This is a genomic window from Mumia sp. zg.B21 (assembly GCF_019550855.1).
Taxonomy (GTDB): Bacteria; Actinomycetota; Actinomycetes; order Propionibacteriales; family Nocardioidaceae; genus Mumia.
The window spans coordinates 113,692-167,904 of the sequence record NZ_JAHWCJ010000004.1 but is presented as its reverse complement, the minus strand read 5'-3'; the positions used below and the strand labels follow the sequence as shown (position 1 = coordinate 167,904).

63 protein-coding genes and 2 tRNA genes (2 of these 65 cut by a window edge) are annotated in these 54,213 nt (G+C 70.3%); 17 read left to right on the top strand and 48 right to left on the bottom strand.

The window, feature by feature from the left end:
* From KV100_RS16050 to KV100_RS16015, 8 genes are all read right to left on the bottom strand, one after another.
* Positions 1–825 carry the 5' portion of a trans-acting enoyl reductase family protein gene (locus KV100_RS16050; protein ID WP_220344109.1) on the bottom strand. Its footprint begins 315 nt before the window's first position, so 825 of the gene's 1,140 nt are visible here — the first part of the coding sequence; its start codon is at positions 823–825; its stop codon lies off the left edge, out of view.
* Positions 826–862: 37 nt separating this feature from the next.
* Positions 863–2,137, bottom strand: a complete 1,275-nt coding sequence (clpX, locus tag KV100_RS16045) for an ATP-dependent Clp protease ATP-binding subunit ClpX (RefSeq protein WP_220344108.1) — start codon at positions 2,135–2,137, stop codon at positions 863–865.
* A gap of 111 nt (positions 2,138–2,248) precedes the next feature.
* The gene (locus KV100_RS16040) at positions 2,249–2,884 is read right to left on the bottom strand and encodes an ATP-dependent Clp protease proteolytic subunit (RefSeq protein WP_255559416.1); all 636 of its coding nucleotides are present in this window, start codon (positions 2,882–2,884) and stop codon (positions 2,249–2,251) included.
* Between the two features lie 44 nt (positions 2,885–2,928).
* The gene (locus KV100_RS16035; protein WP_220344707.1) at positions 2,929–3,519 is read right to left on the bottom strand and encodes an ATP-dependent Clp protease proteolytic subunit; all 591 of its coding nucleotides are present in this window, start codon (positions 3,517–3,519) and stop codon (positions 2,929–2,931) included.
* A 143-nt stretch (positions 3,520–3,662) separates the two neighbouring features.
* Entirely contained in the window at positions 3,663–4,136 is a 474-nt protein-coding gene (locus tag KV100_RS16030) for an SRPBCC family protein (RefSeq protein WP_220344107.1), read from the bottom strand.
* Positions 4,133–5,368 (bottom strand): triacylglycerol lipase, encoded by a 1,236-nt coding sequence (locus tag KV100_RS16025; RefSeq protein ID WP_220344106.1) that lies wholly within the window; start codon positions 5,366–5,368, stop codon positions 4,133–4,135. Before KV100_RS16025 ends, KV100_RS16030 begins: the two co-directional genes overlap by 4 nt.
* A 123-nt stretch (positions 5,369–5,491) precedes the next feature.
* Complete coding sequence (gene tig / locus KV100_RS16020; RefSeq protein ID WP_220344105.1) at positions 5,492–6,865, bottom strand: trigger factor; 1,374 nt, start codon at positions 6,863–6,865, stop codon at positions 5,492–5,494.
* Positions 6,866–6,928: 63 nt separating this feature from the next.
* Positions 6,929–7,002, bottom strand: a tRNA-Pro gene (locus tag KV100_RS16015).
* Positions 7,003–7,183: 181 nt separating this feature from the next.
* On the opposite strand from KV100_RS16015, the gene KV100_RS16010 reads away from it, so the two are divergent.
* Together KV100_RS16010 and KV100_RS16005 are read left to right on the top strand one after the other, a co-directional pair.
* Positions 7,184–7,254: transfer RNA gene (locus KV100_RS16010), tRNA-Gly, on the top strand.
* 501 nt (positions 7,255–7,755) lie between these two features.
* Positions 7,756–7,932: a hypothetical protein gene (locus KV100_RS16005; protein ID WP_220344104.1), complete on the top strand. Its 177-nt coding sequence runs from the start codon at positions 7,756–7,758 to the stop codon at positions 7,930–7,932.
* A gap of 21 nt (positions 7,933–7,953) precedes the next feature.
* Here KV100_RS16005 and KV100_RS16000 read toward each other — a convergent pair whose 3' ends face one another.
* The 7 genes from KV100_RS16000 to KV100_RS15970 form a co-directional block, all read right to left on the bottom strand.
* Positions 7,954–8,823, bottom strand: a complete 870-nt coding sequence (locus KV100_RS16000) for an Fpg/Nei family DNA glycosylase (RefSeq protein ID WP_220344103.1) — start codon at positions 8,821–8,823, stop codon at positions 7,954–7,956.
* A 3-nt stretch (positions 8,824–8,826) separates the two neighbouring features.
* Positions 8,827–9,309: a ribose-5-phosphate isomerase gene (locus tag KV100_RS15995; RefSeq protein WP_220344102.1), complete on the bottom strand. Its 483-nt coding sequence runs from the start codon at positions 9,307–9,309 to the stop codon at positions 8,827–8,829.
* A gap of 4 nt (positions 9,310–9,313) precedes the next feature.
* Complete coding sequence (locus KV100_RS15990) at positions 9,314–10,219, bottom strand: alpha/beta hydrolase (RefSeq protein WP_220344101.1); 906 nt, start codon at positions 10,217–10,219, stop codon at positions 9,314–9,316.
* Between the two features lie 46 nt (positions 10,220–10,265).
* Positions 10,266–10,871: a DsbA family protein gene (locus KV100_RS15985; RefSeq protein ID WP_220344100.1), complete on the bottom strand. Its 606-nt coding sequence runs from the start codon at positions 10,869–10,871 to the stop codon at positions 10,266–10,268.
* Between the two features lie 77 nt (positions 10,872–10,948).
* Positions 10,949–12,088: a glutamate--cysteine ligase gene (locus KV100_RS15980; RefSeq protein ID WP_220344099.1), complete on the bottom strand. Its 1,140-nt coding sequence runs from the start codon at positions 12,086–12,088 to the stop codon at positions 10,949–10,951.
* Positions 12,089–12,125: 37 nt separating this feature from the next.
* Positions 12,126–12,575, bottom strand: coding sequence for a hypothetical protein (locus KV100_RS15975; protein ID WP_220344098.1), 450 nt, complete (start codon positions 12,573–12,575; stop codon positions 12,126–12,128).
* A 29-nt stretch (positions 12,576–12,604) separates the two neighbouring features.
* The gene (locus KV100_RS15970; protein WP_220344097.1) at positions 12,605–13,042 is read right to left on the bottom strand and encodes a DUF3224 domain-containing protein; all 438 of its coding nucleotides are present in this window, start codon (positions 13,040–13,042) and stop codon (positions 12,605–12,607) included.
* A 66-nt stretch (positions 13,043–13,108) separates the two neighbouring features.
* Here KV100_RS15970 and KV100_RS20235 point away from each other — a divergent pair, with 66 nt between their 5' ends.
* Entirely contained in the window at positions 13,109–13,915 is an 807-nt protein-coding gene (locus KV100_RS20235) for a helix-turn-helix domain-containing protein (protein ID WP_220344096.1), read from the top strand.
* A 9-nt stretch (positions 13,916–13,924) separates the two neighbouring features.
* On the opposite strand, the gene KV100_RS15960 is transcribed toward KV100_RS20235, so the two are convergent.
* Positions 13,925–14,242, bottom strand: a complete 318-nt coding sequence (locus KV100_RS15960; RefSeq protein ID WP_220344095.1) for a multidrug efflux SMR transporter — start codon at positions 14,240–14,242, stop codon at positions 13,925–13,927.
* Positions 14,239–14,895: an FMN-dependent NADH-azoreductase gene (locus KV100_RS15955; RefSeq protein WP_220344094.1), complete on the bottom strand. Its 657-nt coding sequence runs from the start codon at positions 14,893–14,895 to the stop codon at positions 14,239–14,241. Before KV100_RS15955 ends, KV100_RS15960 begins: the two co-directional genes overlap by 4 nt.
* Before the next feature lie 97 nt (positions 14,896–14,992).
* On the opposite strand from KV100_RS15955, the gene KV100_RS15950 reads away from it, so the two are divergent.
* Together KV100_RS15950 and pepN are read left to right on the top strand one after the other, a co-directional pair.
* A complete protein-coding gene (locus tag KV100_RS15950) occupies positions 14,993–15,577 on the top strand; it encodes a helix-turn-helix domain-containing protein (protein ID WP_308291462.1) in 585 nt (194 codons plus the stop codon).
* A 56-nt stretch (positions 15,578–15,633) separates the two neighbouring features.
* The gene (gene pepN, locus KV100_RS15945) at positions 15,634–18,180 is read left to right on the top strand and encodes an aminopeptidase N (RefSeq protein ID WP_220344092.1); all 2,547 of its coding nucleotides are present in this window, start codon (positions 15,634–15,636) and stop codon (positions 18,178–18,180) included.
* A 58-nt stretch (positions 18,181–18,238) separates the two neighbouring features.
* On the opposite strand, the gene KV100_RS15940 is transcribed toward pepN, so the two are convergent.
* The 4 genes from KV100_RS15940 to KV100_RS15925 all read right to left on the bottom strand — a co-directional run bounded on the left by KV100_RS15940 (position 18,239) and on the right by KV100_RS15925 (position 21,288).
* The gene (locus KV100_RS15940; RefSeq protein WP_301022226.1) at positions 18,239–18,763 is read right to left on the bottom strand and encodes a PH domain-containing protein; all 525 of its coding nucleotides are present in this window, start codon (positions 18,761–18,763) and stop codon (positions 18,239–18,241) included.
* A 13-nt stretch (positions 18,764–18,776) separates the two neighbouring features.
* On the bottom strand, positions 18,777–18,932 hold the full coding sequence (locus KV100_RS15935; RefSeq protein WP_220344091.1) for a hypothetical protein: 156 nt from the start codon (positions 18,930–18,932) through the stop codon (positions 18,777–18,779).
* 162 nt (positions 18,933–19,094) lie between these two features.
* Complete coding sequence (gene meaB, locus KV100_RS15930) at positions 19,095–20,051, bottom strand: methylmalonyl Co-A mutase-associated GTPase MeaB (protein ID WP_220344090.1); 957 nt, start codon at positions 20,049–20,051, stop codon at positions 19,095–19,097.
* 46 nt (positions 20,052–20,097) lie between these two features.
* A complete protein-coding gene (locus KV100_RS15925; protein ID WP_220344089.1) occupies positions 20,098–21,288 on the bottom strand; it encodes an acetyl-CoA C-acetyltransferase in 1,191 nt (396 codons plus the stop codon).
* Positions 21,289–21,452: 164 nt separating this feature from the next.
* Here KV100_RS15925 and mce point away from each other — a divergent pair, with 164 nt between their 5' ends.
* Positions 21,453–21,890 carry a methylmalonyl-CoA epimerase gene (mce, locus tag KV100_RS15920; protein WP_220344088.1) on the top strand — a complete coding sequence of 146 codons (438 nt, stop codon included), beginning with the start codon at positions 21,453–21,455 and terminating at the stop codon, positions 21,888–21,890.
* 31 nt (positions 21,891–21,921) lie between these two features.
* On the opposite strand, the gene KV100_RS19780 is transcribed toward mce, so the two are convergent.
* Genes KV100_RS19780 through KV100_RS15910 form a run of 3 tightly spaced genes read right to left on the bottom strand, consistent with a single transcriptional unit; the run spans position 21,922 to position 24,163 of the window.
* Positions 21,922–22,776 (bottom strand): biotin-dependent carboxyltransferase family protein, encoded by an 855-nt coding sequence (locus KV100_RS19780; RefSeq protein WP_308291461.1) that lies wholly within the window; start codon positions 22,774–22,776, stop codon positions 21,922–21,924.
* Positions 22,773–23,408 (bottom strand): allophanate hydrolase subunit 1, encoded by a 636-nt coding sequence (locus KV100_RS19775; protein ID WP_308289406.1) that lies wholly within the window; start codon positions 23,406–23,408, stop codon positions 22,773–22,775. The genes KV100_RS19780 and KV100_RS19775 overlap by 4 nt, the downstream gene beginning before the upstream one ends.
* Entirely contained in the window at positions 23,405–24,163 is a 759-nt protein-coding gene (locus tag KV100_RS15910) for a LamB/YcsF family protein (protein WP_220344087.1), read from the bottom strand. Before KV100_RS15910 ends, KV100_RS19775 begins: the two co-directional genes overlap by 4 nt.
* A gap of 221 nt (positions 24,164–24,384) precedes the next feature.
* Between KV100_RS15910 and ccrA the strand changes: the two genes are divergently transcribed.
* Together ccrA and KV100_RS15900 are read left to right on the top strand one after the other, a co-directional pair.
* A complete protein-coding gene (gene ccrA, locus KV100_RS15905) occupies positions 24,385–25,722 on the top strand; it encodes a crotonyl-CoA carboxylase/reductase (RefSeq protein ID WP_220344086.1) in 1,338 nt (445 codons plus the stop codon).
* A gap of 79 nt (positions 25,723–25,801) precedes the next feature.
* Positions 25,802–27,196, top strand: coding sequence for a hypothetical protein (locus KV100_RS15900; RefSeq protein WP_220344085.1), 1,395 nt, complete (start codon positions 25,802–25,804; stop codon positions 27,194–27,196).
* Here KV100_RS15900 and KV100_RS15895 read toward each other — a convergent pair.
* Positions 27,184–27,993, bottom strand: a complete 810-nt coding sequence (locus tag KV100_RS15895; protein ID WP_255566297.1) for an alpha/beta hydrolase — start codon at positions 27,991–27,993, stop codon at positions 27,184–27,186. The genes KV100_RS15900 and KV100_RS15895 overlap by 13 nt on opposite strands.
* Positions 27,994–28,108: 115 nt before the next feature.
* On the opposite strand from KV100_RS15895, the gene KV100_RS15890 reads away from it, so the two are divergent.
* From KV100_RS15890 to KV100_RS15880, 3 genes are all read left to right on the top strand, one after another.
* On the top strand, positions 28,109–30,544 hold the full coding sequence (locus KV100_RS15890) for a LuxR C-terminal-related transcriptional regulator (RefSeq protein ID WP_220344084.1): 2,436 nt from the start codon (positions 28,109–28,111) through the stop codon (positions 30,542–30,544).
* Positions 30,545–30,606: 62 nt separating this feature from the next.
* A complete protein-coding gene (locus tag KV100_RS15885; RefSeq protein WP_220344083.1) occupies positions 30,607–30,828 on the top strand; it encodes a hypothetical protein in 222 nt (73 codons plus the stop codon).
* Positions 30,829–30,868: 40 nt separating this feature from the next.
* The gene (locus KV100_RS15880) at positions 30,869–32,236 is read left to right on the top strand and encodes a hypothetical protein (RefSeq protein ID WP_220344082.1); all 1,368 of its coding nucleotides are present in this window, start codon (positions 30,869–30,871) and stop codon (positions 32,234–32,236) included.
* Here KV100_RS15880 and KV100_RS15875 read toward each other — a convergent pair.
* The 5 genes from KV100_RS15875 to KV100_RS15855 form a co-directional block, all read right to left on the bottom strand.
* Entirely contained in the window at positions 32,193–32,444 is a 252-nt protein-coding gene (locus KV100_RS15875; RefSeq protein WP_220344081.1) for a hypothetical protein, read from the bottom strand. The genes KV100_RS15880 and KV100_RS15875 overlap by 44 nt on opposite strands.
* A gap of 11 nt (positions 32,445–32,455) precedes the next feature.
* Positions 32,456–32,857, bottom strand: coding sequence for a hypothetical protein (locus KV100_RS15870; protein ID WP_220344080.1), 402 nt, complete (start codon positions 32,855–32,857; stop codon positions 32,456–32,458).
* A gap of 125 nt (positions 32,858–32,982) precedes the next feature.
* Positions 32,983–33,129, bottom strand: coding sequence for an SHOCT domain-containing protein (locus KV100_RS15865; protein ID WP_220344079.1), 147 nt, complete (start codon positions 33,127–33,129; stop codon positions 32,983–32,985).
* Positions 33,126–33,407 carry a hypothetical protein gene (locus KV100_RS19770; protein WP_255559418.1) on the bottom strand — a complete coding sequence of 94 codons (282 nt, stop codon included), beginning with the start codon at positions 33,405–33,407 and terminating at the stop codon, positions 33,126–33,128. Before KV100_RS19770 ends, KV100_RS15865 begins: the two co-directional genes overlap by 4 nt.
* Positions 33,408–33,455: 48 nt before the next feature.
* Positions 33,456–35,237: a 3-hydroxyacyl-CoA dehydrogenase family protein gene (locus KV100_RS15855; RefSeq protein ID WP_301022349.1), complete on the bottom strand. Its 1,782-nt coding sequence runs from the start codon at positions 35,235–35,237 to the stop codon at positions 33,456–33,458.
* Between the two features lie 155 nt (positions 35,238–35,392).
* Here KV100_RS15855 and KV100_RS15850 point away from each other — a divergent pair, with 155 nt between their 5' ends.
* From KV100_RS15850 to KV100_RS15840, 3 genes are read left to right on the top strand one after another with little or no spacing between them, the layout of a single operon-like run.
* A complete protein-coding gene (locus KV100_RS15850) occupies positions 35,393–35,911 on the top strand; it encodes a hypothetical protein (protein ID WP_220344077.1) in 519 nt (172 codons plus the stop codon).
* Positions 35,912–35,946: 35 nt separating this feature from the next.
* Positions 35,947–36,624: an endonuclease NucS gene (gene nucS / locus KV100_RS15845; RefSeq protein WP_220344076.1), complete on the top strand. Its 678-nt coding sequence runs from the start codon at positions 35,947–35,949 to the stop codon at positions 36,622–36,624.
* Positions 36,625–36,680: 56 nt separating this feature from the next.
* Positions 36,681–37,190, top strand: a complete 510-nt coding sequence (locus tag KV100_RS15840) for an O-acetyl-ADP-ribose deacetylase (protein ID WP_220344075.1) — start codon at positions 36,681–36,683, stop codon at positions 37,188–37,190.
* Between the two features lie 50 nt (positions 37,191–37,240).
* On the opposite strand, the gene KV100_RS15835 is transcribed toward KV100_RS15840, so the two are convergent.
* Entirely contained in the window at positions 37,241–37,762 is a 522-nt protein-coding gene (locus tag KV100_RS15835) for a hypothetical protein (protein WP_301022350.1), read from the bottom strand.
* Positions 37,763–37,914: 152 nt separating this feature from the next.
* Between KV100_RS15835 and KV100_RS15830 the strand changes: the two genes are divergently transcribed.
* Positions 37,915–38,484, top strand: coding sequence for an SLATT domain-containing protein (locus tag KV100_RS15830; RefSeq protein WP_220344073.1), 570 nt, complete (start codon positions 37,915–37,917; stop codon positions 38,482–38,484).
* Between the two features lie 14 nt (positions 38,485–38,498).
* On the opposite strand, the gene KV100_RS15825 is transcribed toward KV100_RS15830, so the two are convergent.
* From KV100_RS15825 to KV100_RS15815, 3 genes are all read right to left on the bottom strand, one after another.
* Positions 38,499–39,425, bottom strand: coding sequence for an FAD-dependent oxidoreductase (locus KV100_RS15825; RefSeq protein WP_220344072.1), 927 nt, complete (start codon positions 39,423–39,425; stop codon positions 38,499–38,501).
* Between the two features lie 16 nt (positions 39,426–39,441).
* The gene (locus tag KV100_RS15820) at positions 39,442–39,966 is read right to left on the bottom strand and encodes a ferritin (RefSeq protein WP_220344071.1); all 525 of its coding nucleotides are present in this window, start codon (positions 39,964–39,966) and stop codon (positions 39,442–39,444) included.
* A gap of 123 nt (positions 39,967–40,089) precedes the next feature.
* Positions 40,090–42,102, bottom strand: a complete 2,013-nt coding sequence (locus KV100_RS15815) for a protein meaA (RefSeq protein WP_220344070.1) — start codon at positions 42,100–42,102, stop codon at positions 40,090–40,092.
* 95 nt (positions 42,103–42,197) lie between these two features.
* Here KV100_RS15815 and KV100_RS15810 point away from each other — a divergent pair, with 95 nt between their 5' ends.
* Both KV100_RS15810 and KV100_RS15805 read left to right on the top strand, forming a co-directional pair.
* Positions 42,198–42,521 (top strand): hypothetical protein, encoded by a 324-nt coding sequence (locus tag KV100_RS15810; RefSeq protein WP_220344069.1) that lies wholly within the window; start codon positions 42,198–42,200, stop codon positions 42,519–42,521.
* Between the two features lie 88 nt (positions 42,522–42,609).
* Entirely contained in the window at positions 42,610–43,182 is a 573-nt protein-coding gene (locus tag KV100_RS15805) for a cob(I)yrinic acid a,c-diamide adenosyltransferase (RefSeq protein ID WP_220344068.1), read from the top strand.
* Between the two features lie 116 nt (positions 43,183–43,298).
* Here the strand turns inward: KV100_RS15805 and KV100_RS15800 are convergent, their stop codons facing one another.
* The 14 genes from KV100_RS15800 to prmC all read right to left on the bottom strand — a co-directional run.
* Complete coding sequence (locus KV100_RS15800; RefSeq protein WP_220344067.1) at positions 43,299–43,763, bottom strand: DUF2550 domain-containing protein; 465 nt, start codon at positions 43,761–43,763, stop codon at positions 43,299–43,301.
* Positions 43,764–43,810: 47 nt separating this feature from the next.
* On the bottom strand, positions 43,811–44,203 hold the full coding sequence (locus KV100_RS15795) for a F0F1 ATP synthase subunit epsilon (RefSeq protein WP_220344066.1): 393 nt from the start codon (positions 44,201–44,203) through the stop codon (positions 43,811–43,813).
* Positions 44,204–44,234: 31 nt separating this feature from the next.
* A complete protein-coding gene (gene atpD, locus KV100_RS15790; protein WP_220344065.1) occupies positions 44,235–45,674 on the bottom strand; it encodes a F0F1 ATP synthase subunit beta in 1,440 nt (479 codons plus the stop codon).
* 4 nt (positions 45,675–45,678) lie between these two features.
* On the bottom strand, positions 45,679–46,611 hold the full coding sequence (locus KV100_RS15785; RefSeq protein WP_220344064.1) for a F0F1 ATP synthase subunit gamma: 933 nt from the start codon (positions 46,609–46,611) through the stop codon (positions 45,679–45,681).
* 6 nt (positions 46,612–46,617) lie between these two features.
* Positions 46,618–48,255 carry a F0F1 ATP synthase subunit alpha gene (atpA, locus tag KV100_RS15780; protein WP_220344063.1) on the bottom strand — a complete coding sequence of 546 codons (1,638 nt, stop codon included), beginning with the start codon at positions 48,253–48,255 and terminating at the stop codon, positions 46,618–46,620.
* Between the two features lie 66 nt (positions 48,256–48,321).
* Positions 48,322–49,131 carry a F0F1 ATP synthase subunit delta gene (locus KV100_RS15775; protein WP_220344062.1) on the bottom strand — a complete coding sequence of 270 codons (810 nt, stop codon included), beginning with the start codon at positions 49,129–49,131 and terminating at the stop codon, positions 48,322–48,324.
* Positions 49,131–49,673 carry a F0F1 ATP synthase subunit B gene (locus KV100_RS15770; protein ID WP_220344061.1) on the bottom strand — a complete coding sequence of 181 codons (543 nt, stop codon included), beginning with the start codon at positions 49,671–49,673 and terminating at the stop codon, positions 49,131–49,133. Before KV100_RS15770 ends, KV100_RS15775 begins: the two co-directional genes overlap by 1 nt.
* Before the next feature lie 48 nt (positions 49,674–49,721).
* Positions 49,722–49,907, bottom strand: a complete 186-nt coding sequence (gene atpE, locus KV100_RS15765) for an ATP synthase F0 subunit C (RefSeq protein ID WP_179428207.1) — start codon at positions 49,905–49,907, stop codon at positions 49,722–49,724.
* A gap of 118 nt (positions 49,908–50,025) precedes the next feature.
* A complete protein-coding gene (gene atpB / locus KV100_RS15760) occupies positions 50,026–50,808 on the bottom strand; it encodes a F0F1 ATP synthase subunit A (RefSeq protein ID WP_308291460.1) in 783 nt (260 codons plus the stop codon).
* Positions 50,809–50,896: 88 nt separating this feature from the next.
* The gene (locus KV100_RS15755; protein ID WP_220344060.1) at positions 50,897–51,103 is read right to left on the bottom strand and encodes an AtpZ/AtpI family protein; all 207 of its coding nucleotides are present in this window, start codon (positions 51,101–51,103) and stop codon (positions 50,897–50,899) included.
* A 27-nt stretch (positions 51,104–51,130) separates the two neighbouring features.
* Entirely contained in the window at positions 51,131–51,565 is a 435-nt protein-coding gene (locus KV100_RS15750) for a hypothetical protein (protein WP_220344059.1), read from the bottom strand.
* Positions 51,566–51,654: 89 nt separating this feature from the next.
* Positions 51,655–52,776, bottom strand: a complete 1,122-nt coding sequence (locus KV100_RS15745) for an MraY family glycosyltransferase (RefSeq protein ID WP_220344058.1) — start codon at positions 52,774–52,776, stop codon at positions 51,655–51,657.
* 3 nt (positions 52,777–52,779) lie between these two features.
* Complete coding sequence (locus KV100_RS15740; RefSeq protein ID WP_220344057.1) at positions 52,780–53,418, bottom strand: L-threonylcarbamoyladenylate synthase; 639 nt, start codon at positions 53,416–53,418, stop codon at positions 52,780–52,782.
* A 75-nt stretch (positions 53,419–53,493) separates the two neighbouring features.
* A protein-coding gene (gene prmC, locus KV100_RS15735; protein WP_220344056.1) for a peptide chain release factor N(5)-glutamine methyltransferase crosses the window boundary here: on the bottom strand, positions 53,494–54,213 show its 3' portion. 132 nt of this gene lie beyond the right edge of the window; 720 of the gene's 852 nt are visible here — the last part of the coding sequence; its start codon lies beyond the right edge, outside the window; the stop codon is at positions 53,494–53,496.

Sequence of the window (54,213 nt, the reverse complement as noted above, 5' to 3'; positions counted from 1 at the left end):
CGCACCCAGCCCGAGCGTCGTGGCGACCGCCGTCGGCAGATGACGGAACTGCGCATAGTGCCCGTAGGAGAAGTCAGGTCCGTACGCGGGCAGGGCTCGAGCGGACCTCAGGACGACCTGCGGGTCGATGGTCGGCAGCGGGAGCGCCCACCCTCTGCCCGACGCTCCACGCCCGGGCCGCTCCGACAGAGAGTGCACCCTCCTACCCTCGGGACGTGGCTCGCGCCGGCGGCGTTCCTGCGCCGTCGACCGGCTCGTACGGACCGCGGCGAACCCGCCGAGTGCGGACTGGTAGGTCCCACCCGAGATCTCGCCCGAGGCCCGGACGTACCCCCGGATCGTGATCGGCACGCCCGTCGGGAGCTGCCTCACCGTGTAGAGCACGCCGATGTCGTGCGGCACCGAGTCGAAGCCGCAGGAGTGCACGAGACGCGCGCCCGTGCGTACGGCGGTTTCGTGGTGCTCCAGCCACATGCGGTCGACGAAGTCGGGCTCGCCGGTGAGGTCGCAGTAGGTGGTGCCGGCCTCCGCGCAGGCTGCGACGACAGGCCCGCCGTGGAGGGCGTACGGGCCGACCGTGGACGCCAGGACGGCGGTGGACTCCGCCAGCGCGCGGAGCGAGCGCGGATCGGTCACGTCGGCGACGACGACGTCAGGTGTCGCCCGACCGGTCGCGGCGATGCGACCAGCGACGGCGTCGAGCTTGGCACGGCTGCGTCCCGCGATCGCCCACGAGGCACCGTCTGGCGCGTGCGCGGCGAGGTAGTCGGCAGTGAGGCCGCCGGTGAACCCGGTGGCACCGAGCAAGGCGAAGTCGTATGTCACGCGGCGAGTCTAGGCTCACCGACGCGGGCGGTCCGACTCAGGAAGCCTTGTCGCGACGCTCTTCGTCGCGGTGCGGCACGAGCGTCGGGTTGACGTTGTCGAGGACCGTCTCCTTGGTGACGACGACCTTGGCGACGTCGTCACGGCTCGGGACGTCGTACATGACGTTGAGCAGGACCTCTTCGATGATCGCGCGCAGTCCTCGGGCACCGGTGCCACGCAGCAACGCGAGGTCGGCCATCGCGTCGATGGCGTCCTCGGTGAACTCCAGCTCGACGTGGTCGATCTCGAAGAGCTTGGCGTACTGCTTGGTCAGCGCGTTCTTGGGCTGGGTGAGGATCTCGACGAGGGCTTCCTTGTCGAGGTTCTCGACCGTCGCGATGACCGGCAGACGCCCGATGAACTCGGGGATCAGACCGAACTTGAGCAGGTCTTCGGGCATCAGCTGGTTGAACGACTGCCCGGTGACGCGCTCGGCGGCCGCCTCCTCGCGGTTGGGGTTGAAGCCGAGCGACATCTTGCCGTTGCGGCTCTCGATGATCTGCTCGATGCCGGCGAACGCGCCGCCCACGATGAAGAGGATGTTGGTGGTGTCGATCTGGATGAACTCCTGGTGCGGGTGCTTGCGCCCGCCCTGGGGCGGCACGGAGGCCGTCGTCCCCTCCAGGATCTTGAGCAGCGCCTGCTGCACGCCCTCGCCGGACACGTCACGCGTGATCGACGGGTTCTCGCTCTTGCGGGCGATCTTGTCGACCTCGTCGATGTAGATGATGCCGGTCTCGGCCTTCTTGACGTCGTAGTCAGCGGCCTGGATCAGCTTGAGGAGGATGTTCTCGACGTCCTCACCCACGTAGCCCGCCTCGGTGAGCGCGGTCGCGTCGGCGATCGCGAACGGGACGTTGAGCATCCGGGCGAGCGTCTGCGCGAGATAGGTCTTGCCGCAGCCGGTGGGACCCACGAGCAGGATGTTGGACTTGGCCAGCTCGACCACGTCCTCCTTGTGACGGCCGGCGGCGGCGCCGGCCTGCACCCGCTTGTAGTGGTTGTAGACCGCCACCGCGAGCGACTTCTTGGCCGGGTCCTGGCCGATGACGTACTGGTTGAGGAACTCGTAGATCTCGCGGGGCTTCGGGAGCTCGTCGAGCGAGACCTCGGACGTCTCCTGCAGCTCGTCCTCGATGATCTCGTTGCACAGCTCGATGCACTCGTCGCAGATGTAGACGCCCGGCCCGGCGATCAACTTCTTGACCTGCTTCTGACTCTTGCCGCAGAACGAGCACTTGAGCAGGTCACCGCCGTCGATGCGTGCCACCGCTTCCTCACCCTTCGTCGTGCGGGGCTGTGTCCCCCGCCGCTGCTTCTTCGACCGTACCCTGTGCCGGGCCGACGTGTGGCCGACCCGGCGTCGGGCGTGTCAGTTCTGTCAGACCGCCGGAGTCTTGAGCGTCTCCAGGATCTGGTCGACGAGGCCGTACTCGACGGCCTGGTCGGCGGTGAGGATCTTGTCGCGCTCGACGTCGCGGCTGACCTCGTCCTTCGGCTTGCCCGAGGCCTCGGAGATCATCGTCTCCAGCAGGTCGCGCATGCGCAGGATCTCGTTGGCGGTGATCTCCAGGTCGGAGCTCTGACCGTAGGTGCCCTCGGTGTAGGGCTGGTGGATCAGGATCCGGCTGTTGGGCAGTGCGAGGCGCTTGCCCGGGGTGCCGGCCGCCAGCAGGACAGCCGCGGCGGAGGCCGCCTGTCCGAGGCACACCGTCTGCACGTCGGGCTTGAGGTAGCGCATCGTGTCGTAGATGGCCGTGAGCGCCGTGAACGAGCCGCCGGGCGAGTTGATGTAGAGCGAGATGTCGCGATCGGGGTCCATCGACTGCAGGCACAGCAGCTGTGCCATCACCGCGTTGGCGACGTCGTCGGAGATCGGCGTGCCGAGGAAGATGATGCGGTCCTCGAACAGCTTGGCGTACGGGTCGATGCGGCGGAAGCCGTACGACGTCCGCTCCTCCCACTGAGGGATGTAGTAGTTCATCGAGGGGGCGAACTGCTGGTGGGGCATGGTCATGCCGGCTCCTGGGGTCGGGCCGCTGATCGGGAGGACGGAGGCGGTCACGACGCCTCACCCCGTGTCACGTCGTTCACGCGGGCGATCACGTGGTCGATGAACCCGTAGTCCTTCGCCTGCTCGGCGGTGAACCACCGGTCGCGATCGGAGTCGCGCTCGATCGTCTCGAGCGTCTGGCCCGTGTGGGTGGCCTGGAGCTGGTTGAGCTGCAGCTTGAGGAGCAGGCTCTGCTCGGCCTGGATGCGGATGTCGGAGGCAGAGCCGCCGAGACCGCCGGACGGCTGGTGCATCATGATCCGCGCGTGCGGGAGCGCATAGCGCTTGCCTGGAGCGCCGGCGGCGAGGAGGAACTGCCCCATCGAGGCGGCGAGCCCCATGCCCACGGTCACGACGTCGTTGGAGATGAACTGCATGGTGTCGTAGATCGCCATGCCGGAGTCGACGGAGCCGCCGGGCGAGTTGATGTAGAGCCGGATGTCGGTCTTGGGATCCTCCGCGTTGAGCAGCAGCATCTGCGCGCAGATCGCGTTGGCGTTCTGGTCGCGCACCTCCGACCCGAGGAAGATGATGCGCTCCTTGAGGAGGCGCTGGTAGATGTGGCCGTCGAGATCGTTCGGGCCGACCTCGCCAGCCATGCGCGGTGTCATCTCTGTGTTCACGCCCTCGACCCTAGCGGGGCCGGGAGACGAACCCGAGGGGAACCCGGCCGATTTCGCTACGGGCGCACAACCCGACCCGCCGCGACCCTGGACGTGGTCGCGGGACGGAGGTGAGGCATTCACGGACGACGCTCGACCGCAGCCTTGATCCGATCCAGCGTCGCTTCCATGTCACGCTCGAGCTGGGAGCCGTAGGCGGCGTCCCCGCCGAGGAACCGCTTGATCAGTGCGCGCGAGACCGGCGTCGTGCCCTGCGGCGCCTCACGGCGCTCGACGAGACGGGTGCGGCCCTCGCCGAGGTCCTCGAGGTGGTAGGACCACACCGTGCCGTTGACCGGCACCGAGAACGCGATCGCCCGCTGCGGGTCGTACCTCACGACGGTGGAGGTGGTGGGCCACACCCTCCACCCGTACTTGTTGATGTTGAGCGTGCGGGTGCCCTTCCCGATCCGCCCGCGCACGATCATCCGCCGGGTCTGCGGGCTCCACTCCGGCATCCGCCGGAGGTCGGAGACGACCTCCCACACGGCGCGGGGCGGCGCGTCGACGTCGGTGCTGACCTCGAGGAGGTACGGGTCGGGGGCGACGTTCATGGTCGTCCTTCCTGGGTGGGGGTGGAGTGCGGGTGGTCTGAGCCGGTGACGAGCGCGGGAGGGCGGCCGTTGACCCACCCGACGAGCCGCTCGGCGATGCGGGGATGGTTGAGAAGGCCGAGGTGGCCGCCGGGGACGCGGGAGGCCGACGCGTGAGCCACCACGACGGCGCCGTCGCGCCCTGCTCCGGCCGCCGAGCGACCGCTGACGATCAGGTCGGCCGCCGCGGCGACGAAGTGGTAGGTCGCATGCGGCAACGGTGCCACGGCGAGCCGGCCGTCGCCCCAACGGGCGGTGAGGTCCTGCCCGTGCCACTCGTCGCGGGTGACGTAGCCGTGGCGGAGGTCAACGATCCCGGCCGACCGGGCGCCGAGGACGGTGGCGAACGGGAGGCTCTCGGGGACGGCGCTCAGGACCCGCGAGCCCGCGTGCGCGGCGCGTTCCATCGCGGCGCCGAGGTGCGGTGTGCCGAGGCAGACGACCGTGGCGACGATCTCGGTCCACGCTGCTCTGCCCGCGACCCCGTGGGCCGTCGCGGACCGGACCACGAGACCACCCATCGAGTGCCCCACGAGATGGAGCCGGGTGACCGGAACCGGCCACGCGGCGACGAGGTCGGCGAGCAGGTCAGACAGCTCGGCGCCGTTGTCGGAGACGTGGCGGCCGGTGTTGTAACGCAGGCGGACGGGGGTCGCGGCCGTCTGCTCGTGCAGGGCGTCGTCGTACGTCCGTCCGTGCCGCTGCGCCCGGAAGTCCCAGGAGTCGTCGTTCTCCCCGAGCCCGTGGACCAGCACGACGACCTCGCCGGTGGCGGCCGGGTAGGCACGGGCGAAGCCGGCCCCATCGGGCACGACGTCGGCGCCATCGCTGCGGAGCACCATCGGCAGCGCGTACGGGTCCTTCCCGTCGGCGAGCCGGTCACCGACGAGGGCGTTGACGGCAGAGCGCAGCAGCCGCGTGCGCGGCGTGCTCTCGACCGACCGGCCGACTCCTCGGTCGGCGAGGCGCCGCAGCCCGCGGCTGGCCCCACGGAGCCCGCCGGAGACACCCGCGTAGGCCACCGAGGCCACGGCGTCGTGGGCCACCTTGGGGACGTGACCGCCCCACCAGCTGCCGAACACGCGGCGCGCGACGGCGTCGTGGACCTCGCGGACGCACCGGACCACCACGTCGTCGGCGTAGCCGAAGGCGACCGCGGCGGTGTGCGCGGTGCGGGGAGCGGTGGACGTCACGCCTCACATACTCGCGGTATCCGACCGCTCGCCGCTACCCCGCCCCTGGACGGTCAGCCCGAACACGGCGACGGCCCCTCCCCGCAGCGCGGGAAGGGGCCGTCGTACGGTCCGGGACCGACGTCAGCTCTCGTCGGAGTCCTCGGCCGCGGCTGAGTCCTCGTCGTCGGCGAAGCTGCCGTCGCCGCGGAGCTTGGCGAGGTCGATGACGTTGCCCGACTCGTCCTTGACGGTGGCGTTCTCGACGACCGCCGCGAGCGCCTTGCCGCGCACGACCTCGGCGACGAGCTCGGGGATGTGGTTGTGCTCGACCATGTGCTGCATGAACGACTGCGGGTCCTCGCCCGACTGCTGGGCGCGACGCAGCATGTGCTCGGTGAGCTCGTCCTGCTCGATGCCGATCTCGGAGTCGGCGGCGACCTGGTCGAGGAGGAACTGTGCAACGAGCGAGTCGCGGACGCGCTTGTCGAGATCGGCCTCGAACTCGTCGGCGGTCTGCTCCTCGGACTCGAGGTAGGCGTCCATCGTCATGCCGGCGTAGGCGAGCTGCTGCTCGATCTGCTGGCGACGGCTGGCGATCTCGGCCTCGACGACCGAGTCGGGGACCGGGACGTCCAGCTTCTCGAGCGCGGCCTCGAGCACCGCGTCGCGGGCATCGGCGGCCTGCTCGATGCGCTTGCCGCGCGTGAGCTTCTCGCGGATGTCAGCACGCAGCTCGTCGACGGTGTCGAACTCCGACGCCGTCTGGGCGAAGTCGTCGTCGAGCTCGGGAAGCTCCTGCTCCTTGACGGTCGTCACGGTGACCTCGACGTCGACGTCCTCGCCCTTGAGATCGCCACCGGCGAGCTGGGTCTGGAACGTCGTGCTCTCGCCGGCGGACATGCCGGTCACGGCGTCGTCGAGCCCGTCGAGCATCGAGTCCTTGCCGACCTGGTAGACGATCCCGCTGGCCTGCGCGACGTCGAGCTTCTCGCCGTCCTTGCTGGCGGAGAGGTCGATCGTGACGAAGTCGCCGTCGGCGGCCGGGCGGTCGACCTCGGTCAGCGTGGCGAAGCGCTCACGCAGCGCCTGCACCTGCTCGTCGACGTCGGAGTCGTCGACCGAGACGTCGGGCACGGTGACCTCGACGTCGCTCAGGTCGGGCGTCTCGAACTCGGGGCGCACGTCCACCTCGACGGTGAACTCGACGAGCTCGCCGTCCTCGAGGCGGCTCACGTCGACCTCAGGCTGTCCGAGGGGCTGGATCTCGGCCTCCGCGACGGCCTGCGAGTAGATCCCCGGAAGGGCGTCGTTGATCGCCTGGTCGAGGATGGTGCCCCGTCCCACGCGCTGGTCGACGACCTTCGTGGGGACCTTGCCCCGACGGAAGCCGGGGACCGAGATCTGCGACCCGATCGTCTTGTAGGCCTTGTCGAGGCTCGGCTTGAGCTCCTCGAACGGGACCTCGATGGTCAGCTTGACCCGGGTCGGGCTCACTGTCTCCTGGGCACTCTTCACGAGTACGTTCTCCTTGGTCGTCGTGCAGGACAGTCGCCGGATGTGGCGACACGTCGTCGGCTGTCGGGATGACAGGATTTGAACCTGCGACCCTCCGCTCCCAAAGCGGATGCGCTACCAAGCTGCGCTACATCCCGGTACGCACCGTTCCAGCGGTGCGGGCGCCCGCTCCACTGTAGTGGACGAACACCTCGCACCCAGAACTGCGGGCACACGCGACGCCCGCGAGGATCGGTGCCACCGGGTCGCGAGAGTGCGGCAGGGGTGTGGCATCATGGTCGCGGTCGGCCGCACGGCTCAGCGCCCCGAAGTCGACACGCGGACGTAGCTCAATGGTAGAGCCTCAGTCTTCCAAACTGATTACGCGGGTTCGATTCCCGTCGTCCGCTCTCAGTACGAAACCGCTGGTCAGGGCCACTTTTCGGTCGGCCCCTGACGGTCATCCAGCGGCGCGTCTGAGGCACTCCGTGCCCTACGTGCCCTAACGACCGCAGGAGCAGCGCCATGAGCATCCCGACTGATGATCCCCGCGTCTTCGTCCTCGTTTCAGCAGACGACAGTTTTCTGCCGTCCTTCATGCCGTCGGGTGACAGCGACGTCATCTCACGACACCCGCTTCCGTGACCACGAAGGGCGCGTCAGACTGCGGCTCAACCGGATTTCCCGCTCACACTGAACGAAACTCTTGGCCCGTGATGTCCGTATTGACACTGTTAACCCCGATGTCACCGCGGGCTAACCGGTCGGAATCCTCGGCCGTCTAACGTGACGAGCGTCGGTCGGTGATCACGCATCACCAGGACGACGCAGCACGCGGCGCCTGGCCGGTCTGGGCAGGGTAGGCGGACCAGGCGCCGCGTCCGAGTCCCGACAATCCTCTGGAGGAATCGATGAGACCGCTCAGCTTCGCCTGGCATGTCGCGACCTCCGGGCTCGCGCGGTTCGCGTCCACCGACGTGGCGTGCGCCAACGCGCTGGGGTCCGCCAACGAGCTCGCCGCCGTCCGCCGTGAGCGCGAGGAGATCAGCGCGCTGCTCGCCGCCCGCGCCCTTCCCGACGTCAGCTGACCGACACCACGCTGTGACGGATCAGAGGCGGACGGGGGTGCGCCGTCGGCTCCTTGGCTGACACCGCGGACACCAGAAGAGGTTTCGGCCCGCCACCACCTCGGTGCGCACCGGCGTACCGCACACCAGGCACGGCAGGTGGGTGCGCCGGTAGACGTAGACCTCGCCGCCGTGGTCGTCCTTGCGCGGTGGCCGGCCCATCGCCTCCGGCTCGTGCTCGGGCCGGACCGTGTCGATGCGGTTGTGGACGACGCCGTACGCCATCAGCTTCACGAGGTCGCCCCACACCGCGTCCCACTCTGCTCGTCGCAGGAACCGCCCCTCCATGAAGGGGTCGAGGTTGTGCCGGAACAAGACCTCCGCCCGGTAGACGTTGCCGACCCCGGCCAGCACCGACTGGTCCATCAGGAGCGCGGCGATCGAGACCCGCGAGCGGGCGATCCGCCGCCACGCGGCGGACGGGTCGGCGTCGTCGCGCAGCGGATCGGGTCCCAGCCTGGCGACGTACGCAGCCTTCTCGTCCGGCGTGAGCAGCGTGCAGACCGTGGCACCTCGCAGGTCCGCCCACGCCCGCACCGACTCGAGCCGCCAGCGGACCTGTCCGACGACCGGCCGGGCCGAGACATCACCGACCGCCCCAGGCTCGGGTAGCCCGTCGTGGATCGTCAGCCCGCCGATGAGTCCGAGGTGGACCCGGACCTCGTCCTCCAGCCCGGCGAACCGGACGAAGAGCTGCTTGCCGTAGGCCTCGGCGCGGTCCATCACACGTTGCCCGATCCGGGCAGCGCCGTCGGCGAAGCGTCCCTGCGGGCTCGACGACCACGTCGTGTCGCCGGCGAAGGTCGCGTCGAGGTCCAGCGCGAGGCGGTGGAGAGTGTGGCCCTCGGGCACCCCTCAGAAGTCCTCGCGCCGGTCCGCGACGTCGGTGCCGCGTGACTGCTCGTAGGCGGTCAGCAGCGACACGCGCCGCGCGTGACGCTCCTCGCCGCTGAACGGCGTCGCGAGGAACGTCTCGACCAGGGCCACGGCATCCTCCGTCGAGTGCATCCGCGCGCCGACGGCAACGACGTTGGCGTTGTTGTGCTGGCGGGCGAGCCGAGCGGTCTCCGGCGACCAGGCCAGCGCGGCGCGGATCCCGTCGACCTTGTTGGCGGCGATCTGCTCACCGTTGCCCGACCCACCGATCACGACACCCAGGCTGCCCTGGTCGCCGACCACGGCCTCCCCCGTCGCGAGGCAGAAGGGCGGGTAGTCGTCCTCCGCGTCGTACGTGGACGGGCCATGGTCCACCACGTCGTGGCCCTGTCGGCTCAGATGGTCGACGAGGTGGTTCTTGAGCTCGAATCCGGCGTGGTCGCAACCGATGTGAACGCGCATGCGGTCAGTCTCTCAGCGAGGCGGCGAGGTCGCGCAGCGTCCCCGCCACCAGCCGTACGGCCGAGCGCGACGCGTCGAACTCCCAGGGGCGTCGCCAGAAGCCGTGGGTCATGCCCAGCGCCCGCCAAGCCACGGTCGAGACGCCCGCGTCGGCGAGCCGTGCCGCGTACGCCTCGCCCTCGTCCCGCAGCAGGTCGTGCTCGGCGGTGATCACGAGCGCCGGCGGGAGGCCGCGCACGTCGGCGGCCCGCAGCGGCGACACCTCAGGCTCGGCCCTGACCTGCGCCGACGGGACGTACTGGTTCCAGTACCAGTCGATGTCGGCGGCCACGAAACCGTTCTCCGCGACGCCCTCTGTGCGGCGCGACTCCGTGTCGGCGAGCGCGTCCAGCGGCGGGTAGACGAGGACCTGGTACGCCAGCGCACCGGGGTCGCGCACGCAGAGCCCGGCGATCAGGTTCGCGCCGGAGGAGTCTCCGATCCCGGCCACGAGCGTCGTGTCCACCTCGAGCTCGTCACCGTGGGCGCGCAGCCACGTCAGTGCCGTGGCGACGTCGTCGAGCGGAGCGGGATACGGGTGCTCCGGCGCGAGCCGGTAGCCGACCGCCAGCAGCGACCACCCGGTCGCGTTCGCGAGGTAGCGGCAGAACGCGTCGTGGGTGTCGAGGTCGTGGAAGACCCAGCCGCCGCCGTGCACGTAGAGGAGGACCGGAGTGTCCTCCTCGGGGCGGTAGAGGCGCACATGCACCCCGTCCGCGTCGAGGTCGGCGACGTGGGCGACGTCGATCCGGATGGTCTCGGCGAGCGCGGCCTCACGGTCGGCGAGGCGTTCGGCCGCGAGGTCGCGGACGCCGGCGCCAGCGTCCACGTCGGCATCCGCGACCTCGGTTCGTGCCTGTGGATAGAGCATGTCGCGACCCTAGCCACTCGGCACGCGATCCACCGTGTGGTGACGGTCAGTCGAAGATCGGCTCCCGCGTACGGGTCCGCTTGAGCTCGAAGAACCCGTCGGTGCCCGCGACGAGGAGACAGCCGTCCCACAGCCTGCCGGCAGCCTCGCCCTTGGGAGCCGGCGAGACGACCGGGCCGAAGAAGGCGACGCCGTCGATGGCGACCACCGGGGTGCCGACGTCCTCGCCGACCAGGGTGATGCCGCGCTCGTGGGACGCACGGAGCGCCTCGTCGTACTCCTCGGAGTCGGCCGCCTCGATCAGGTCGGCCTCGAGCCCGACCTCCTCGAGCGCCTCGGCGAGCACGGTGCGGTCGAGCGTGCGGCCGCCGGGGTGAACGCGGGTGCCGATCGCGGTGTACAGATCGCGCAGGACGTCGTCGCCGTGCTTGTGTGCGGCCGCGACGGGGACGCGGACCCCGGCCCAGCCACGGGCGAGCATGTCGCGGTACTGCTCGGGAAGGTCGTCGTTGCCCTCGTTGAGGACCGACAGACTCATCACGTGGAAGCGGACCTCCACGTCACGGACCTTCTCGACCTCCAGCAACCAGCGCGATGTCATCCAGGCCCACGGGCACAGCGGATCGAACCACATGTCGACGGTCTTGGACATGCTCACCTCTCGGTCGGGGAGCCCGAGTCGTGGATCGCTTCGGGCACAGGCGCAGAAGGATGATCCTCTGCACCACGTCACAACACCGGGCAACCGGCGTACATTTCCTCGACCAACGAGAACACCACCGGTTGAAGGTCTCCCCCATGACGGCCCGCGATCTCGCGCTGCCGCTGGTAGGAGGCACCGACGCGCAGGATCGTCTCCACGTCAGCCAGCTCGTCGGTGCAGCCCAGCCGCTCGGCGGCGGGCGCGAGCACCTCCAGGAGCCGGCGTACGTCGGTGGTCACCAGGTCCTCGTCACCCTTCGCGTTCAGGATCAGGATGGCGTCCATCCCGTAGCGCGCGGAGCGCCACTTGTTCTCCTGGAGGAACCACTGCGGCAGGTCCGGCAGCTCGCGGCCGGCGTCGAGCTCCGCGGAGAAGTGCTCGACGAGGCACTGGGTGAGCGCGGCGATCGCGAGCAGCTCGGTGAGCGTGGGAGTGCCATCGCAGATACGCACCTCGAGGGTGCCGAACCGCGGGGAGGGTCGGATGTCCCACCGCACCTCGCCGAACTCGTCGATGACGCCGGTGTGCAGCATGTCGTCGGTGTAGCGCTCGAGGTCCTCCCACTCCTCGAGCCGGAAGGGCAACCCCGCCGTGGGGAGCTGCTGGAACATCAGCGCGCGGTTCGACGCGTACCCGGTGTCCTTCCCTCCCCAGAACGGGGACGACGCCGACAGCGCCTGGAGGTGACCGAAGTAGGCGAGCACCGCCCGCATCAGCGGCAGCACCTTGGCCCGGTCCTCGATGCCGACGTGCACGTGGACACCGTAGATGAGCATCTGGCGCCCCCACCACTGCGTACGGTCGATGAGCGTGTTGTAACGCTCCTTGTCGGTGACCTTCTGGTGGTCCCACTGCGCGAACGGATGGGTGCCCGCGCACATCAGCTCGACGCGCAGCGGCCCGGTGACCGCCCGCACCTCCTCGATGCTGCGCTGGAGGTCGCGCCCGGCGTCGCCGATCCGCTGGTGCACACCGGAGACGACCTCGACGGTGTTGAGGAGGAGCTCCTGGTGGACGTGCGGGTGCGGCGCACCGCCGGGGCCGGCGAGGCCCTCGAGCACGGTCCGGGCCACCTGACGGAGGTCACCCGTATCCGCGTCGACGAGTGCGAGCTCCCACTCGATGCCGACGGTGGAGCGCCGAGACTGCGCGAAGGGCAGGACCATGTCTCCATGGTGCCCGAGCCGCCGCCGGGTAACGGAGTCATCCCCTGTGTGACGGCTCCCACGGCGCGGGTCGTACGACGGCGACCCACGCCGCGAACGCCAGCAGCGAGATCCCCACGACGATGTCGACCACCACATGGGTCTGCCGCCACCACACCATGTCGGTGGCCCCTTCGACGGTGTAGTGGCCGATGCCGATGAGACCGCTGAAGGAGTACGACACCAGACCGACGACGCAGGCCGCGCGACGGTGGCGGAAGAACGCGATCACACCGAGGACGCCGCAGAGGGTGAAGACGAACCACGACGCCCCGATCAGTCCCGCGGACGGTGCCGGCAGCTCGTCCGGGCCGGGCTGCGGGTAGGCGTCGTAGTTGGCGACGTTGTCGACGTAGTGGATCACCGACACCACGAACGCCACGCCCACGAGCCAGAGGAGAACCGTCGCGCCACGAGGGCGGTCGCGCGTGGCGGTGTCGACGGTCATGCGCCGACGCTAGTGCGCGGCGGGATCACTCACACGCTGTAGTCGAGGACGAACCCGTACCCGGAGTCGCTGTGCCCCCCGAGCTCGATCCGAGCCTCTCCCCGCAGCGTCTCTAGCGCGCCGGTGCCCATCCCCTCCACGACCTCGACGGCGTCGCTGACGTCCATCTCGTCGTGCGCCCCGCGGTGGAGCAGGACGCAGGTGCCCTCGTGGCCCCCGATCGAGCCTGTGAAGCGCTCGAGGGCCACGACGGGTGCTGCCCCCTCCTTGTAGGTCATCAGGTAGTGGACGACGCCCTCCCCCTCGAGATCACCGGTGTAGGCGTACCGGACGGTCGCCCGGGTGATGCCGCGGTCGGGGTAGTACGTCCCGTTCCGTTCGTTGCCGGTCCCGTCGATGTCCTCGACGACCGACTCCTCCCACGCCGCGACGGTGAACGTGGTCTCTGCCTTCTTGTCATAGCTCATGTCCCCGACGCTAGGGGCGCGACTCATGCGGGTCTTGAAGGAACGCGACAGGCCTAGGCTGAGGCGGTGAGCGCTGGACCGTCCGACGAGCCACGAGGCTATCCGGAGGCGATCGTCGGGCGCGCCGACCCGATCGCCGTCCGCCGGATCGAGCCCTCCGCCGACACTCCCGGTGTCGACTACCTGTGGCGGGTGCGCTGGGAGGTCGCCGAGCCGTACGACCAACGGGTCGTGCCGCAGCCGCGGCTCCACCTGGCTGCCGAGCAGGGCCGCCTGCTGGTCCACGGCGTCACCCGGCGACCGTTCTCCCGCCACCTGGTCGGCCGCGGTCACGTGCTCGGCGCGTCCTTCCGTCCGGGAGGCTTCCACGGCTACCTGCGCGCGTCCGTCGGTGCGCTGACCGACGCCGTACGCCCCGCCGGTGACGTGCTCGGTGTCGACGACCGCCCGCCCGCCGCCCGCATCCTCGACGCCGAGGCCTCCGACGAGACGATGGTGGCCGCGCTGACGGACTACCTCCGGGCAGTGGGCTACGAGGCCGAGCCGCGGGCTGCCGAGATCGAACAGCTGGTCGCGCTCGCCGAGCACGACCGGAGCCTCGTGCGCGCCGACGCTCTTGCCGACGTCGGCGGCGTGAGCCTGCGGACGCTGCAGCGCGAGTTCGCGACCTACGTCGGCATCGGCCCGAAGTGGGTGCTGCAGCGGTTCCGCCTGCTCGACGCCGCGGCGGCGGCGCGTAGCGGCACGGTGGTCGACTGGGCAGCGCTCGCCTCGGAGCTCGGCTTCAGCGACCAGGCACACCTCGTACGGCGCTTCACCGACGTCGTCGGCACCCCGCCGGCGACGTACGCCCGCGAGGTGACCGAGGGCTGAGCGCCCGTGTCACACGGTGACGCGGGCGGCCACGACCCCGGCGACGATCAAGGCCAGAGCGGCGATACGCTCCGGCGAGACCGGGTCGCCGTGGACGACGACGCCGAGCGAGACGGCGCCGACGGCGCCGATGCCGGTGAACACCGCGTACGCCGTCCCGACCGGCACGGTCTGCATCGCGCGAGCCAGCAGGTAGACCGCGCTCGCGCCGAGCAGGACACAGACGACGGTCGGGCCCAGCCGTGTGAAGCCGTCGGTCGGCTTGATGCTCTGGCTCCACACGATCTCGGCGAGCCCGGCCAGGGCGAGCACTCCCCAGCCGTTCATGGGGTCGACACCCGTTCTGCGAGCGCATCGACCTCGGCGAGCGCCGCCGTTCGTGAGGCTCGGTGCGTGCCCAGAAGGTCGCTCAGCAACGGGTCGACGAGCGCGTTCACCAGCTCGGTCGTCAGGAACTGGACGTCGTCGATGCCGAAGTGGCCCGCGATGAAGTCCCGCAGGTAGCTCTCCTGATACTCGTACGGGGCGCGGGGTGCCCCTTCGGCGTACGAGCCGCCACGCGCTCCGACGACGACGAAGCTCGTCCCGGTCAGTGACATGCGTGGGAACGTCACCTGGTCGATCCAGGCCTTCAGTGCGGCAGGGATCCCGAAGTTGTACATCGGCGCCCCGACCAGGACCACGTCGGCCTCGAGCAGCTCGTTGAGCAAGGGCTCGGCGATCGCCCAGGCCTCGCGCTCTGCGGGCGTGCGCACCGCGCACGGGTAGTCGGCGGGGTCGGTGATCTGCTCGGCGAGGAGGGTGTCACAGATGCTCGTCCAGGCCTCCCCGATCACCGGGGCGGGCTGACGTGCGAGGTCGCGGTAGACGTAGTCGCCGTCCGGACGAGCCTCTCGCCATCGTGCGGCGAAACGTGCGCCGAGCTCGCGCGTGTGCGACTGGGTGCGGGCGCTGGAGTCGAGATGGAGCAGGCGTGGCATGGTGGCCCCCTTCGCTAAGTGGACACAGTGTCCGGATGCTTCGATAAGGACACTCAACCGGACACCGTGTCCGGATATTCCGGTAGCGTCGTGGATCGTGAACCTTCCCCGCGCCGACGAGGCGCAGCCCGAGCGCGCCGACGCCGCCCGCAACCGGCGCCGGATCCTGGACGCCGCAGCACGGCTGTACGCCGAGCGAGGCGCCGCGCACGTGACGATGAACGACATCGCACGCGCGGCAGGGGTGGGCCGCGGCACGCTCTACCGCCGCTATCCCGACCGTGCCTCCATCGCCACCGCCCTGCTGGACGAGCACGAGCGCAGACTGCAGGAGGCGCTCCTCTCCGGGCCGCCGCCGCTCGGGCCCGGGGCCCCGCCTGCCGATCGGCTCGCCGCGTTCTACGACGCGATGACGCAGCTCCTCGAGGACCACGCCCCTCTCGCGCTCGGCGCCGAGGTCGGGCGCTCACGGTTCATCGTCGGCGCGTACGGCTTCTGGAGAGTGCACGTGCGCATGCTCGTGGCGGAGGCGGGCGCCGCGGATCCGGACGCCATGGTCGAGCCGCTGCTGGCACCGCTCGCTCCGGAGGTGTTCGTGCGGCAGCGCGAGCTCGGCCTCTCGGTCGAGCGCATCGCCGCGGGCCTCGGTGTCCTGGCGCACGGCGTGCTCGGCCATCCCTGAGCCATGCGGTCGTCCGCCCCGGAACGGCGAGGCGCCGCGCGTGGAAGGATGGGCGCATGCCTGGAACCAACCTCACGCGCAACGAGGCGCAGGAGCGGGCCGCGCTCCTCGACGTCCATCACTACGCCGTCGATCTCGACCTGACCGTCTCCGACACCGAGTTCTCGTCCACCACCGTCGTCCGGTTCTCCAGCCGTGAGGCCGGCGGCGCGACGTTCGCCGACCTGGTCGACGCGCGCGAACCTCGGATGTGGCTGAACGGCACCGAGCTGGACGCCGCGGCGTACGCGGACAACCGCATCGCGCTGAGCGGGCTGGCCGAGGGCGACAACGAGCTCCGGGTCGAGACGCGTCTCCCCTACTCGCGCACCGGCGAGGGCCTGCACCGCTTCGTCGATCCCGCCGACGACCGCGTCTACCTCTACACCCAGTTCGAGGTGCCCGACGCCCGCCGCGTGTACACGACGTTCGAGCAGCCCGACCTCAAGGCGACGTTCACCTTCACGATCGACGCCCCCGAGGGATGGACCGTCGTCTCCAACTCGCCGACCCCGGAGCCAGAGACGCTCGGTGAGGGCGTGAGCCGCTGGGCCTTCGCCGAGACCAAACGCATGTCGACCTACATCACCGCGCTCATCGCCGGCGAGTACGACACCGTCACCGACACCTACCGCGGCGACTACGACGAGATCCCGCTCGGCATCCAGGTCCGCAAGAGCCTCCGGGAGCACCTCGACCACGAGGAGATCTTCGAGATCACCAAGCAGGGCTTCGCCTTCTTCGAGAACACCTTCGAGATGGGCTACCCGTTCGGCAAGTACGACCAGGCGTTCGTGCCGGAGTACAACATGGGCGCGATGGAGAACGCCGGCGCGGTGACCTTCCGCGACGAGTACATCTTCCGCAGCCGCCAGACCCACGCCGCGTACGAGAGCCGTGCCAACACGATCCTCCACGAGATGGCGCACATGTGGTTCGGCGACCTCGTGACCATGAAGTGGTGGGATGACCTCTGGCTCAACGAGTCGTTCGCGGAGTTCGCCTCGCACCATGCCGAGGTCAACGCCACGAAGTACACCGGCGCCTGGACCGGCTTCACGAACCAGCGCAAGAACTGGGCGTACCGCCAGGACCAGCTCCCCTCGACGCACCCGATCGCCGCCGACAACTACGACCTGCACGCGGTCGAGGCCAACTTCGACGGCATCACCTACGCGAAGGGCGCCTCGACCCTCAAGCAGCTCGTCGCCTGGGTCGGCGAGAAGGACTTCTTCGCCGGACTGCGGTCGTACTTCACCAAGCACGCCTTCGGCAACACCGAGCTCAAGGACCTGCTGGCCGAGCTCGAGGCCGCCTCGGGCCGTGAGCTCGGCTCCTGGTCGCAGGAGTGGCTCCAGACGTCCGGCGTCAACACGCTCCGGCCCCGCTTCGTCGTGGACGAGCAGGGCGGGTTCACGTCGTTCGCCGTCGAGCAGACCGCCACCGACGACTATCCGACGCTGCGGCGCCACCGCATCGCGATCGGTCTGTACGACCACACCGACGCCGGTCTCGTCCGGCGCGCGCGGGTCGAGACCGACATCGAGGGAGCACTCACCTCCGTCGACGCCCTCGTCGGGCAGCCGCAGCCCGACCTCGTGCTGCTCAACGACGACGACCTGACCTACGCCAAGATCCGTCTCGACGAGCGGTCGCTCGCGACGCTGACCAGCTCGATCGCCGACATCCCCGACTCGCTGGCGCGCGCGCTGTGCTGGGGTGCGGCGTGGGACATGCTGCGCGACGCCGAGCTGCCGGCGCGCCAGTTCGTGCCGATCGTGCTCGCCGGCGTCGGCACCGAGTCCGACCTCACCGCCGTGCAGACGCTGCTGCGTCAGGGCGGATCTGCCGTCGCCCTGTACTCGGCGCCGGACAACCGGGCCGCGCTGGCCGCCGAGTGGGAGCACGGCGTCCGCGCGCTGCTCGATGCCGCTGCACCCGGTTCGGACCACCAGCTGGCGCTCGTCAGGGCCTACGCCGGGGCCGCGGAGTCGGACGAGGCGATCTCGTTCGTCACGGGTCTGCTCGACGGGTCGACGACGCTGGAGGGCCTGACCGTCGACACCGACCTGCGCTGGTCCCTCGTCACCGGCCTCGCCCGCGCCGGCGCGTACGGGGACAAGGAGATCGACGCGGAGCTCGCGCGCGACAACACCATCGCCGGTCAGGAGAACGCGGCCGGGGCACGTGCGGCGCGTCCGGACGCCGCCGCGAAGGAGGCGGCGTGGGAGTCGGTCGTCGTCCGCGACGACCTGCCCAACGAGACCCAGCGCAGCATCGCCGGCGCGTTCCAGCAGCCCGGTCAGGCCGAGCTGCTGCAGCCGTACGTCGAGCGCTACCTCGACACCGCCCGCACGGTCATCCAGAAGGGCGTCTGGCGCGCCTCGGAGATCCTCCAGAGCTTCTTCCCGCGGGCCAACCCGAGCGCCGAGAACCTCGCGACGATCGACGCGTGGCTCGCCGACAACGACGACCTCGACCCGACGACCCGCCGCTACGTCGACGAGGGACGCTCCGACCTCGCCCGCGCACTCGCGGCACAGGAGCGCGACGCCGCCGTCTGACGCCGTCGGTCGTCCGTCAGGGCCCTCGCTGCGCGGGGGCCCTGACGGACGGCACCGCTCAGCGGGCGGGACCGCGGAGACCGGCGGTGACCAGCGCCCGCTGGATCGTGCGGTCGCGCTCGAACGGTGCCGGGATGAACTGGATGTCGCGCAGCCCCTGAGCCTGGGCCGCGGACTCGAACACGAAGTGGCCGTACCCGAGAACCCTGCCGAGGAGCGTCCGCTCCACGGTGATGTCGAGGATTCGGGCCATCGGCATCGTCGCGACCTTCACCTCGAAGACGCCACGGATCTTGAGCACACGGTGGTTCGTGATCACGAAGACGTCGAGGTGCTGCTCGGCCGCACGGTACATCCCGTACCCGACGACGCCCAGCCCGACGATCGCGACCACCCCGGCGGTCCGCATCGGGAGCACCGGGAACAGCGCGATCATCAGCACCCCGATGAGCACGATGGCGTACGGCACGACGAAGACGATCCAGTGGTGGCGCACGACGTCCTTCACGCGCTCACCGTCGTCCAGCAGCAGGTGGCTGCCGATGTTGCGGTCGGGCACCAGTCTCAGGATCGCGCGCAGCACGACGGGCTCCTCGTCAGGACAGCAAGGTCTGGAAGAAGGCCGCGAGCTGTCCGAGCGCCTCGATGATCCACGTGAAGACCAGCTCCACGGTATTGGCAGCACCGGTGGGGTTCGTGAGCAAGAAGTAGATCAGGAACACCACCACGATGGCGGAGATCGCCTTTTTCACCACTGCTGCCTTTCTCGAGGGCAGAAAGCCGGCGGGCACGCTGCACGCTCACGACGTTTATAGCCGATCGCGGGGGGTTCGTGACGCCAGGCGCGCCGGATCTGGACGGGCTGGGTCACAGATTTTGTCATGCCGATCGTCGCACGTCTGCCGTGCGTTCGGTCACAGCTCCTCCAGCAGCGCCTTCGACGCGGCGAACGTGTCCGAGCGTCCCGCGACGACGTCAGCGGCGAGCGCCTCGAGCCTCCCGTGGGTGCCGAGAGCGGTGAAGCGAGAACGCAGCTCCGTCGTCGCGAGGGTCTCGATCTCGTCGCGCGTCCGCCGCAGCCGCCGGCGCTCGAGGCCGCCGCCGGCGCGCAGGTGCCCCAGATGAGCGTCCAGGGCGTCGACGACCTCGGCGACGCCCTCCTGCCGGTGTGCGACCGTCAGGAGGATCGGCGGCTGCCACCCACCGTCCGGACGCTCCGTCAACGACAGCATGCTCCGCAGCTCGCGGCGGACCTGCGGTGCTCCGTCGCGGTCGGCCTTGTTGACGACGTAGACGTCACCGATCTCGAGGATCCCCGCCTTCGCGGCCTGGATCCCGTCGCCCATGCCGGGCGCGAGCAGGACGACGGTCGTGTCGGCCAGGCGTGCCACCTCGACCTCGGACTGGCCGACCCCCACCGTCTCGACGAGGACCACGTCGCAGCCGGCGGCATCGAGCACCCGCAGCGCCTGGGGGGCCGCCCACGCGAGCCCGCCGAGGTGCCCTCGCGTCGCCATCGACCGGATGATCACCCCTGGGTCGCCGGCATGATCCTGCATGCGGATGCGGTCACCGAGCAGCGCGCCCCCCGAGAACGGCGAGGTCGGGTCGACCGCCAGCACGCCCACCTTGCGCCCCTGCGCGCGCATCGCCGCGACGAGGGCGCCGGTGGTGGTCGACTTGCCCACACCCGGGGATCCGGTCAGGCCGACCACGTGGGCGCGTCCGACGTGGGGCGCGAGGGCCGCGCTGACCTCGGGCAGGAGCGGCGACGCATCCTCCACGAGGGAGATCAGGCGCGCGACCGCGCGCGGATCGCCGCCGGTGGCTCGTTGGACGAGCTCACCGACGGCGACCGTACGACGTGCCATCGGTGCGATGACCTCCTCCGCCCCGCCGACCGGCGCCCGGCCCGTCTCAGCGCTGGGGGACGCGGATGATCAGCGCGTCACCCTGGCCACCACCGCCGCACAGCGCCGCGGCGCCGACGCCGCCACCGCGCCGTCCGAGCTCGAGCGCGAGGTGCAGCACGACACGGGCGCCGCTCATGCCGATGGGGTGGCCGAGCGAGATCGCGCCGCCGTTGACGTTGACCTTGTCCTCGTCGATGCCGAGCGCCCGCTGGCTGGCGACACCGACCGCGGCGAACGCCTCGTTGACCTCGATCAGGTCGAGGTCGGTCGGAGCGATGCCCTCCTTGGCGCAGGCCTTCGCGATCGCCTCGGCGGGCTGCAGCTGCAGGGTGGAGTCCGGACCGGCGACGTAGCCGGCGGCACCGATCTCGGCGATCCAGGTGAGGCCGAGCTCCTCGGCCTTCTCCTTGGACATCACGACGACGGCGCACGCCCCGTCGGAGATCTGCGAGGCGGTGCCGGCCGTGATCGTGCCGTCCTTGGCGAACGCGGGACGAAGCCTGCTGAGCGTCTCTGCCGTCGTGTCGCCGCGCACGCCCTCGTCGGTGGTGACGGTGACCGTCTCGCGACGTCCGACGATCTCGACCGGGACGATCTCGTCGTCGAAGACGCCGTTCTTCTGCGCCTGGGCGGCGCGGTGGTGCGAGCGCGCACCGAACGCGTCCTGCTCCTCCCGCGTGAGCTCCTCGACCTCGCTGTTGCGCGCCTCGGTCAGCTTGCCCATCGCCTGGTCGGTCAACGAGTCCCAGAGGCCGTCGTACTCCATGTGGTCGAGGATGGTCTGCGCGCCGTACTTGTAGCCCTCGCGCGAGCCCTTGAGGAGGTGCGGCGCCTGCGTCATCGACTCCTGGCCGCCGGCCACCACGACGTCGTACTCGCCGGCCCGGATCAGCTGGTCGGCCGTCGCGATCGCGTTGAGCCCGGAGAGACAGACCTTGTTGATCGTGATCGCCGGGACGTCGAGCGGGATGCCGCCCTTGTGGGCCGCCTGGCGAGCGGGCACCTGGCCGGCACCGGCGCCGAGGACCTGGCCCATGATCACGTACTCGACCTGGTCGCCGGTGATGCCTGCGCGCTCGAGCGCACCCTTGATGGCGACGCCACCGAGATCGGCGGCCGACTGCGTCTTGAGGCCTCCGAGGAGGCGACCGATCGGCGTGCGGGCACCAGCGACGATGACGGACTGACGGGACATGTGAACTCCTTCAGGCGCAGCGTCTGCGCGCGTTCGGCCAAGGACGGCAGGCTTGTGCTCTCAGCACGATACTCGCCCGTAACATCGCCGAGGGCTGCGGTGAGGAAGGTCACAGCAGGGGTCGTGGCCTCTGCGCGGCGGCGCTCTGCCCTAGGGTGCGTCGCATGGTTCCCGATCACCTGCTCATCGCCATCGACCACGTCGGCATCGCGGTGCCCGACCTCGACGAGGCGCTCGAGTTCTACGCCCGCGTCTTCGGACTCCACTCCGTCCACGAGGAGATCAACGAGGAGCAGGGGGTGCGCGAGGCGATGCTCGCCGTCGGTGACACCGACCAGCGGATCCAGCTTCTCGCGCCGCTGTCGGACCAGTCGACGATCGCGAAGTTCCTCACCCGCAACGGACCGGGCATCCAGCAGCTGGCCTACCGCGTCAGCGACATCGACGCCGCCAGTGCCGTGCTCCGCGATCGGGGCGTGCGCCTGCTCTACGACCAGCCCAAGCGCGGCACGTCCGACAGCCGTGTGAACTTCGTGCACCCGAAGGACGCCGGCGGCGTGCTGGTCGAGCTCGTCGAGCCTGCGGCCCAGCCGTCCCACTGACGCCGGCCGCGAGGGCGGCGAGGGCGGGGCCTCAGATCCACCGGAACCGCAGGGACTGACCCGGCCTCGCCTGCGCGGCCCGGTCGACGTCGGCGTCGACGACCACCCCGACGACCGGGTAGCCACCGGTGACCGGATGGTCGGCGAGGAACACGACGGGCTCACCGCTGGGCGGCACCTGGACGGCGCCGCGGTACGCGCCCTCCGACGGCAGCTGGCGTCCCGGCACGGCAGGACGCATCGGCGGTCCCTCGAGCCGCATGCCGACGCGGTCGCTGTGTGGCGAGACCGTCCAGCGACCGCGGACGAGTCCGTCGGCGTCGCGGACCCAGTCGTCGCGCGGGCCACGGACCACCCTGAGCGCGACGTCGCCGTCGTGGACGGGCACGGGTACGGCGTCGACCTGCGGGTACGTGCGCGGCGGGCGCCCGACCGGCAGCCGGTCGCCCACCACCAGCGGAGCGGGCCCGATCGCGGCGAGCACGTCACGGCTGCGCGACCCCAGCACCGGCGGCACGTCGACGCCGCCTCGCACGGCGACGTACGACCGCAGCCCGGCCCTCGGCACGCCCAGCCGCAGCCGCTCGCCCTCACGGACGCAGACCGCCGCGTACGGGTCGACCACCCGTCGCCCCACCCGCAGCTCGACCGGCGCACCCGTCACGGCGACCCAGACGTCACCGCCGCGAGCCGCGACATCGAACCCGCCGAGCGTCACCTCCACCGCCGCGGCGCCCTCGGGGTTGGCGAGGAGGCGGTTCGCGAGCTGATAGGCGCCGCGGTCGGCAGCACCCGAGCGGCCGACGCCGACCGCCGACCACCCCGGTCGGCCGAGGTCCTGCACGAGAGCGAGCGGCCCAGGGCGGACCACCTCGAGCTCCCTCACACCCGCACCGCCTCGAACCGGACCGTGGCTCCCGGCCGCAGCAGCGCCGGTGGGTCGCGGTCGAGGTCCCACAGCACGGCGTCGGTGGTGCCGATGAGCTGCCAGCCGCCCGGTGAGGGCCTTGGATAGATCCCCGAGTACTCCCCCGCCAGCCCGACCGCGCCCGAGGGCACGCTCGTCCGAGCGGTGTGCCGGCGCGGCACCTGGAGGCGGGGGTCTCCACCGACGAGGTAGGCGAATCCGGGCGCGAACCCGCCGAAGGCGACCCGCCACGAGGTGGCGGTGTGCGCCGCCACGACGCCGTCGGGCCCGAGGCCGGTCAGCTCTCCCACGTCGCCGAGGTCGGGCCCTCCGTACTCCACGCGGATCACGATCTCGTCGTCGCGCACCTCGGCCGCGCTGGGCTCAGCCTCACCTCGCCCGGGGTCCACCTCGACGTGCTGGAGCACTGCGGCGAGCGCCCCGACGTCGGTGCCGTCCGCGGCGGCGACCAGGACCGTCCGTGCGGCGGGGACGACGTCGGCGACGCCGGGCAGACGCGCCTCACGGATCGCCGACACCCACGACACCACCTCGCCGGCATCGTCCAGGTCCAGGATCAGCGCGCGGTCGCCGTACGGCCTGACCCTCACACGAACGCCCCGAGTCTCACCCCGGCGCCCTCGAGCATCGTCCGCACGTATCGCGCCATCGTGACCGTCCCCGGCGAGTCGCCGTGGACGCACACGGAGTCGGCCGCCACGGCGACCACCGTGCCGTCCACAGCTTCGACGTCACCCTCGGTCACCATCCGCAGCACCCGCCGAGCGACGTGGTCGGGATCGAGCAGGACGGCGCCAGGCTCGCGGCGGCTGAGCAGGGAGCCCTGGGGGGTGTAGGCGCGGTCGGCGAAGGCCTCGCGCACCGTCCTGAGTCCTAGCCGCTCCCCCCAGGCCAGCAGCCTCGAGCCGGGAAGACCCAGCAGCGGCAGCCCCGGGTCGTACGCCCGCACCGCCTCCGCGACCGCTCGGGCCTGCTCGTCGTGGTGCACGACGGCGTTGTAGAGGGCCCCGTGCGGCTTCACGTAGCGGACCCTCGTGCCCGACGCCCGCGCGAGCCCGTCGAGCGCACCGATCTGATAGACCACGTCGTCGGTCAGCTCGGCCGGCTCCATGTCGATGAAGCGGCGGCCGAACCCGGCGAGGTCGCGATAGCTGACCTGCGCACCGACCGCGACCGCGTTCTCCGCCGCGTGCTCGCAGGTGCGGCGCAGCGTACGGGCGTCGCCGGCATGGAAGCCGCAGGCGATGTTGGCGCTGGTGACGACCTGGAGGATCGCGGTGTCGTCCCCGAGCTCCCATCGCCCGAAGGACTCGCCGACGTCGCTGTTCAGGTCCAGTGTCGTCACGTCGCTCCCGAGCGGTGGATGGGCGGCGTCCACGGTACGCGTGGAGAATCAGGCCCGGCAAGCGCCGTCGCCGAGGGCAGATCCCGCCCGCCTAACACCACTCGCGGCGGCGCGCGGCGGACTCTACGAGCAAGCGACATCGGTCACACTCCTGACCACATCCATTACTGCTGAGTAATATCCGCGTAACGCATCCGCGCGGCACAACTCTGGAGGACGACGTGCAGCACATTCTCGACGCCATCATGGCCGGGGACACCTCGAGCGAGGACTTCGCGAACATCTCGGTGCCCGAGTCGTACCGGGGCGTGACCGTCCACAAGGACGAGGTCGACATGTTCGAGGGCCTCGCCACCCGTGACAAGGACCCCCGCAAGAGCCTGCACGTCGATGACGTCCCGGTCCCCGAGCTCGCGCCCGGGGAGGCGCTGGTCGCCGTCATGGCCAGCTCGATCAACTACAACACGGTGTGGACCTCGATCTTCGAGCCGCTCTCGACGTTCAGCTTCCTCGAGCGGTACGGCCGCCTGTCGGAGTACACCAAGCGTCACGACCTGCCGTACCACGTCGTCGGCTCCGACCTTGCCGGTGTCGTGCTGCGCACCGGCCCGGGCGTCAACGCCTGGAAGCCGGGCCAGGAGGTCGTGGCGCACTGCCTGTCGGTCGAGCTGGAGAGCCCCGACGGCCACAACGACACGATGATGGATCCCGAGCAGCGGATCTGGGGCTTCGAGACCAACTTCGGCGGCCTGGCCGAGGTCGCGATCGTCAAGGCCAACCAGCTGATGCCGAAGCCCGCCCACCTCTCGTGGGAGGAGGCGGCGAGCCCCGGTCTGGTGAACTCCACCGCCTACCGCCAGCTCGTGTCCAAGAACGGTGCGGCCATGAAGCAGGGCGACACCGTGCTGATCTGGGGCGCCTCGGGCGGCCTCGGCTCGTACGCCACCCAGTTCGCCCTCAACGGTGGAGCGACGCCGGTCTGCGTCGTGTCCTCCCCCGAGAAGGCCGAGATCGTGCGCTCGATGGGTGCCGACCTGGTCATCGACCGGTCGGCGGAGGGCTACAAGTTCTGGAAGAACGAGCACGAGCAGGACCCCCGCGAGTGGAAGCGCTTCGGCGCCAAGATCCGCGAGCTCACCGGCGGTGACGATCCCGACATCGTCTTCGAGCACCCGGGTCGCGAGACCTTCGGTGCCAGCGTCTTCGTCGCCCGCAAGGGCGGCACGATCGTCACCTGCGCGTCCACCTCGGGCTACATGCACCAGTACGACAACCGCTACCTCTGGATGAACCTCAAGAACATCTTGAGCTCGCACTTCGCCAACTACCGCGAGGCGTGGGAGGCCAACCGGCTGATCGACAAGGGCATGATCCACCCGACCGTCTCCAAGGTCTACAGCCTCGAGGAGACCGGCCAGGCAGCGCTCGACGTCCACCGCAACGCGCACCAGGGCAAGGTGGGCGTCCTCTGCCTCGCCCCCCAGGAGGGCCTCGGCGTCCGGGACACCGAGAAGCGCGCTCGCCACATCGACGAGATCAACCGGTTCCGAGGAGTCTGAACACGGTGAGGGGCGGGGTGAGGTCGCGCTAGGATTTGGCGGAGCGACCTCACCCCGAACTACGAACTGAAGGCACCCCATGTCAGACCCTTACGGCAGCTACTCCTCAGACGGCGACTCGTACGCCCGCACGACCGGTGACCCGGCGACGGGGGCCGGTTTCCCTCTGGTCCGTCGCGGCGGCTACGACAAGGACGCCGTCGACGCCTACCTCAACCAGCACCGCAGCGACCTCTCCCGGGCGCAGGCGGCGGTCCAGGCGGCCGAGACCAAGATCGCGCGCCTCGAGACCGAGCTCGCCGACCTGCGGAGCCAGCTCACCGAGAACAACAAGCCGAGCTACGCCGGCCTCGGTGGACGCGCTGCTGAGCTGCTGGGGCTTGCCGAGTCGCAGTCGGCCGAGATGCTCGAACGCGCCAGGCGGGAGGCCGACGACCTGCGTCGTGTCGCCGAGTCCGAGGCCACGGCCATCAAGGCGTCGGCGGCCAAGGAGGCCGACGACCTGCGCGCCGTGCAGCTCGCAGACGTCGAGGAGACCCGTGAGCGCCTCCTGGCCGAGGCCGAGAGCGAGCGTGCCCTCGCGCTGGCCGAGGCCGACGACGTCCTGGCCAAGGCCAAGCGCGAGGCCGAGCAGATCCAGCTGGCCGCCAACCAGGCCGCGAGCTCCGCGCGCCTCACCGCGACGCGTGAGGCCGAGCAGGTCCGCGCCGCCGCCGACCGCGAGCTGACCGAGGCGCGCCGGGTCCTCGCCCTCGAGAAGGAGCGGATGGCCAAGGAGGCCACCGAGTCGCACGCCGTCGCGACCGAGCAGACCTCGCGGATGATCGCCGACGCCGAGTCGCGCGCCGCAGCCGCCGAGTCGCGGGCCCGTGAGGCGATCGCCGCCGCGACCAAGCGCCGCGAGGAGACCAAGGCCGAGTCCGAGCGGATGGTCGCTCGGTCACGCCGCGAGGCCGAGCAGATCATGCACACCGCTCGTACGCAGTCGGAGCACTCGCTCGCCCAGGCGCGCGCCGATGCCGAGAAGCAGATCTCGACGGTCCGCCACGAGCTCGACTCGCTCGTCGCCAAGCGTGATGCCGTCAAGACCCAGCTCACCAAGCTGCGCGAGGTCATCGGCTCGTTCGCGGGTCTCGACGCGCTCGACAGCGACGCTGAGACCGACAAGGCGGGGGCGCTTCCCGCGCCGGCCGTCGCCGAGGTCGCCGCGGCAGCCGACGAGGTCGCCGCTGCCGTCGAGGAGGCCACCGCAGCGGCCGAGGAGCCCGACCTGGAGGAGATCGACCGCGCGGGCACCGACTCCCGTGCGCACGACGCCACCACGATCGTCCCGGCCGTCCAGAACGACTCCACCGTGGTCGACGGCACGCCGACAGATCGCCCGACGGCCGAGCGCAGCGTGCGCCGTGCCAAGCTCGGCGGCCCGGCGGCAGCCGAGCTCGCCGAGGACGACGAGGAGTCTCAGGCCTCCTGATCGCCAGGCTGCGGGCCGACGCTCTCGAACGCCGCGACCGTCTGGTCGCGGTACGCCGAGGCGTCGGCCTGCTGCATGTCACCGGACCACTGACGGGGCAGCGGGACGGAGACACGCGGGTTCAGGCGAGAGGCGACCTCGTCGAGCACGCGTTCTGAGTCGCCCACCCAGAGGTGCTTCGCGCCGTCCACGCCGATCACCTCGGCCTGCGGCACCCGGGAGAAGCGTTCTGCGGCCTCGGCGGGACGCAGGTAGTCGTCGTGCTCGGGGACCAGCGCGACGAGGGGTTTGCCGGACTGCGCCCAGGCGTCGAGGTCGGCGTCGTCGGAGTAGCGCAGCGGCGGCGACAAGAGGATCGCGCCGCGTACCTCGGCGTCGAGCCCGTACTTGAGCGCGAGATCGGTGCCGAAGGACCATCCGACGAGCCAGATGTCGGGAAGATCCTCGAAGTCGGCGAGTTCGATCGCCGCAGCGACGTCGTACCGCTCGCCCTGCGCCTCATCGAACGCGCCGCCGCTCGTCCCCTGCACGCTGGTGGTGCCGCGGGTGTTGAACCGAAGGACCGCGATGTCGGCGAGCGCGGGAAGGCGGTACGAAGCCTTGCGGAAGAGGTGGCTGTCCATCATGCCGCCGTGGGTCGGCAGCGGATGGAGGCAGACCATCGTCGCGACCGGCTCGCGCTCCAGCGGGAGCGCCAGCTCCCCGACGAGGTTCAACCCGTCGGCGGTGTGGAGGGTGATGGGGGTGCGGCGGGCAGGGAGAACCGAGTTGCCGCGGATGACCTGAGCGTCTTTCACGCCTGTCAGCCTACGTTCCGCGGCGGCAAGAGCCGTGCGGGGCAGGTCCGGTGCAGCTAGCCTCCGAGGTGCCAGCGCGCACGGGGGTGCAGCCGCTCGGCACCAGGGGGCGGGCATGGCGTTGGAGGCGCACCAGCAGGTGTTCGTCGACGAGGGGGTCATCGTCCGTCGCCGACTGCTCGCCACACTCGATCGCGCGACGCGGCGACCGGTGACGCTCGTCGCCGCACCGACGGGGTACGGGAAGACGACCCTGCTGCGCCAGTGGGCGGACGAGCACGCGCCGGACGCCGCGTGGCTCGACGGCAGCGGCACCCGGCCCTGGGAGACGGCGACCAGGGAGCTCCACCGCGGGCGCCCTGTCGTCATCGACGACGCCCACCTTGCGGGGTGGGGCCCGTCGTTCACCCGCGCGTGCGAGGCGGCACGGGTGGCGGCGCCCCTGGTGCTGGTGGCACGCCTCGACCCTCTGGTCGCCCTCCATCCTGCTCGTCTGGCGGGGCGTGTCTCGGAGGTCCGGGCCGGCGAGCTCGCCTTCACGGTCGGCGAGGTGGCCCGCGTCGCCAGCCGCTCAGGGCGTCGGCTCGACCACGAGCAGGCCCAGGCGCTGCACGACCAGACCGATGGCTGGCCCGCCGGTGTCCGTCTCTGCGCCACCCAGGATCCGGTCGCCCCCACCCCGACCGGCGCCTATTCGCCGACAGGCAGCTATCTCCTCGCGCACGTGCTCGACACCCTCGACCCTTCGCTGGTCGACTTCCTGCGGACCACCGCCGTACCGGTGCGGTTCGACACCGACCTCGCCGCCCGTCTGTCCGGACGAGAGGATGCGGCGGCGGTGCTCGACGAGGTGACGCACCGCGTGGGCTTCGTCTCGGTCGACGGCGAGACCGGTCTTTTCCGCTATCACCAGCTCCTCCGGCAGCTGCTTCTCAGCGAGGTGGAGCGGCAGTCGCCGGGCCGGCTCCCCGGTCTCCACGACGTAGCCGCCCGGTGGTCCGCGGCGCGAGGTGACGCTCGTGCGGCGGCCGCGCACGCCCTGCGTGCTCGCTCCTGGGACATCGCCGTCGACTGCGCGGTGGCGCTCGCGTGCACGGCTCTCGGTGACGGCGACTGGACGTCGTGCGACCAGGTCATCGACGCCGTTCCGGAGGTCGAGGTCCTCGCAGACGACCGGCTGCGCGTGCTCGCGGCCGTGCAGGCGCTGCGCGCCGACGACGTGCTCCTGAGCCGTCAGAAGCTGGGCGAGGGCAGGGGCGCGGTCGGCCGGAGCATCACCTCCGAGCGCCTGGAGGTGTTGCGGCGCCTGTGCCTGGCGCGCCTGGCACTGATCGACGGCCAGGTCACCGACGCCGCGGCTGCTCTCGGCAGTCCCCAGCCTCGCCTCTCCGAGGGCGGCTCGTCGCCGCACTCCCCGGCCGCGGCGCTGCAGGCCACGTGGGCCTCGACCTACGGCCTGCTGATGACGCTCCGCGGAGACACCGGTGGCGCCGCGGGCCATCTGGCGACCGCCCGCCACGTCAGTCGTGGCGAGCTTCCCCTCTCGGAGGCTCGAGAGGCGGAGGTACGGATGTGGTCTGCTGTCGGCAGGGGCGACCTCGCTGCCGCCGACGCATCGATCGCCCTCCTCCGCGCGGCCGCCGACGATACGGTGCCGGGTGTGACGGCGGTCGTCGACGAGTGGCTCGCGATGGAGCGCGGAGGCGCGACGGTGCCAACGCACCACGACGCGCCCTCGTCCCTCCAACCCCTCGGCCTTCTCCCGGCACGGTTCCTGGAGGCCTTCCGCCGCACCGTCGCCTCACGCGCGGCCGGCGGTCCCCCGCCGCGGGACGTGCTCCTCGGACAGCTTCCGGACGAGTCGACCTGGCTGGTGGCGCGACACGCAGCGCTCGCCGGCGTCACGAGGCTGCTGGCTCACGGCGACGCGGCCGCGGCGACGGCCGCCGTCGACCGAGCGGCCGAGCACTGCTCGGTGCTGGACCGCACGCCGTACGACCTGTGGATCGCAGCGACCTCCGTGCTGCAGCGGCTCCGCCGCGAGGCCGCGCCCGACGAGCTCGAGGTGGTCCTCGACGACGAGGCGGAGGTGCCGGAGGACCTGGCGGTCAGGATCGCCGCGACGGCTGCCGTCATCGATCTCGCCCAGGGCCCCTCTGCGCGGGGCACGGCGTTCCTCCGGCGTGCGCTCGTGACCACGGAGAGGCACGGGTGGCGACGCCCGTGGCGCGAGCTCGGCACGTCCGCCATCGAGATGCTGACCGCCGAGCGCGCCCGCCGCGGCACGAACGGCCCGCTGGTGGCTCGGCTGCTCGTCGAGCTGCGCGACGAGCGCCCTCGGAACAGCCTCGGCCTGGTGGTCGCCCTCTCCTCCCGCGAGAACGAGATCCTGCAGTACCTGCCGACGGCGATGGACCAGTCCGACCTGTGCGAGGCCCTGTTCATCTCGCGCAACACTCTCAAGACGCACCTGCGCGCGATCTACCACAAGCTCGGGGTGGAGTCGCGACGCGAGGCGGTCCTGAAGGCACAGGAGTCCGGACTGCTGTGAGTGGGAACATCTCGCCCGCCAGGGGTGAACCGTCACCGCCTCGTGCCCCGCAGACTGACGCCATGGCCCGGGACGGATTCGCGTCGTCGTACGAGGTGGTCGTCGAGGGCGGGGCGTCCGAGAGGGTCGTGGCGGAGCTCGGGCGTCGCGGACTCGAGATCGCGGTGCGCGGCGAGCACCTGGTGCTGCGGGGCGACTTCGCCGACCTGGCCCAGCTCAACGCTCTGCTCTTCGCCCTCGACGACCTCGGCCTCGCGCTGGTCTCCGTCCGACAGCTCCCGTGACCGACCGTGATCTCACTCCGCCGGGGTGGGGGAGCCCGTCATGAGTGCGCCGGACGAGGAGGTGGCGCGCCTGCGCGCCGAGGTCGACGAGCTCCGCGCGCGCCTGAGCGCGTCGCCGCCCGGCACCGACGAGCGTGAGGCCGACCACGGACGCGCCGGCTGGTGGCGCACCCCGCTGGTGACCGTGCTGGTCGTCCTCGGTGCTCTCACCGCTCCCCTGTCGGTGGTCGCCACCTGGGCGCACGACGAGATCGGGGACAGCGACCGCTACGTCGAGACCGTCGCCCCGCTCGCCGCCGAACCGGCGATCCAGGGGGCGATCGCCGACGCCGTGACCACGGTGATCGTCACTAATCTCAGGATCGAGGACGTGACCTCCGACGCGCTCTCGGCGCTCTCCCAGCAGAGCTTCATCCCGCCGCGCGCCGCTCCGCTCCTTCCGGCGCTCGCCGTCCCGTTGTCCGACGCCGTCGAGCAGTTCGTCCGCGACACGGTCGAGCGTGTGGTCCAGTCGGACGCCTTCGAGGAGGCGTGGGTCACCGCCAACCGCAGGGCGCACGAAAGCGCCGTCGCCGTCCTCACCGGGAAGGGCACGGACCGGATCGCGATCCAGGATGGTGAGGTCAGCGTGAACATCGGGTCGATCGTCGAGACGGCGGAACAGCTCCTCGTCGACCGCGGGTTCGCCCTTGCCGAGCGCATCCCGGAGGTCGACGCGACCTTCGTCCTCTTCGCGTCCGACGACATCGGCCAGGCCCAGACGTGGTTCAGCTGGCTGGAGACGTCCGCACGTGTGCTCCCCGTCCTCGGCCTCGTCCTGCTGGCCACCGCGGTCCTCGTCGCGCGCGACCGACGGCGCGCGCTGCTCGCGGTGGCACTCGCGGTCGCCGTCTCGATGGTCCTGCTCGGCCTCGTGCTCAACCTCGTGCGTCCGCTCTACCTCGACGCGGTCCCGGACGACGTCCTACCCGCCGAGGCGGCTGCGGTGGTCTACGACCAGCTCATCGGCTTCATCCGCACCGCGTTGCGGGCGGTCCTCGTCGTCGCCCTCGCGGTCGCGGTCACGGCGTTCCTGCTCGCGCGCACCGGCCCTGGGGCAGCGATCCGGACCGGCGCTGCCGGGCTCGCCGCCCGCCTGCGCGAGCGCAGCGGGATCCGGCGCGGCCCGGTCTCGACGTTCGTCGCCACCTACCGCAACGGCGTCCGCGGCGCCGTGGTCGGCATCGCGGTCCTCTGGTACGTCATGCTCGACCACCCGACCGGCGGAAGCGCGCTGCTCATCGTCGTTCTTGCCGTCCTCGGGATCGTCGTCGTCGAGGTGGTGGCCGGACCCCGCACCGCTGCCCCTGTAGTCACCGACCCTGTCAGCTCGCGTCCGCCTCCCCCGCCGTCTCCACCGACGGGCTGACCTCGAGGAGCTCGACGCCCAGCTCTTCCAGCGCCTGGAGCGCCCCCATCAGCTCGGCCCGGTCGCGGAACGTGCCGCGGAGCGACACCGGCCCCTCGGTCTCGACGCGCAGCCGCAGGGCCGCCAGCACAGCGACGAGCGCCTCGCTCAGATGTCCCCGCACCACGATCTCGAAGGAGGTGGGGCGACTGGGCGAGGCGCTCGTCATGGCGGGCTCCGTCAGCTCTCGAAGTCTGCTGAGTAGGCCGTGAGTGCCCAGATCACCACGACGTCGAAAGCGATGATCACGACGGCCCAGATCGGGTAGTAGGGCAGCCACAGGAAGTTGGCGATGATCGAGAGGATCGCGATGCCGATACCGGCGCCCCGCGCGAACGCGTTGCCCGACATGATCGCGAACGCGATCACGATCAGCAGCACGCCGAGCACCAGGTGGATCCAGCCCCACGTGGTCGTGTTGAACGCGTAGACGTAGTCCTGGGTCCGGACGAGCACGTCGTCCTTGGCGATGGCAGCGATGCCCTGGAAAATCTGGACGAAACCGACGATCGCGAGCATCGACGCCGCGAAGATCGTGATGCCCTGTGCCCATGGGTTGCTTGCCGCGTTGCGGGTGGACATACGTGTCTCCTTCGTGAGGCGGCGGCCACCCCGCCGCATGACCTCAGCCTGTCGGCGCACCGGCGGGACAGCATCACTCCCGTGGGGTGATTCGCTCCCGGCCCGGCACCGGGAGGTTCGAGCGTTCAGCCGTTGAGGATCCTGGCCTTCTGCGCTGCGAACTCCTCAGGCGTCAGCAGGCCCTGCTGCTGCAGGGCGGCGAGGCGCTCGAGCTGGCTCACCGCGTCGGTGCCGCCCGACTCGGCGGGCGCGCTGGGGCTGCTACCGGTCAACGGCGGCGCTGCCAGCAGGGCGTGTGCCAGTGACGCCGCTCCTCGATGCCCGACGCGCTCAACAGACCCGGCTCGAGCGGCCAGACGACCACGTGCGGCGTGGCGGGCCGGATCTGCTGCGAGCAACCGGGGCACACGTAGGTCTTGGTCGACGACGAGCCCGTGATGGACCGGACCACCCAGTCACCGTCCGTACGCTCCTCGACACGCTGGTTGCCTCCGTTCAGAGGCGGGGCTGCACCGCGAGGACCACGAGGCGTACGGCGGCGGCGCGACATGAGCCCAGGGTACGGGCCGGCCGCACGGGGACGGCCGACCCGTACGGGTCAGCGGCGGGCGTACTCGCGGAACCCGCGTCCCGTCTTGCGACCCAGGTATCCGGCCGTCACGAGGTGCTCGAGCAGCGGCGCCGGCGCCCAGGCCGGCTCGCGGAACTCCCGGAAGAGCGTCTGCTCGATCGCCAGCGACACGTCGTTGCCGACCACGTCGAGCAGCTCGAACGGTCCCATCGGCAGGCGGCAGCCGAGCTTCATCGCGACGTCGATGTCGTCGGCGGTCGCGTAGTGCGCCTCGAGCATCTTGACCGCATCGTTGAGGTACGGGAAGAGCAGCGCGTTGACGATGAAGCCGGCACGGTCACCGCACGAGACGGCGTGCTTGCCGACGTTCGCGCAGAGCGCGGTGACCGTCTCGGTGACGTCGTCGGCGGTCGCGACCGTGGACACGACCTCGACCAGCTTCATCACCGGCGCGGGGTTGAAGAAGTGCATCCCGATGACGTCCTGCGGACGGTCGGTCGCCGACGCGCAGGCGATGACGGGGAGCGACGAGGTGGTCGTGGCGAGGATCGCACCGGGCTTGCAGATGCGGTCCAGATCGCGGAAGAGCTCGAGCTTGACGTCGAGGTCCTCGGCGATCGCCTCGACGACGATGTCGACGTCGGCCAGCGCCTCCCGCTCGGTGCTGCCGGTGAGCCGGGCGAGGATCTCGGCCTTCTGGTCCTCGCTCGCCCGTCCTCGGGAGATCGCCTTGTCCATCGACTTCGCGATCGCAGCGCGGACGCCGTCGACCTTCTCGGTCGTACGGCCGACGTAGACCACGTCGTACCCGGCCTTCGCGAAGACCTGGACGATCCCCGACGCCATGGTGCCGGTGCCGACGACGCCGACCAGGCCGATCTCGCGCCGCAGCTGCGGCGCAGCGTCCGACGACGGCGTCGTGGCGTCCGCGACGACCTCGGAGGAGTACGGCTCGGCGTAGGTGTAGAAGCCACGGCCCGACTTCCGGCCGAGCAGCCCGGCCGTGACCATCTGCTTGAGGATGGGGGCGGGAGCGTGGACACGCTTGCGGTCCTGGAGGTACATCGTCTCGAGGATCTCGTACGCGGTGTCGAGCCCGATGAGGTCGAGCAGCGCGAGCGGCCCCATCGGGTAGCCGCAGCCGAGGCGCATGGCCGCATCGATGTCCTCGCGCGTGGCGTACTGCGCCTCGTACATGGAGGCGGCGTGGTTGAGGTAGGCGAACAGCAGCGCGTTGGCGATGAAGCCCGCCTTGTCGCCGACCGTCACCGGGCTCTTGCCCAGGCGCTGCGCGAGCGCGACCGCGTCCTCGACGACGTCCGGGGCGGACACCACGGTGCGGACGACCTCGACGAAGTCCTGGACCGGCGCGGGGTTGAAGAAGTGGAGACCGACGACGCGGCTCGGGAGCTTGGTGCTCGACGCGATCTCGGTCACCGACAGCGCGGACGTGTTGGAGGCGAGGATGGCGTCGTCGCGCACGATCTTGTCGAGCTGCTGGAAGACGTCGATCTTGACGTCGAGCTGCTCGACGACCGCCTCGACCACGAGGTCGGCCTCGGCGAGCGCCGTGAGATCGGTGGCGTAGGAGATGCGGCCCAGGAGTGCGTCGCGCTCGGCCGTCTCGAGCTTGCCGCGCTCGGCGGCACGTTGCGTCGAGTGCTCGATGGTCGAGCGCCCGTGCGCGAGTGCTTCCTCGTCCCGGTCGATCCCGAGCACGGTGATGCCGTTGCGGGCGAGAACCTCCGCGATGCCGGCACCCATGGTGCCCAGGCCGACGACTCCGACAGTGTTGATCTCGCGCGCCACGGGAGGCTCCTGATGCTCTGGGACGTAAGTTACTGGCAGGTTACTACCGGTCATCCGGAGTCTGGCAGGCATGGGCATCTCCGCGCCGTGACTCAGGTCACGCCTGGCCTGTGGAGTTCCAGGCCGGAGCACGTCCCTGCCCCTAGCATGGCCTGATGCGCCGCCTCGACGAACCTCCCCGCCGCGCCCCCGCGATCGCCCTCGCCCTTCTCCTCGCGCTCGCCGGCTGTGGCGACGGCGATACCACCAGCGGGTCGGCCGATCAAACCTCTGCGTCGCCGGAGCCGACCGCCACCTCGCCCGCGCCGCCGGCCACCGAGACGACCGCGACCGCTTCCAGCAGCACGCCCACGCCGACCACGGCCACCACGCCAGCACCGTCGCCCACGGCCAGCGCTCCCTCGACTCCCAGCGCCGACGAGCTCTCCGCGGCCAAAGCGGGTCGCGGGCCGGTCGGAGTCTGGCGCAACCGTGATCTCCAGTGGGTCCTGCGGATCAAGAAGAGCGGTCGCTTCGTCGACGACTTCGCCGGAGTCAAGAACATCCGCTCCGGCACGTGGCGCCTCAAGGGCAAGCGGGTCGTCCTCAAGGGCGGCGACGGCATCACCACGCGCGGCAGGCTGCGCGCCAAGACCTTGACGATCAAGGGGACGGTCCTCGTCCGCGTCCGCTGACGTCCAGGCTCCGCCGGCCCCTGTAGGTTGTCCGGGTGCGACTCGTCATTGCCCGCTGCCAGGTCGACTACGCCGGGCGTCTCACCGCCCATCTCCCGATGGCCACACGGCTCATCCTGGTGAAGTCGGACGGCTCGGTCTCGATCCACTCCGACGACCGGGCCTACAAGCCCCTCAACTGGATGAGTCCGCCCGCCGCACTGCGCGAAGGTAAGACCGAGGACGGTGCGATCGAGTGGACCGTGTCGGCAACCAAGTCCGATGACACCCTCCGCATCCTCATCGAGGAGATGCTCCACGACTCCAGCCACGACCTCGGTGTCGACCCCGGTCTCCAGAAGGACGGCGTGGAGAAGCACCTCCAAGAGCTGCTGGCCGAGCACCCCACCACCCTCGGCGACGGGATGTCCCTCGTACGCCGGGAGTACATGACGGCAATCGGTCCCGTCGACCTTCTGTGCAGGGACCCCGGCGGCGCGTCGGTCGCGGTCGAGGTCAAGCGGCGCGGCGAGATCGACGGCGTCGAGCAGCTCACCCGTTATCTCGAGCTGATGAACCGCGACCCTCGCCTCGCGCCCGTCCGCGGGATCTTCGCGGCGCAGGAGATCAAGCCACAGGCCCGCACGCTCGCCCTCGACCGCGGGATCGAGTGCCGGGTCGTCGACTACGACGCCCTGCGCGGGATCGACGACCCGTCCCTCCGCCTCTTTTAGGACCCGGTCTGGTTCGAGGACGTGTCTCAGGAGCCTCGATCCGGTAAGCAGGAGACATGATCCGGATCGAGGTCGTCCAGGGCGACATCACGACCGTGCGCGCCGACGCGATCGTCAACGCGGCCAACAGCTCGCTGCTCGGGGGTGGAGGCGTCGACGGCGCGATCCACCGGGCCGGCGGGCCGGAGATCCTCCAGGCCTGCCGTGAGCTTCGCGCAACCACGCATCCTGACGGGCTCCCGACCGGGGAGGCTGTGTCCACGACCGGCGGACAGCTTCCTGCGCGGTGGGTGATCCACACGGTGGGCCCGGTGTGGTCGCGCGAGCAGGACCGTACGCCGCTGCTGCGGTCGGCCTATACGAGAAGCCTCGCGGTCGCCGACGAGCTCGAGGCGCGAGTCGTCGCCTTCCCGCTCATCTCGGCCGGCGCGTACGGCTGGCCGCTCGACGACGCGGTGGAGGTCGCGGTCTCCTCGCTGCGCGAGGCGACGACCGAGGTCGAACGCGTGGTGATGGTCGCCTTCGGCGCCGCCCCCGAACGGCTGTTGCGCGGCGCCGTCGACTGATCCGTGCAGACGGCTACGGCTACGGCTGCGGCTGCGCGCTGGGTCGCGGCTCAGCCGTCGTTGCCGGGACCGGCGTCGGGGCCTTGTTGCCGTACCCGCTGCACGTTCTCGAGCGACTCCCGGAGCTCGTCGAGCCACGTGTCGGCGTGCTTCTCGACCAGACGCACACACCAGGCGAGGGCCTCGCTCCTGCTGCGTGCGACCCCGCCCGCGATCAACGTGTCGAGGACCTGCCGCTCGGGCTGGCGAAGTCGCGTCATCACGGGCGAGGCGAGGTGCGTGTAGAGCGCGCGGGTGCCGTCGCACTCGACGCCCCACGAGACGGTCCGGTCGAAACGGTGCTGAGCCTCCCGGGCGATCTCCATGCGGTCGGCGCGAGTACGCTCCCTGAACTCCCGGACACGGCCTTCCACGGCCCCACGGCGCTCCGCGTCCGAGGCGCCGGCGTCCAGCGCCGGGCCCGGAATCTCGCCGATGACGACGATCTCCTCGCGATCCACGGTCACACCGACGAGCCTCTCGAACAGGCCGTCGGGAAGCCTCCCGGCGAACCATCCACGAATCTCATCCACCTGCTGCTGCGTAATCATGTAATCGGGCTTACGCCGATGCTTACCCACACGCAACGCTTGTCCGCTCTCCGCAGACGCTCGGGCTACCGGCCGAAGGGTGGGTGTCAGCAATCTCCCTCGACGGGTGGGGAGGATCGCTAGCATCGCTCGACGTGTGGACCTACCGCGGCGACGAGCCGACCGTCATCCAGTGGCTCGGCAGCATCCGGCTCGGCCACGAGGCCCACCGGATTGCCGCGAAGGCGGTTCGACGACGCCACCGCGCCCTCGCGCTGGTGACCGTGCTGGTCGCCGTACTGGCCGCCGCAGCCGCGTTCACCGCCGCCCTGGGGACGAGCCGCACCTGGCTGCAGGTCAGCGCCGGCACGCTGGCCGCCCTCGCCGCCGCCGCCGCCCTGCTGCACGCCGTGGCCGACGACGCCGACGTCATCGCCGCGCACCAGCGCGCCGCCGCCGAGTACGGCGATCTGCGACGCCAGCTCGAGCAGGCCATCCTCTCCGAGCGGATCACCGACGACCGCCTGGCCGAGATCCGTCACGAGTGGACCCGCATCGAGGAGCGCGCGCCCAGCCTGTCCCACCGCACGACGCGACGCGCCGACGACCAGTTGCGCCCGGGCGCGCACCTCCCGGTCCCGGCGTCGGCCACCGACGCCCCGCACGGAGGGGTGCCCCAGACCGAGATCGACGACGAGCCCGTCAAGGAGCTCACCGCAGGCTGATCCGTACGCGCCGATCAGCCTGCGGACTCCGCCAGGTCGACGACCTCCCGCGCGCAGCCCCACGACAGCGTCACCCCGGCGCCGCCGTGGCCATAGCAGTGGACGACCGGGCTCGCCCCATCGCGCTCCTCCCGCTCCACACGCACGCTCGGCCGTGCCGGCCTCAACCCGACCCGTACGCCCAGCACCGGGGCACCCTGGAGCTGCGGCACCACCGCGCCGGCCCGCGCGAGGATGGCGGCAGTGTCAGCGTCGCGCGGTGCGAGGTCCCACACGTCGAGCTCGCTCGTGCCGCCCACGACGACGTCCTCGCCGCGAGGGACGACGTACGTCAGACCGCTGGGTCCGTCGGCGAGAAGCACGTCGTCGACGCCCGGCACCGGCGCCAGGCGTACGACTTGACCACGGATCGGCACGGTCGTCGGGTCCGCGGCGAGGAGGCGACTCCCGAGGCCGGAGGCGTTCACGACCACGTCGGCCCCACGTGGCAGCGCGGGCAGCGCCATCCGCGTCAGCGTGCCACCGTTCTCGGCGAGCCGGCGTACGAGGTAGTCGAGATAGGTCGGCATGTGGGCCACGAGACCGTCGAACGCCCACCCCGCGCCGAAGCCCTCCGGCACCTCGGCGAGCGTGTGGAGCGAGGGGACCGCGTCGGCCCACCAAGGGCGAGAGGCGGGATCGGCGACGAGCTCGGTCGACCGCCGTCTCCTCACCCCTGACGAACCGGGGAGCGCCGCCATCACCTCGTACGTCCGTCGCGACCACTCGAGCATGCGGTCGGCCGGGTGCACGAGAGAGGGGTGCCAGCAGGCGGCGGCGATCGCGGACGTGGTCTCCTGCGGCAGGTCGCGTGCGAGCACGTCGACCTGGTGGCCACGCTCGGCCGCCACCACGGCGCAGGTCAGCCCCGTGACCCCGGCTCCCACGACCAGCACACGCACGCGCCCACCCCCGGCGTCAGGCTCCGGCGACCGGTGGGGCCGTGGGATCGGCCGCCTCCGGCTTCTCCTCGCGCGCCACCCAGTGCTCGATGGCCTCGAGGTCCTCAGAGGAGCGCGTGACGACGGCGAGAAGGTCGCTCATCTTGGAGTTCTCCTCCACCTGCTCCTTGATGAACCACTGCATGAACTGGTCCGAGGCGAAGTCGTTCTCGTCTCGCGCCACCCGGGTCAGCTCGTTGATCTGCTCGGTGACCCGCTTCTCCTGGGCCAGCGCCAGCGCCACCGGCGCGACGACATCGGCGAAGTCGTTGGTGGGATCGGCGACGCCCGGGATGCGTACGGGGGCGTCCGCGTCGAGCAGGTACTGCACCATCATCATCGCGTGGTCGCGCTCCTCGACGGCCTGCTGGAAGAACAGCGACGCCATGCGGGGCATGGTGAGCCCGTCGTAGTAGCAGGCGATCGCCACGTACTGCTGATGCGCCGCGAACTCGTGACCGACCTGCTCGTTGAGCAACGCCGCGAACTTCTCCGATGCCATGACTGCACTCCTCGCTGCGGCCTCCGACCCTCTGTCGTCTGCCTCACCCCCGACGCTAGTGCGAGCGGGAGCGGGCATCCAGCAAGGACTGGCTAGCCTTCGGAGGCGCAGGTGCAGGCGGCGTCAGTCGAGATCGTTCGCGCGCCGGATGACGTCGACGATGTCGTCCATGATCTGCGTCATCCCGTAGTCCTTCGGCGTGTACACCGCGGCAACACCGGCCTCGCGCAGCCGGCGTGCGTCCGACTCGGGGATGATGCCGCCGACGACGACCGGCACGTCACCGACGCCGGCCGCGCGGAGCTGCTCGAGCACATCCGGCACGAGCTCCATGTGCGACCCGGAGAGGATCGAGAGCCCGATGCAGTCGACGTCCTCGTCCACCGCGGCGGCGACGATCTGGGACGGCGTCAGCCGGATCCCCTGGTAGACGACCTCGAAACCGGCGTCACGCGCGCGCACGGCGATCTGCTCGGCCCCGTTGGAGTGCCCGTCGAGCCCGGGCTTGCCGACCAGCAGGCGAAGACGTCCGCCGAGCTCCTGGCCCGTCGCCCGCACTCGCTCGCGCACGGCCGTGAGCTCGGATCCGCCCTCGCTCATGCCCACCACTCCCGTCACTCCGGTCGGTGCACGGAACTCACCGAAGACCTCCCGCAGAGCGCCGGCCCACTCACCCGTCGTCACTCCGGCACGCGCGCAGACCAGCGTCGCGTCCATGAGGTTGGCGTCGGTCTTTGCGTCGGCACGGAGCCGCTCGAGAGCCTCGGCGACCTCCGACTCGTCGCGCTGGCCACGCCACGCGGCGACGCGCTCGATCGCGCTCGCCTCGGCGAGCGGGTCAGCGGTCTGGATCGCGGCGTCGAGGTCGGCCGTCAGCGGCGACTCCTCGGTCTCCTTCCAGGCGTTGACCCCCACCACGAGCTGGTCGCCGGCCTCGATCTTGGCGCGCCTCGCCGCGTGCGAGGCGACCAGCGCCTGCTTCATGTAGCCCGACTCGACCGCCGCCACCGCGCCGCCCATGGCCTGGACGCGATCGATCTCCTCCTTGGCGCCAGCGACCAGCTCGGCGACCTTCGCCTCGATCACATGACTGCCCTCGAAGATGTCGTCGTACTCGAGGAGGTCGGACTCGTAGGCGAGCACCTGCTGGAGTCGGAGCGACCACTGCTGGTCCCACGGGCGCGGGAGACCGAGGGCCTCGTTCCACGCAGGGAGCTGGATCGCGCGCGCACGGGCGTCCTTGCTCAGGCTCACCCCGAGCATCTCCAGCACGATGCGCTGCACGTTGTTCTCGGGCTGCGCCTCAGTGAGCCCGAGGGAGTTGACCTGGACGCCGTAGCGGAACCGGCGCATCTTCGGGTCCTGCACGCCGTACCGCTCGCGGGTGATCTCGTCCCACAGCCGGCCGAAGGCGCGCATCTTGCACGTCTCCTCGACGAACCGCACCCCGGCGTTGACGAAGAACGAGATCCGACCGACGACCTTCTCGAACTCCTCCGGTGGCACCTGACCGGCGTCGCGGACGGCATCCAGCACGGCGATCGCGGTCGACAGGGCGTACGCGAGCTCCTGCACCGGGGTAGCGCCGGCCTCCTGCAGGTGGTAGCTGCAGATGTTGAGCGGGTTCCACTTCGGCATGGTGACGACCGTGTAGGCGATCATGTCGGTCGTCAGCCGGATCGACGCCTCCGGCGGGAAGACGTACGTCCCGCGCGACAGGTACTCCTTGATGATGTCGTTCTGCGTGGTCCCGGCGAGCTGCCCGACCCACTCCTGCGGGTCCTCGCCGGCGTCGTGCGCCTGCTCCTCGGCGACGACCTGATACATCGCGAGCAGCCACATCGCCGTCGCGTTGATCGTCATCGAGGTGTTCATCGTCTTCAACGGGATCCCGTCGAAGAGACGGCGCATCTCGCCGAGGTCGGGGATCGGCACGCCGACCTTGCCCACCTCTCCCCGGCTCAGCTCGTGGTCGGGGTCGTAGCCCGTCTGGGTCGGGAGGTCGAAGGCGACCGACAAACCGGTCTGCCCCTTGGCGAGGTTGCGTCGATAGAGCGCGTTGGAGTCCGTCGCCGAGGAGTGTCCGGCGTACGTGCGCATCACCCAGGGGCGATCACGGTGGGTCGAGTCGGCCATGCGGCTTAGGTTAGTTCCTCGTGACCGACGAGTAACACCCACGTGAGCGGAGTCACGTGGGTCACATCCTCCGCCAAGAGGTGCACACTGAAGACATGACCAACAGCGGCTCGGTGGTGGACTATCTCTTCGTCCCGCTGTTCACTCTGCTCGCCATCGGCGGCCTGGCGCTGATCCTGAGGTGGGCGCACTCGCCCGGCAAGCGCATCCGCCTCCCCTCGTACGGGATGCTCGTCCCCGTGGCCCGCTGCAAGGACCAGCATGGCGCCGACGTCACGGCGCAACGGCTGCGCGCCCGTGGCGTCCGCGCGAACGTCGCCCACGACGAGATACGGGGCTGGCTGGTGCTCGCCTGGAAGACCCAGGCCGACGTAGCCCGGGCCTGGATCGCGGAGGGTCAGCGTCCCCAGCGCCCGTGACCCCCTCTTTCGCTCGCGGGTCACCCTCTGGCGGCCGCGGGTCACCCTCTTTCGCTCGCGGGTCACCGCGCCGACATAGGGTGTCGCCATGGTCAACCTCACCCGCATCTACACCCGCACCGGCGATGACGGGACGACACGGCTCGTCGACATGAGCAAGACCTCCAAGCTCGACCTGCGCCTGATCGCGTACGCCGACACCGACGAGCTCAACAGCCAGCTGGGCTTCGCTCGCTCGCTCGGGACGCTCGACGACGACGTCGACGCGGTGCTCGCACGGGTGCAGAACGATCTGTTCGACGTCGGCGCGGACCTCGGTGCCCCGGTGGTCGAGAATCCGGAGTACCCGCAGCTTCGGGTCGAGCCGGACTACGTGGACCGGCTGGAGGGCTGGTGCGACCACTACAACGAGCAGATCGAGTCGCTCCGCTCCTTCATTCTCCCCGGGGGCACCCCGGCGGCGTCGGTCCTCCATATCGCCCGTACGGTGTGCCGCCGCTCCGAGCGCAGTGCCTGGGCGGCGATCGGGGAGCACGGCGAGACGATGAACGTCCTTACCGCGAAGTACCTCAACCGGCTGTCGGACCTGTTGTTCATCCTCGCCCGCTACGCCAACCGCGAGGCCGGCGACGTGCTCTGGGTGCCCGGCGGCGAGCGCTGACCGACCCGCGGACGCCAGAGAGTGACCCGCGGACGCCAGAGAGTGACCCGCGGACGCCAGAGAGTGACCCGCGGACGCCAGAGAGTGACCCGCGAGCGGCAGGAAGTGACCCGCGGTCAGATGACGTTGTTGACCTCGCGCCCGGGGGGCGAGGACTCGAGCCACGCGAGCAGCCCGGTCAGGGCCTGCGGGCTCAGTGCGAGCTGGATCGGGACGCCCCCGTCGAGCATGCACTCGACGATCGTGTTGCCGGCGTGCAGCGCGTAGGTCTCCGAGCCCACCGGCCGGCGGCGGCGCTCGACCTCCACGTGCCCGCGCTCGAAGCGCAGGACCGGGCGTGGTGAGAACGAGAACGTCCGGAACCACTCGAGATAGCTGTCGTTGTAGCGGCCGATCCCGAGGGTCCAGCCACGCGGGTCGCCCTCGTCACGAGTCGACTCCGGACGACGGTTGACGCTCAGGTCGAAGGTGCTGCCACCGCGGGCCAGCACCCGACGCCGTCCGGCGAGCGCCAGCACGGCCAGGACCGCCAGGCCCAGAAGCACGCCGAGGGAGTCGAGCACCCACAACCAGACCGGCATGTGTGCCCTCCTCCCTCGGCGACTACGTCAGGATTCTTCGGACGACCTCAGGACGCCATCTCGACCGCACGGATGCGGGCTTCGAGACGACGGACTTCTTCAGCGGCCTCGTCATCGTCCACGCCTGCGGACTTGATCCGGGAGAGGTCGTTCTTGGCCCGCTCGAGGTCGATGTCGTGCGACATCACCGCGCTCTCGGCCAGGATCGACACCCGGTCCATGGCGACCGAGAGGAAGCCGGCGTCGACAGCCGCGACCCAGGTCTCCTTGTCCTCGGTGTCGATCTCGACGACGCCGTCGGCCAGCAACGACATCACCGGGGCATGCCCGGGGAGGATGCCGATGTCACCGTCGAGCGTGCGTGCGAGCAGCGACGTCGCCTCGCCCGACCACAGCAGCCGGTCGGCGCTGACGAGCTCGACGTGCAGTGTGCCTGCCATCAGAGGACTCCTTCTCTACGAACGTGCCGGGTCAGGAGCTCTTCTGGATCTCGGCCCACTTCTTCTCGACGTCTTCGAGACCGCCGCACATGAAGAAGGCCTGCTCGGCCACGTGGTCGTACTCGCCGTCCGCGATGCGCTTGAACGCGTCCACGCTCTCGTCGAGCGGGACGGTCGAGCCCTCGATGCCGGTGAACTGCTTCGCCACGTAGGTGTTCTGCGAGAGGAAGCGCTGGATGCGACGGGCGCGCGACACGACCGTCTTGTCCTCCTCCGACAACTCGTCGACACCGAGGATCGCGATGATGTCCTGGAGCTCCTTGTTGCGCTGCAGGATCTGCTTGACCCGGGTCGCGACCTGGTAGTGCTCGGCCGAGATGTAGCGCGGGTCGAGGATGCGCGACGTCGACGTCAGCGGATCGACGGCCGGGTAGATGCCCTGCGAGGCGATCTCACGGCTCAGCTCGGTCGTTGCGTCGAGGTGCGCGAACGTCGTTGCCGGCGCCGGGTCGGTGTAGTCGTCGGCCGGCACGTAGATCGCCTGCATCGAGGTGATCGAGTGACCACGCGTCGAGGTGATGCGCTCCTGGAGGACGCCCATCTCGTCGGCCAGCGTCGGCTGGTAGCCCACGGCGGACGGCATGCGACCGAGCAGGGTCGAAACCTCCGAGCCCGCCTGGGTGAACCGGAAGATGTTGTCGATGAAGAGGAGCACGTCCTGCTTCTGGACGTCGCGGAAGTACTCCGCCATCGTCAGCGCCGACAGGGCGACGCGCAGACGCGCGCCCGGCGGCTCGTCCATCTGGCCGAAGACCAGCGCGGTCTGGCCGAGAACGCCCGACTCGTCCATCTCGGCGATGAGGTCGTTGCCCTCACGCGTGCGCTCACCGACACCGGCGAACACCGAGACACCACCGTGGTCACGGGCGACACGGGCGATCATCTCCTGGATGAGGACCGTCTTGCCGACGCCTGCACCACCGAAGAGGCCGATCTTGCCGCCGAGCACGTACGGCGTCAGCAGGTCGATGACCTTGATGCCCGTCTGGAACATCTCCGTCTTGGGCTCGAGCGAGTCGAACGACGGCGCCTTGCGGTGGATGCCCCACCGCTCCTTGATGTCGAGCACCTCGCCCTCGCTGAGGTTGAGGCACTCGCCGATCGTGTTGAACACGTGGCCGAGGGTCACGTCGCCGACGGGGACCGAGATCGGCTCGCCGGTGTCGCGCACCTCCGCACCACGGGTCAGGCCGTCGGTCGGCTGCATGGAGATCGCACGCACCATGCCGTCACCGATGTGCTGGGCGACCTCGAGGGTGAGCGGGCGACCCTCGGCGTCGAGCGCGGTGTGGACGTGCAGCGCGTTGTACATCTCGGGCATCTGGTCGGTGGGGAACTCGACGTCGATGACCGGGCCGATGACGCGGGCGATACGGCCCGTCGTCGTGGTCTCGTTGACAGTGGCAGTCATGGTTTCACTCACTCCCGGCGGTCGCGTCGGCGAGGGCATTCGCACCACCGACGATCTCACTGATTTCCTGGGTAATCCCGGCCTGACGGGCCTGGTTGGCTGTACGGGTGTACTTCTGGATCAGGTCTTCGGCGTTGTCGGTCGCGTTCTTCATCGCCTGCTGGCGTGCCGCGAGCTCCGACGCCGCTGCCTGGAGGAAGCAGAAGTAGAGCCGGTGGTTGACGTACTTGGGCAAGAGCCCGTCGAGGACCTCCGAGGCCGACGGCTCGAACTCGTAGAGCGGGTAGACCTCGCCCTCTGCGGGCGGCTCCTCCCCCTCGACGACCTCCAGCGGCAGCAGCCGGATGACCTCGGGGGTCTGGCTGATCATCGAACGGAAACGGGTGAAGACCACGTGCAGCTCGTCGACCTCGCGCTCCGGGTCACCCGTCTCGGGGTCCTCCGGGTCGATGAGGAACGCCGAGGTGAGCACGTCTCCGACCTCGCGCGCGTCAGCGTACGAGGGGTGGTCGGAGAACCCGGTCCACGACTGCACGACCGGGCGCTGCCGGAAGCGGAAGTAGGCCTCGGCCTTGCGGCCGGTGACGTACATGTCCACGTCCTTGCCCTCGGCGTGGAGCTTCTCGACGAGACGCTCCGACTCCTTGAGCACGGCCGACGAGTAGGAACCGGCGAGCCCGCGGTCGCTGGCGATGACCAGGACCGCGGCCCGCTTGGGCTCCGGGTTCTCGGTGAGCAGCTTGTGATCGACGGCACCGAAGGTCGCGAGGGCGGACACCGCGCGCGTGAGCTCACGGGCGTACGGCGTCGCCGCCGCAGCCTGCTGCTGCGCCTTGACGATGCGCGACGCCGCGATGAGCTCCATGGCGCGCGTGATCTTCTTCATCGACTGCGTCGACTTGATCTTCGCGCGGTACTCGCGCAGTGAGGTGGCCATGAGAGGTCAGCCTCGCTTCTGCGTGACGATCTGCTCCTGCGCGACGTCCTCGTCGGCGAGAGCCTCGTGCTCTTCCTTGCCCGGCTTGATCGAGCCCCCGGTGCTGGTCTCGAACTGGTCGGCGAACGTGTCGTACGCCGAGTCGAGCGAGCCCGCGGTGTCGTCGTCGAACTTGCCCGACTCACGGATCGTGTCCAGGATGCCCGGCTCGCTGCGACGCAGGTAGTCGAGGAACTCGGACTCGAAGCGCTGGACGTCCTCGACCGGGACGCGGTCGAGCTTGCCGGTCGTGCCCGCCCACAGCGAGACGACCTGGTCCTCGGCCGGGAACGGCTCGTACTGGCCCTGCCGGAACAGCGCCATCAGCCGCTCGCCGCGCGCCAGCTGCTGCTTCGAGGCGGCGTCGAGGTCGGAGGCGAACATCGCGAACGCCTCCATCGCGCGGTACTGCGCGAGCTCGACCTTGATCGAGCCGGTGACGGCCTTCATCGACTTCAGCATCGCCGCGCTGCCGACCCGCGACACCGAGATGCCGACGTCGACGGCGGGACGCTGGTTGGAGTTGAAGAGGTCCGACTGCAGGAAGATCTGGCCGTCGGTGATCGAGATGACGTTGGTCGGGATGTAGGCCGACACGTCGTTGGCCTTCGTCTCGACGATCGGCAGGCCGGTCATCGACCCCGCACCGAGTTCGTCCGAGAGCTTCGCGCAGCGCTCGAGCAGCCGGCTGTGGAGGTAGAAGACGTCACCCGGGTATGCCTCGCGGCCCGGCGGGCGGCGGAGCAGCAGCGACACGGCGCGGTAGGCCTCGGCCTGCTTGGAGAGGTCGTCGAAGATGATGAGGACGTGCTTGCCCTCGTACATCCACTGCTGGCCGATGGCCGAGCCGGTGTAGGGGGCGAGGTACTTGAAGCCGGCCGAGTCCGACGCGGGAGCCGCGACGATCGACGTGTACTCCAGGGCGCCGGCCTCCTCGAGCGCGGAGCGCACCGAGGCGATCGTCGAGCCCTTCTGGCCGATGGCGACGTAGATGCAGCGGACCTGCTTGGTCGGGTCGCCGGTCTCCCAGAACTGCTTCTGGTTGATGATCGTGTCGATCGCGATCGCGGTCTTGCCGGTCTGGCGGTCGCCGATGATCAGCTGACGCTGGCCGCGGCCGATCGGGGTCATCGAGTCGATGGCCTTGATGCCGGTCATCAGCGGCTCGTGGACGCTCTTGCGCTCGACCACCGACGGTGCCTGGAGCTCGAGGGCACGACGTGCGGAGGTCTCCACCTCGCCGAGGCCGTCGATCGGGTTTCCGAGCGGGTCGACGACGCGCCCGAGGTAGCCGTCACCGACCGGGACGGAGAGGACCTGACCGGTCCGCTTGACCTTCTGCCCCTCCTCGATGCCGGAGAACTCGCCGAGGATGACGACACCGATCTGGCGCACGTCGAGGTTCAGGGCGAGGCCGAGCGTGCCGTCCTCGAACTCGAGCAGCTCGTTGGCCATCGTCGACGGCAGGCCCTCGACACGGGCGATGCCGTCCATCGCCTCAGCGACGGTGCCGATCTCCTCGGTCGTCGCCTGCGGCTTGTAGTCGCTGACGAACTGCTGGAGCGCGTCGCGAATGTCGTCGGGACGGATCGTGAGCTCCGCCATGTCAGTGCCTGCCTTCTTCTCGATCGTGCTGGGGAAGTTCTCGGGAGGGGTGTGTGGGGGCCATCGTCAGCCGACGAGAGCCCGTCGCGCGTCGGCGAGCCGCGTCTGGATCGTGGAGTCGATCCGCTCACCCGCGATCTCGACGGACAGGCCGCCGATCACCGACGGGTCCACGGTGACGTCCACGTGTACGTCTCGACCGTACTTGCGGGCCAAGGCTCCAGCCAAACGCTGCTTCTCGTCGGCGTCCAGCGCGTACGCGGTGACGACACGGGCCTGGAGCCGACCCTCGCGGGAGATGGCGTCCTCGGCGAAGGCGACCAGGGTCTCCTCGTAGCCGTGCTTGCGCATCGCCACGGCCTGGCGGGCCAGGGCCAGCGACACGTCGTCGACCTGCCCGTCGAGCAGGCGCGAGACGATGTCGCGACGGCCCTCGACCGAGGCCGCCCGGTCGTTGAGCGTCCGACGCAGCTGCGGGTCGTCGATGACCACCCGCGAGAACGCGAACAGGGTGTCCGCGACCGTGTCGAGCGTGCCCCGCTGGTCGGCCGTGGACAGCACCGCCTGGACACCGGCCAGCTCGAGGGCGTCGGCGAGGTCGCGGGCGCGGCTCCACCGACCGCGCACGGCGGCGACGGCCACGTCCAGCGCCCCCGTACCGATCTTGTCGGCGAACAGCGTCCGGACCAGGCCGGCCTTGGCGTCCGACTCCGTCGCCGGGTCCGACAGCACCCGGCGCAGGACCGGGTTGGTGTCGAGCGCGGCGACGACCGCGAACACCTCGGCACCGACAGTGACGCCCTGGGCGCCGTCGGCGGTCGACCCGCCCACGGTCTCGAGGACCTGGGCGAGCGAGGTTGCCGAGACGCCGCGCATCAGTTCGCCGATCCGTTCGACGAGCCGTCGAGGTCGGCGACGAAGCGCTCGACGGTGCGCCGCTGACGCGCCTCGTCCTCGAGCGACTCACCGACGATCCGCGACGCCAGCTCGGTCGAGAGCTGACCGACCTCACGGCGCAGCGACTGCACCGCCTGGGCGCGCTCGGCCTCGATCTGCTGGTGCGCCGAGGTGACGATGCGCTGGGACTCCTCCTGAGCCTGGGTGCGCATCTCGGCGATGATCTGCGCTCCCTGCTCGCGCGCCTCCTCGCGGATGCGGGCGGCCTCGTGGCGTGCCTCGGAGAGCTGGGCGTTGTACTTCTCCAGCGCTGCCTTGGCCTCGTCCTGCGCCTGCGCGGCCTCCTTCATGCCGCCTTCGATGGCGGCCGTGCGCTCGGCGTACGCCTTCTCGAAGTTGGGCACGACGAACTTCTTGATCAGGAAGACCAGGATCAAGAAGACGACGACGCCGAGAATGATCTCGTCGACGTGCGGGACGAGCGGGTTGAGCCCTTCCGCCGCAAGGATGGTGCTACTCATGAGCTGACCTCGTCATCAGGGATGGTCGGTGGAACGCCGTGGCGTCCGTCAGAGGACGAACGCGAGCGCGATGCCGATGATCGCCAGGGCCTCGGCGAGCGCGAAGCCGAGGATCGCGATCGTCTGGAGGCGCGACTGCGCCTCGGGCTGACGGGCGACGCCGTTGATGTACGCGGCGAAGATGAGGCCGATGCCGACGCCCGGGCCAATCGCAGCCAGGCCGTAGCCGATCATGTTGAGGGAGCCGTCCACGGCTGTTCCTTTCGTCGTGACGCTGGTTTGCGTCGCTGTGGTGAACCCATCGGGGGGTTCGCTACGGGTTCGGTATGAAGTTGTCGGTCAGGTGGGTGGATCAGTGCTCGTCGGCGAGCGCGCCGCCGATGTACTGAGCCGTCAGGAGGGTGAAGACGTACGCCTGGAGGAACATCACCAGGGCCTCGAGGAAGCTCACCGCGATGGCCAGGAGCCAGGCGATGACGCCCACCGGGGCGTACAGGATGTTGCCCGACTCGAAGACCAGGTAGCTGCCGCCGAGGGTGAACAGGATGAGCAGCAGGTGGCCGGCGAACATGTTGGCGAAGAGTCGCAGCGCGAGCGTGACCGGCCGCACCAGGATGTTCGACATGAACTCCAGGGGGACGATCAGCAGCAGGATCGGACCGCCGACGCCACCCGGCACGGACTGCAGCTTGAAGTAGCCGGCGAACCCGTGCTTGGCGATGCCGACACCGTTGTAGAGGATCCAGGTCAGCGCGGCGAGCGCGTAGGCGTAGCCCGAGTGCGAGAACGTCGGGAACTGCAGCAGCGGGATGAGGCCGTAGTAGTTGTTGACCAGGATGATGAAGAACAGCGCCGTGAGGTACGGGACGAACTTCATGAAGTCGGCGGAGCCGATCGAGTCGCGCGCGATGCTGTTGCGCACGAAGTTGTAGGCGTACTCGCCGGCGAACTGCATCCGGCCCGGCACGACGGCGGCGCGGCGGGAGGCCGCGTAGAAGAGACCGAAGATGAGCACGCCCGACAGGACGTACAGGACCATCGGCTTCGTGACGTCGCCGAAGATCGGCGGCAGCTGGAAGTCAGCGGGGCCGGGCGGGTGGAACTCGGCGAGGACGGTCCGTCCGGGGGTGGTCACTCGATCACCTCATCTAGGGCGCGGGCGCACCGTGTGTCCACGGGCGTTACGGGTACGGCGGGCAGCGCGGCTGGGAACGTCCCGGGGGTCAGGACCTGTCCTGGAGCGCTGCGAACACGGTGTAGATCCCGAGCGCCGCCCCGAGGACGATGCCGATCACCACCATGAACGAGGTCCCCCACCAGAGGTCTAGCAGGTAGCCGAGGGCTCCGTAGACCAAGACTCCACCGCCGATCCGCCCGACAGCGACCCAAGGGTCGCGCGAGAAGGAGGGGGACGGTGAAGAGTCGCTCATTGCCAGGCACAAGGTAGCACGCCGACGTCATCGCTCCTCCCCCAGGTCGTAGAGAGGAGTGCGGCTCGATGTCGCAGCCACGACCTCGAGCCCGGTGACCACAAGGGTGCACACGATGACGGTGACGCCGAGGGCCTGGGCGTCGACGGGGTCACCCAGCAGCCCCGAGCTCGAGAGCGCCAGGGCGGCGGCCAGGAGGACGAGGATCTTGGTGCCGTAGAGCATGAGCGCGACGAGCATCGTCCCGCCGGTCGCGGGCCGGGTCAGCGGGCGCAGGAGGGCGAACGTCGTGCCGAAGAAGGACAGGACGACCACAGCGCCGATCAGCGCGCCGAGGGCGCCTGGTCCACCCGACACCGCCCCACCCACCGCGACGCATGCGACCCCGGCGACGAGCGCAGCCCCACCGAGCACGCGGGTCAGGCGTGCGGTGTGGCGATCGGATCGCTGGGTGGTCGTCATGGGGCGGCCGTCCAAACGTGACTGGGTGGTGTTTGTGAAAAATAGCACAAGGGATCTTTCACGCCAAAATCAGACTCCCCATCAGAGTCTCACGCGCTGCGAGGCCGCCCTGCGCGGGGTAGCCAGAACACCGCCAGCGCTGTGACGACGACCATGACGGCCACCCCCGCCACCGCGCGCCATCCCCCGATCAGGCCGAGTGCCACGGCGCCGAAGGCCACGACCCCCGAGATCATGTACATGACCAGCACCGCCCGGCGGTGCGAGTGGCCGATCTCCAGCAACCGGTGGTGCATGTGCAGCTTGTCGGGCGCGAACGGCGAGCGCCCGGCACGGGTACGGCGTACGACCGCCATCAGCATGTCCACGAACGGGACGAGCAGCACCGCGAAGGGAAGCAGCAGCGGCAGCAGGGCGGGGAAGAGCGACGCCTGGGCGCCGCCGAGGCCCTGGATCGCCTCGGCAGCCGAGAACCTACCCGACAAGGAGATGGCCGAGCACGCCAGCACGAAGCCGAGGAGCATCGCTCCGGCGTCGCCGATGAACATCCGTGCAGGGTTGAAGTTGTGCGGCAGGATCCCCGCGCAGACGCCGGCGAGAGCGGCGCACAGCATCGCCGCGGCGATCGCGTTCGTCTGCCGGTTCTCGGAGACGAGGACGAAGGCGAAGATGAAGAACGACACCGCTCCGATGCCGGCGACGCCGGCGGCCAGACCGTCGAGCCCGTCGACGAAGTTCACCGCGTTGACGCAGATGACGATCGTCAGGACGGAGAACAAGATCGACTGGAGCGGATCGATCGCCCACGTGGTTCCCGGGAGCGGGAGATAGACGAGCTGCACGCCCATCGACACCGTGATGACCGCGGCGAGGACCTGTCCGGCGAACTTCGTGAGCGCGTCCAGCTCGTACATGTCGTCGATCACGCCGACGACCGTGATGACCGTCGCCCCGACCATCACTGCGCCCGCGTCCGAGAGCACGGCGTCCTCCGAGCGCGACAGGAACGGCATCTGCGACGCCACCAGGTAGGCCGCGAGCAGGCCGAGCAGCATCGCGATCCCGCCGAAGTACGGGATGGGGATGGCGTGCACGTCGCGGTCGCGCACCCGCGCGTAGGCCCCGACCCTCATCGCACTCTCGCGCGCCAGGACGGCCAGGACATAGGTCACCGCGACGGCGACGAGGAAGACGACGAGATACTCGCGCACGGGTCAGCCGACCTCGACCCCGAGCTCGACGATCTGCTCGACCGTGATCGCGCCGGAGCGCACGACTCTCGGGAGGTCGCCCGTGCAGTCGACGATCGTCGAGGGCACGCCGCTGCCCGCAGGCCCGCCGTCCAGATAGACCGCGACACTCTCGCCGAGCTGCTCCTCGGCCTCCTCGACCGTGGTGGCGGCGGGACGCCCGGTGAGGTTGGCGCTCGACACGGCGAGCGGCCCCGTACGGCGCAGCAGCGCCAGGGCGTTCTCGTCCGCGGGCATGCGGATCGCCACGGTCCCTCGTGTCTCGCCGAGGTCCCACACCAGCGACTCCTGCTGGCGGCAGATCAGGGTCAGCGGCCCGGGCCAGAACGCCTCGGCCAGCGTGTGCACGTACGGCTCCATCCGTGACGCCAGCGCGTCGAGCGTGGTGGTGGAGGCGACGAGGACCGGGGGCGGCATGTGCCGGCCGCGTCCCTTGGCGGCCAGCAGTGCTGCGACCCCCTCGGGCTCGAAGGCGTCCGCGGCGATCCCGTAGACCGTGTCGGTCGGCATCACGACCAGGGCGTTGTCGCGGATCGCCGCCCGGGCAGCCTCCAGCCCGGCGTCACGCTGGTCGTCGTCGAGGCAGGAGAACCGTTCGCTCACAGGGCCATCGTGCCAGCACCGGTCCTGGACCCGCCGTACCCCTGCTGGTTGGGGCGGCAACAGGGCGGGAGGTCCCTACCGACGAGCGCGGCGCGCGGTGACGAACCGCGGCCTCCCGGCCAGGTCGGCGCGATCGCGGACCTCTTCGAAGGCACCGTGCGCGACGAAGACGGCGGGCGCGGAGGCCCCCTGAACGTCGGCGTGCTCGGCGCCGACCCAGCCGCCGTGGCGAAGCAGCCGAGCCGCCGTCGCGGCGACGTCACGCATCGCGTCGAGCCCGTCCTCCCCCGACCACAGCGCCAGGTCGGGATCGTGGTCACGGGCCTCGACGGCGACCGACTCCCACGCCGTGAGAGGGATGTACGGCGGGTTGGCCAGGACGAGGTCGACGGTCCCGTCGAGGTCGGGGAACGCCTCCGCGAGGTCACCGTGGCGAAGGTCGACGCCGAGGCCGGCCAGGTTGTTCTCGGCGTAGGCAAAGGCCGCGTCGCCCAGCTCGACGGCGTGGACGCGGGTGTGCGGCCGCTCGGAGGCGACGGCACCGGCGATCGCACCGGATCCCGTCCCGAGGTCGACGACCACGGGGTGCTCGACCTCGAACGAGTCGAGGACCGACAGGCCCCACTCGACCAGCGACTCGGTCTCGGGGCGGGGCACGAAGACCCCCGGGCCTACGGCCAGGTCGCGGTAGCGGAAGGCGGCCGAGCCCGTCAGGTGCTGCAGCGGCTCTCGGGCCGCACGGCGGACGACCAGCTCCTCGTACGCCGTCGCCTGTGCGTCGTCGATGCCGTCCAC

Excerpts from the sequence above, each read along its gene's own strand:
- KV100_RS16040 (WP_255559416.1), bottom strand. The coding sequence starts at position 2,884 with ATGACCATGCCCCACCAGCAGTTCGCCCCCTCGATGAACTACTACATC.
- KV100_RS16035 (WP_220344707.1), bottom strand. The coding sequence starts at position 3,519 with ATGGCTGGCGAGGTCGGCCCGAACGATCTCGACGGCCACATCTACCAG.
- KV100_RS16030 (WP_220344107.1), bottom strand. The coding sequence starts at position 4,136 with ATGAACGTCGCCCCCGACCCGTACCTCCTCGAGGTCAGCACCGACGTC.
- KV100_RS16005 (WP_220344104.1), top strand. The coding sequence starts at position 7,756 with ATGAGACCGCTCAGCTTCGCCTGGCATGTCGCGACCTCCGGGCTCGCG.
- KV100_RS15995 (WP_220344102.1), bottom strand. The coding sequence starts at position 9,309 with ATGCGCGTTCACATCGGTTGCGACCACGCCGGATTCGAGCTCAAGAAC.
- KV100_RS15990 (WP_220344101.1), bottom strand. The coding sequence starts at position 10,219 with ATGCTCTATCCACAGGCACGAACCGAGGTCGCGGATGCCGACGTGGAC.
- KV100_RS15985 (WP_220344100.1), bottom strand. The coding sequence starts at position 10,871 with ATGTCCAAGACCGTCGACATGTGGTTCGATCCGCTGTGCCCGTGGGCC.
- KV100_RS15980 (WP_220344099.1), bottom strand. The coding sequence starts at position 12,088 with ATGGTCCTGCCCTTCGCGCAGTCTCGGCGCTCCACCGTCGGCATCGAG.
- KV100_RS15975 (WP_220344098.1), bottom strand. The coding sequence starts at position 12,575 with ATGACCGTCGACACCGCCACGCGCGACCGCCCTCGTGGCGCGACGGTT.
- KV100_RS15970 (WP_220344097.1), bottom strand. The coding sequence starts at position 13,042 with ATGAGCTATGACAAGAAGGCAGAGACCACGTTCACCGTCGCGGCGTGG.
- KV100_RS15960 (WP_220344095.1), bottom strand. The coding sequence starts at position 14,242 with ATGAACGGCTGGGGAGTGCTCGCCCTGGCCGGGCTCGCCGAGATCGTG.
- KV100_RS15955 (WP_220344094.1), bottom strand. The coding sequence starts at position 14,895 with ATGCCACGCCTGCTCCATCTCGACTCCAGCGCCCGCACCCAGTCGCAC.
- pepN (WP_220344092.1), top strand. The coding sequence starts at position 15,634 with ATGCCTGGAACCAACCTCACGCGCAACGAGGCGCAGGAGCGGGCCGCG.
- meaB (WP_220344090.1), bottom strand. The coding sequence starts at position 20,051 with ATGGCACGTCGTACGGTCGCCGTCGGTGAGCTCGTCCAACGAGCCACC.
- KV100_RS15925 (WP_220344089.1), bottom strand. The coding sequence starts at position 21,288 with ATGTCCCGTCAGTCCGTCATCGTCGCTGGTGCCCGCACGCCGATCGGT.
- mce (WP_220344088.1), top strand. The coding sequence starts at position 21,453 with ATGGTTCCCGATCACCTGCTCATCGCCATCGACCACGTCGGCATCGCG.
- KV100_RS15900 (WP_220344085.1), top strand. The coding sequence starts at position 25,802 with ATGTCAGACCCTTACGGCAGCTACTCCTCAGACGGCGACTCGTACGCC.
- KV100_RS15890 (WP_220344084.1), top strand. The coding sequence starts at position 28,109 with ATGGCGTTGGAGGCGCACCAGCAGGTGTTCGTCGACGAGGGGGTCATC.
- KV100_RS15885 (WP_220344083.1), top strand. The coding sequence starts at position 30,607 with ATGGCCCGGGACGGATTCGCGTCGTCGTACGAGGTGGTCGTCGAGGGC.
- KV100_RS15880 (WP_220344082.1), top strand. The coding sequence starts at position 30,869 with ATGAGTGCGCCGGACGAGGAGGTGGCGCGCCTGCGCGCCGAGGTCGAC.
- KV100_RS15875 (WP_220344081.1), bottom strand. The coding sequence starts at position 32,444 with ATGACGAGCGCCTCGCCCAGTCGCCCCACCTCCTTCGAGATCGTGGTG.
- KV100_RS15870 (WP_220344080.1), bottom strand. The coding sequence starts at position 32,857 with ATGTCCACCCGCAACGCGGCAAGCAACCCATGGGCACAGGGCATCACG.
- KV100_RS19770 (WP_255559418.1), bottom strand. The coding sequence starts at position 33,407 with ATGTCGCGCCGCCGCCGTACGCCTCGTGGTCCTCGCGGTGCAGCCCCG.
- KV100_RS15850 (WP_220344077.1), top strand. The coding sequence starts at position 35,393 with ATGCGCCGCCTCGACGAACCTCCCCGCCGCGCCCCCGCGATCGCCCTC.
- KV100_RS15840 (WP_220344075.1), top strand. The coding sequence starts at position 36,681 with ATGATCCGGATCGAGGTCGTCCAGGGCGACATCACGACCGTGCGCGCC.
- KV100_RS15820 (WP_220344071.1), bottom strand. The coding sequence starts at position 39,966 with ATGGCATCGGAGAAGTTCGCGGCGTTGCTCAACGAGCAGGTCGGTCAC.
- KV100_RS15815 (WP_220344070.1), bottom strand. The coding sequence starts at position 42,102 with ATGGCCGACTCGACCCACCGTGATCGCCCCTGGGTGATGCGCACGTAC.
- KV100_RS15810 (WP_220344069.1), top strand. The coding sequence starts at position 42,198 with ATGACCAACAGCGGCTCGGTGGTGGACTATCTCTTCGTCCCGCTGTTC.
- KV100_RS15805 (WP_220344068.1), top strand. The coding sequence starts at position 42,610 with ATGGTCAACCTCACCCGCATCTACACCCGCACCGGCGATGACGGGACG.
- KV100_RS15800 (WP_220344067.1), bottom strand. The coding sequence starts at position 43,763 with ATGCCGGTCTGGTTGTGGGTGCTCGACTCCCTCGGCGTGCTTCTGGGC.
- KV100_RS15795 (WP_220344066.1), bottom strand. The coding sequence starts at position 44,203 with ATGGCAGGCACACTGCACGTCGAGCTCGTCAGCGCCGACCGGCTGCTG.
- atpD (WP_220344065.1), bottom strand. The coding sequence starts at position 45,674 with ATGACTGCCACTGTCAACGAGACCACGACGACGGGCCGTATCGCCCGC.
- KV100_RS15785 (WP_220344064.1), bottom strand. The coding sequence starts at position 46,611 with ATGGCCACCTCACTGCGCGAGTACCGCGCGAAGATCAAGTCGACGCAG.
- atpA (WP_220344063.1), bottom strand. The coding sequence starts at position 48,255 with ATGGCGGAGCTCACGATCCGTCCCGACGACATTCGCGACGCGCTCCAG.
- KV100_RS15775 (WP_220344062.1), bottom strand. The coding sequence starts at position 49,131 with ATGCGCGGCGTCTCGGCAACCTCGCTCGCCCAGGTCCTCGAGACCGTG.
- KV100_RS15770 (WP_220344061.1), bottom strand. The coding sequence starts at position 49,673 with ATGAGTAGCACCATCCTTGCGGCGGAAGGGCTCAACCCGCTCGTCCCG.
- atpE (WP_179428207.1), bottom strand. The coding sequence starts at position 49,907 with ATGATCGGCTACGGCCTGGCTGCGATTGGCCCGGGCGTCGGCATCGGC.
- KV100_RS15755 (WP_220344060.1), bottom strand. The coding sequence starts at position 51,103 with ATGAGCGACTCTTCACCGTCCCCCTCCTTCTCGCGCGACCCTTGGGTC.
- KV100_RS15750 (WP_220344059.1), bottom strand. The coding sequence starts at position 51,565 with ATGACGACCACCCAGCGATCCGATCGCCACACCGCACGCCTGACCCGC.